Origin of the sequence: Streptococcus pluranimalium, assembly GCF_002953735.1 — a bacterium.
In the GTDB taxonomy this organism is placed as follows: domain Bacteria; phylum Bacillota; class Bacilli; order Lactobacillales; family Streptococcaceae; genus Streptococcus; species Streptococcus pluranimalium.
Map to the genome: position 1 here is coordinate 40,001 of NZ_CP025536.1, position 57,671 is coordinate 97,671.

At 39.4% G+C, this 57,671-nt stretch carries 37 protein-coding genes and 1 pseudogene (1 of these 38 cut by a window edge); 37 read left to right on the plus strand and 1 reads right to left on the minus strand.

Going from position 1 to position 57,671, the window contains the following annotated elements; translation table 11 throughout:
* Window positions 1–289 precede the first annotated feature (289 nt).
* From C0J00_RS00285 to C0J00_RS00355, 16 genes are all read left to right on the plus strand, one after another.
* Window positions 290–1,672 carry a CHAP domain-containing protein gene (locus tag C0J00_RS00285; protein WP_104967045.1) on the plus strand — a complete coding sequence of 461 codons (1,383 nt, stop codon included), beginning with the start codon at window positions 290–292 and terminating at the stop codon, window positions 1,670–1,672.
* A gap of 130 nt (window positions 1,673–1,802) precedes the next feature.
* The gene (locus C0J00_RS00290; protein ID WP_104968788.1) at window positions 1,803–2,771 is read left to right on the plus strand and encodes a ribose-phosphate diphosphokinase; all 969 of its coding nucleotides are present in this window, start codon (window positions 1,803–1,805) and stop codon (window positions 2,769–2,771) included.
* Window positions 2,772–3,395: 624 nt separating this feature from the next.
* A complete protein-coding gene (locus tag C0J00_RS00295) occupies window positions 3,396–4,568 on the plus strand; it encodes a pyridoxal phosphate-dependent aminotransferase (RefSeq protein ID WP_104967046.1) in 1,173 nt (390 codons plus the stop codon).
* Window positions 4,561–5,316 (plus strand): DNA repair protein RecO, encoded by a 756-nt coding sequence (recO, locus tag C0J00_RS00300; RefSeq protein WP_104967047.1) that lies wholly within the window; start codon window positions 4,561–4,563, stop codon window positions 5,314–5,316. The genes C0J00_RS00295 and recO overlap by 8 nt, the downstream gene beginning before the upstream one ends.
* Window positions 5,317–5,424: 108 nt before the next feature.
* The gene (gene plsX, locus C0J00_RS00305; RefSeq protein ID WP_104967048.1) at window positions 5,425–6,429 is read left to right on the plus strand and encodes a phosphate acyltransferase PlsX; all 1,005 of its coding nucleotides are present in this window, start codon (window positions 5,425–5,427) and stop codon (window positions 6,427–6,429) included.
* Window positions 6,422–6,667 carry a phosphopantetheine-binding protein gene (locus tag C0J00_RS00310; RefSeq protein WP_104967049.1) on the plus strand — a complete coding sequence of 82 codons (246 nt, stop codon included), beginning with the start codon at window positions 6,422–6,424 and terminating at the stop codon, window positions 6,665–6,667. The genes plsX and C0J00_RS00310 overlap by 8 nt, the downstream gene beginning before the upstream one ends.
* A gap of 183 nt (window positions 6,668–6,850) precedes the next feature.
* Complete coding sequence (purC, locus tag C0J00_RS00315) at window positions 6,851–7,558, plus strand: phosphoribosylaminoimidazolesuccinocarboxamide synthase (protein ID WP_104967050.1); 708 nt, start codon at window positions 6,851–6,853, stop codon at window positions 7,556–7,558.
* 165 nt (window positions 7,559–7,723) lie between these two features.
* Window positions 7,724–11,449: a phosphoribosylformylglycinamidine synthase gene (locus C0J00_RS00320; protein WP_104967051.1), complete on the plus strand. Its 3,726-nt coding sequence runs from the start codon at window positions 7,724–7,726 to the stop codon at window positions 11,447–11,449.
* Between the two features lie 13 nt (window positions 11,450–11,462).
* Complete coding sequence (gene purF / locus C0J00_RS00325; protein WP_104967052.1) at window positions 11,463–12,914, plus strand: amidophosphoribosyltransferase; 1,452 nt, start codon at window positions 11,463–11,465, stop codon at window positions 12,912–12,914.
* Window positions 12,915–13,284: 370 nt separating this feature from the next.
* Entirely contained in the window at window positions 13,285–14,304 is a 1,020-nt protein-coding gene (gene purM / locus C0J00_RS00330) for a phosphoribosylformylglycinamidine cyclo-ligase (protein ID WP_104967053.1), read from the plus strand.
* On the plus strand, window positions 14,301–14,852 hold the full coding sequence (gene purN, locus C0J00_RS00335; protein WP_104967054.1) for a phosphoribosylglycinamide formyltransferase: 552 nt from the start codon (window positions 14,301–14,303) through the stop codon (window positions 14,850–14,852). Before purM ends, purN begins: the two co-directional genes overlap by 4 nt.
* Before the next feature lie 6 nt (window positions 14,853–14,858).
* Window positions 14,859–15,017 (plus strand): hypothetical protein, encoded by a 159-nt coding sequence (locus tag C0J00_RS10480; protein WP_199773972.1) that lies wholly within the window; start codon window positions 14,859–14,861, stop codon window positions 15,015–15,017.
* Window positions 15,018–15,045: 28 nt separating this feature from the next.
* Complete coding sequence (gene purH, locus C0J00_RS00340) at window positions 15,046–16,593, plus strand: bifunctional phosphoribosylaminoimidazolecarboxamide formyltransferase/IMP cyclohydrolase (RefSeq protein ID WP_104967055.1); 1,548 nt, start codon at window positions 15,046–15,048, stop codon at window positions 16,591–16,593.
* A gap of 636 nt (window positions 16,594–17,229) precedes the next feature.
* Complete coding sequence (locus C0J00_RS00345; RefSeq protein WP_104967056.1) at window positions 17,230–17,796, plus strand: TlpA family protein disulfide reductase; 567 nt, start codon at window positions 17,230–17,232, stop codon at window positions 17,794–17,796.
* 41 nt (window positions 17,797–17,837) lie between these two features.
* Complete coding sequence (locus C0J00_RS00350; RefSeq protein WP_104967057.1) at window positions 17,838–20,687, plus strand: G5 domain-containing protein; 2,850 nt, start codon at window positions 17,838–17,840, stop codon at window positions 20,685–20,687.
* 39 nt (window positions 20,688–20,726) lie between these two features.
* Window positions 20,727–33,863: an isopeptide-forming domain-containing fimbrial protein gene (locus C0J00_RS00355; protein ID WP_104967058.1), complete on the plus strand. Its 13,137-nt coding sequence runs from the start codon at window positions 20,727–20,729 to the stop codon at window positions 33,861–33,863.
* 1,070 nt (window positions 33,864–34,933) lie between these two features.
* Here C0J00_RS00355 and C0J00_RS10510 read toward each other — a convergent pair.
* A pseudogene (locus tag C0J00_RS10510) lies at window positions 34,934–35,947 on the minus strand (SH3 domain-containing protein); the annotation flags it as partial.
* Window positions 35,948–36,168: 221 nt separating this feature from the next.
* Here C0J00_RS10510 and C0J00_RS00365 point away from each other — a divergent pair.
* From C0J00_RS00365 to C0J00_RS00465, 21 genes are all read left to right on the plus strand, one after another.
* Window positions 36,169–37,200: a LysM peptidoglycan-binding domain-containing protein gene (locus C0J00_RS00365; RefSeq protein ID WP_104967060.1), complete on the plus strand. Its 1,032-nt coding sequence runs from the start codon at window positions 36,169–36,171 to the stop codon at window positions 37,198–37,200.
* A 289-nt stretch (window positions 37,201–37,489) separates the two neighbouring features.
* Window positions 37,490–40,153, plus strand: coding sequence for an RNA-directed DNA polymerase (locus C0J00_RS00370; RefSeq protein ID WP_104967061.1), 2,664 nt, complete (start codon window positions 37,490–37,492; stop codon window positions 40,151–40,153).
* A 26-nt stretch (window positions 40,154–40,179) separates the two neighbouring features.
* Window positions 40,180–40,629, plus strand: a complete 450-nt coding sequence (locus tag C0J00_RS00375; protein WP_158667292.1) for a macro domain-containing protein — start codon at window positions 40,180–40,182, stop codon at window positions 40,627–40,629.
* A 29-nt stretch (window positions 40,630–40,658) separates the two neighbouring features.
* On the plus strand, window positions 40,659–40,895 hold the full coding sequence (locus C0J00_RS00380) for a hypothetical protein (protein ID WP_104967063.1): 237 nt from the start codon (window positions 40,659–40,661) through the stop codon (window positions 40,893–40,895).
* Between the two features lie 172 nt (window positions 40,896–41,067).
* On the plus strand, window positions 41,068–42,333 hold the full coding sequence (gene purD / locus C0J00_RS00385) for a phosphoribosylamine--glycine ligase (RefSeq protein WP_104967064.1): 1,266 nt from the start codon (window positions 41,068–41,070) through the stop codon (window positions 42,331–42,333).
* Between the two features lie 196 nt (window positions 42,334–42,529).
* Window positions 42,530–43,018, plus strand: coding sequence for a 5-(carboxyamino)imidazole ribonucleotide mutase (gene purE, locus C0J00_RS00390; protein WP_104967065.1), 489 nt, complete (start codon window positions 42,530–42,532; stop codon window positions 43,016–43,018).
* The gene (gene purK, locus C0J00_RS00395; protein WP_104967066.1) at window positions 43,005–44,072 is read left to right on the plus strand and encodes a 5-(carboxyamino)imidazole ribonucleotide synthase; all 1,068 of its coding nucleotides are present in this window, start codon (window positions 43,005–43,007) and stop codon (window positions 44,070–44,072) included. The genes purE and purK overlap by 14 nt, the downstream gene beginning before the upstream one ends.
* A 75-nt stretch (window positions 44,073–44,147) precedes the next feature.
* Window positions 44,148–44,780, plus strand: a complete 633-nt coding sequence (locus C0J00_RS00400; RefSeq protein WP_104967067.1) for a YdcF family protein — start codon at window positions 44,148–44,150, stop codon at window positions 44,778–44,780.
* Between the two features lie 333 nt (window positions 44,781–45,113).
* Window positions 45,114–45,353 carry a phosphoribosylaminoimidazole carboxylase gene (locus C0J00_RS00405; protein WP_104967068.1) on the plus strand — a complete coding sequence of 80 codons (240 nt, stop codon included), beginning with the start codon at window positions 45,114–45,116 and terminating at the stop codon, window positions 45,351–45,353.
* Complete coding sequence (locus tag C0J00_RS00410; RefSeq protein ID WP_104967069.1) at window positions 45,347–46,093, plus strand: hypothetical protein; 747 nt, start codon at window positions 45,347–45,349, stop codon at window positions 46,091–46,093. The genes C0J00_RS00405 and C0J00_RS00410 overlap by 7 nt, the downstream gene beginning before the upstream one ends.
* 23 nt (window positions 46,094–46,116) lie before the next feature.
* Window positions 46,117–47,409 (plus strand): adenylosuccinate lyase, encoded by a 1,293-nt coding sequence (gene purB / locus C0J00_RS00415; protein ID WP_104967070.1) that lies wholly within the window; start codon window positions 46,117–46,119, stop codon window positions 47,407–47,409.
* A gap of 118 nt (window positions 47,410–47,527) precedes the next feature.
* Window positions 47,528–48,430, plus strand: coding sequence for a helix-turn-helix domain-containing protein (locus C0J00_RS00420; protein ID WP_104967071.1), 903 nt, complete (start codon window positions 47,528–47,530; stop codon window positions 48,428–48,430).
* A 525-nt stretch (window positions 48,431–48,955) separates the two neighbouring features.
* A complete protein-coding gene (locus tag C0J00_RS00425; RefSeq protein WP_104967072.1) occupies window positions 48,956–49,378 on the plus strand; it encodes a low molecular weight protein-tyrosine-phosphatase in 423 nt (140 codons plus the stop codon).
* A gap of 18 nt (window positions 49,379–49,396) precedes the next feature.
* A complete protein-coding gene (locus C0J00_RS00430) occupies window positions 49,397–49,798 on the plus strand; it encodes an MORN repeat-containing protein (RefSeq protein ID WP_104967073.1) in 402 nt (133 codons plus the stop codon).
* Window positions 49,795–51,576 (plus strand): acyltransferase family protein, encoded by a 1,782-nt coding sequence (locus C0J00_RS00435; RefSeq protein WP_104967074.1) that lies wholly within the window; start codon window positions 49,795–49,797, stop codon window positions 51,574–51,576. The genes C0J00_RS00430 and C0J00_RS00435 overlap by 4 nt, the downstream gene beginning before the upstream one ends.
* A 232-nt stretch (window positions 51,577–51,808) precedes the next feature.
* Entirely contained in the window at window positions 51,809–52,165 is a 357-nt protein-coding gene (locus C0J00_RS00440; protein ID WP_104967075.1) for a GntR family transcriptional regulator, read from the plus strand.
* Window positions 52,158–52,985 (plus strand): ATP-binding cassette domain-containing protein, encoded by an 828-nt coding sequence (locus tag C0J00_RS00445; protein WP_104967076.1) that lies wholly within the window; start codon window positions 52,158–52,160, stop codon window positions 52,983–52,985. The genes C0J00_RS00440 and C0J00_RS00445 overlap by 8 nt, the downstream gene beginning before the upstream one ends.
* Window positions 52,986–52,987: 2 nt before the next feature.
* A complete protein-coding gene (locus C0J00_RS00450) occupies window positions 52,988–53,653 on the plus strand; it encodes a hypothetical protein (RefSeq protein ID WP_104967077.1) in 666 nt (221 codons plus the stop codon).
* 156 nt (window positions 53,654–53,809) lie between these two features.
* A complete protein-coding gene (locus C0J00_RS00455) occupies window positions 53,810–54,061 on the plus strand; it encodes a hypothetical protein (RefSeq protein WP_104967078.1) in 252 nt (83 codons plus the stop codon).
* Window positions 54,062–54,408: 347 nt separating this feature from the next.
* The gene (gene adhE / locus C0J00_RS00460) at window positions 54,409–57,021 is read left to right on the plus strand and encodes a bifunctional acetaldehyde-CoA/alcohol dehydrogenase (RefSeq protein ID WP_104967079.1); all 2,613 of its coding nucleotides are present in this window, start codon (window positions 54,409–54,411) and stop codon (window positions 57,019–57,021) included.
* Window positions 57,022–57,210: 189 nt separating this feature from the next.
* Window positions 57,211–57,671, plus strand: the beginning of a protein-coding gene (locus C0J00_RS00465) for a hypothetical protein (protein ID WP_104967080.1). It continues 481 nt past the right edge of the window; the window shows 461 of its 942 coding nt (coding positions 1–461); its start codon is at window positions 57,211–57,213; the stop codon falls past the right edge of the window.

The following is a 57,671-nucleotide window of genomic DNA, read 5'->3' on the forward strand; positions in this document are numbered from 1 at the left end:
AAATGAGTCGGTTATCTGACTTACCTAGATGACTTGTTTCCATCTAGATTAGTGTTACAAACGAGGTCTTTAAAATCTTTTTTTAATGGGGTATCATCTTTGCTTTTAGTTTGTATAATAGTGCATTTTAGCCTTTAATATTAGTTTTTTTAGACAATAACTGTATTTTTCACTATTTTTGATAAATAGCCTTGCTATTTCAATAAAACTGTAACACTCACGTAATATATTAACACTTTTTTTTTGGTACAATGTTATTTGTCTTAATTACATAGGAGTAGTTTTAATCATGAAAAAAAGAATTTTATCAGCTGTTCTATTGAGCGGTGCTACGCTTGGAGCAACTGTATCTGTAAATGCAGAAGACTATGATACAAAGATTGCAGCTAAGGATAATGCTATTACTAATTTGACTAGTCAGCAAGCTGCTGCGCAGTCAGAAGTTGAATCTATTCAAACTCAAGTAGGTACATTATCAGCACAACAAGCAGATTTAGAAGCTCAAAATGTTGCTTTAAAAGAGAAGTCTGCGACTTTATCTACTGAAATTCAAACTTTATCTGAGAAAATTGTTGCGCGCAGTGAATCGTTGAAGAAACAAGCTCGTAGTGCTCAGAAACAAAATACGGCAACAAATTATATCAATACAGTTGTTAATTCTAAGTCAATCTCAGAAGCAATTAGTAAAGTAGTTGCTATCCGAGAAGTGGTTTCGGCTAACCATACAATGTTAGAAAAACAAGAGTCTGATAAGGCTGCTCTTGCTGAAAAGCAAAAAGAAAATCAAGCAGCTATCAACACGATTGCAGCCAATCAAGCAACTCTTGCTGCTAATAAATCAACATTAGAAACACAACAAGCTGAATTGAAGGCTGCCCAAGCAACTCTTGCTGTTGAATTAGCGACTGTTGAAGGTGAAAAATCATCTCTTGTAGCTGAGAAATCAACAGCAGAATCAGTAGCAGCTTCAGTTTCTACCTCTCAATCAGTGGCGGCTTCAGTTTCAGCTTCAGAATCTACATCAATTGTCGAAGCAGCAGCCTCAGCTTCAGCAGTAGCTTCGGAAGTAGCAGCATCAGTAAGTGCAAGTGTTGCGGCTTCTGAGTCAGTTGCTGCTGTATCAGCAAGTACTGCAGCTGTTGAAGCACAACAAACTTCGGAAGTTGCTTCAGTTGCCCCTTCTCAAGTTGCGACACCAGCATCACAGGTTGCTTCAGTTGCCCCTCGTAATGTGGTTCAACCACAAGCTCCAGCTGCTACCCAAGCAGCTGCTCCTGCACCAGCAGTATCACCAGCTTCAACACGCCGAGCTTCTTCTGTAATGCCAACGGTTAATACCGCCGGCAATACTTACCCTGTAGGTCAGTGTACTTGGGGCGCTAAATCACTCGCTCCTTGGGCTGGAAATAACTGGGGTAATGGTGGACAATGGGCAGCTTCAGCAGCAGCAGCAGGTTTCTCAGTAGGATCAACTCCAACTGTAGGTTCAATTGCTGTTTGGAACGATGGCGGTTATGGTCATGTTGCAGTAGTTGTTGCGGTTGAAAGTTCAACTCGTATTCAAGTTATGGAAGCTAATTATAATGGTATTCAATCAATTGGAAACCATCGTGGTTGGTTTAACCCTACGGCAACTTATCAAGGTGCTGCCGTATATATCTACCCAAGATAAAATTTATAAGAGGACTATGTTCCTCTTTTTTTGTGCTTTAGGTTAGAAGGAATGAATTATTTATAATATTGTTTGAAAAAAAGCCTTAAAAACGGTAGAATAAGGAAGGACTAAATAGATGGAGGAAATCATGTCTTATTCTAATTTAAAGTTGTTTGCATTGTCATCAAACAAAGAATTAGCAGAAAAAGTTGCTGAAAATATTGGCATTAGTCTTGGAAAATCAACTGTCCGTCAGTTTTCTGATGGTGAGATTCAAGTCAATATTGAAGAATCAATTCGCGGACATCATGTTTTTATTTTGCAATCAACGAGCTCACCGGTCAATGATAATTTAATGGAAATTTTGATTATGGTGGACGCTTTAAAAAGAGCTAGTGCTGAGACAATTAATGTTGTTATGCCGTATTATGGTTACGCTCGTCAGGATCGTAAAGCACGTTCACGTGAGCCTATCACTTCAAAATTAGTTGCAGACATGTTAGAGGTTGCTGGTGTGGATCGTTTATTAACGGTAGATCTTCATGCAGCACAAATTCAAGGTTTTTTTGATATTCCTGTTGATCATTTAATGGGAGCTCCTCTTATTGCCGATTACTTTGATCGTCATGGTCTAGTAGGAGATGATGTTGTTGTTGTTAGTCCAGATCACGGTGGTGTTACACGTGCGCGTAAGTTAGCACAATTCTTGCATACCCCTATTGCTATTATTGATAAGCGTCGTAGTGTTGATAAGATGAATACGAGTGAAGTAATGAACATTATTGGTAATGTTGAAGGAAAGACTTGTATTTTGATTGATGACATGATTGATACGGCTGGTACCATTTGCCATGCAGCAGATGCTTTAGCAGAGGCAGGGGCTACCTGCGTATATGCCTCATGTACACATCCAGTTTTGTCAGGACCTGCCTTAGATAATATTCAAAATTCAGCTATTGAAAAATTAGTTGTTTTAGATACTATCTATCTTTCTGAAGAACGTCTGATTGATAAGATTGAACAAATTTCTATTGCTGAATTGATTGGTGATGCTATTGTTCGTATTCATGAAAAACGTCCTTTATCCCCATTATTTGAATTATCAACTAAAAAATAAATTGATTATATAGAAGGGTCTTTTAATGAGATCCTTTTTTATATGCTAATGTTTCAAAGTAAGGTCTATTAGTCATAGGTCCAGATAAGGTTGGGGACAAAATTGCTGAGATCCTTATTTTGAGGGCTACTGAAGGTACTGGAACTGATGGAGTCTCAAAGTAAGTACCAGGTAGTTGGAATTTCAGATGGATCAAACTCTTTTTAGGGGGAATTGTTACAAACATAGAGGGCTTTAGAAGGGGACAAGTAGTATAGTTGGAAGTTGACACTTGTTTCTTAGATGGTGAGATGCCTCATGACCTTTTAAAGACTGTGGAAGGGTCTTTACTAATCTTGGTAGCAATTGGGTAGGCTGTATTTCTTTGTTCAATTCCTACTTGAATATTGGTATGATTTGATAGAGTTAGGTGTTTGTTTTTCATTATTAAGTACTAAATTTTTCCCAGATTAAGTTCCATCTTATTTTCTCGTCTCGGACGAACTTCTAGATTTAGGAGAAAACTAGGACTTACTTTGAGCATTAACTATTCTTTTTATATGATGATTTTTCTTCATGGAGACTGTGCAATATTTCAGAATTTTTTGTATAATAATAGTATTATATTCAAAAAGGAGTCGAACAATGGATGTTAGTCAACGCTATAATCATAATTTAGATAAGCTGGAGATTTCTTTGATTCGTCAATTTGATCAATCCATTTCAGGAATTCCTGGGATGCTTCGAATGACTTTGGGCGAGCCCGATTTCCCGACTCCTCAACATGTTAAAGAGGCTGCAAAGAGAGCTATAGATGAAGATAAGAGTTACTATACTGGAATGGCTGGTCTTTTAGAGCTTCGTCAAGCAGCAGCTAATTTTGTTAAAGAAAAATACAATTTAACTTATGATCCAGAATCGGAAATTTTAACAACGATTGGTGCTACTGAGGCTATTTCAGCTAGTCTTGCAGCTATTTTAGAGCCAGGTGATAGTGTGTTATTTCCTGGTCCTGGTTTTCCTATCTATGAAGCTCTTACAAAAATGTACGGTGGAGACTTTATTGAATTAGATACATCTAAAACGGACTTTGTTTTGAGCCCTGAGGCTCTTGAAGAAGCCATTATTGCGCAAGGAGATAAGTTGAAGGTTGTTGTTCTTAATTCCCCAGCCAATCCAACAGGCGTTGTTTATACACGTGAACAAATCAAAGCTCTAGCTGCTGTGATTCGCAAGTATCCTATCTATGTGATTTCGGATGAGGTTTACTCAGAGATCACTTATACAGAAGAAGGTCATGTATCAATTGGAGAGTATCTTCCAGAGCAAACAATTGTCATCAATGGTCTCTCTAAGTCTCATGCGATGACGGGATGGCGTTTAGGTTTTATTTTTGCTAATAAGATATTGTGCGCTCAATTAGTTAAAAGTCATCAGTATTTAGTAACTTCAGCAACAACTATCACTCAGTACGCTGCTCTAGAGGCTTTGACAAATGGTAAAGATGACGCTCTACCGATGCGTGATGAGTATCGTAAGCGTCGTGATGTTATTGCGACTGCTTTAACAGAGCTTGGGTTTGATGTTGTCAGTCCTGACGGAGCTTTCTATATTTGGGCAAAAATTCCTGGTGAAGCTGGTAAAGACTCTTATGCTTTTCTTGAAAAACTGGCTCATGAAAAAGCTGTTGCGTTAATCCCAGGAATTGCTTTTGGTCCTTATGGTGAAGGCTATTTACGCATTTCTTACGCAGCAAGTATGGCCGTTATTCAAGAAGCAATGAAACGTTTGAAGGAATTTATGACAAGTAATGATTAGTAAGGATGCTAGAGGAATCGTCCTATATAACCGAGATTTTCGTGAATCAGATAAATTGGTTAAAATTTTTACTGAAACTGATGGCAAACGGATGTTTTTTGTGAAGCATGCAGGAAAATCTAAATTAACTGCCGTTATTCAGCCGCTAACAGTGGCTGATTTTCTTCTGAAATTAAATGATAATGGTCTATCTTATATTGATGATTTTAGAGAAGTAAGAACTTATCAGTCTATCAATGAAGATTTATTTAAGTTATCTTATGCGACCTATATTATGGCATTAGCTGATGCAGCGATACCAGATAACCAGGTAGATGCTCCGTTATTTGCTTTTTTAGAAAAAACCTTAAGCTTAATGGATGAAGGTTTAGATTATGAAGTTTTAACCTTAATTTTTGAGATTCAAATTTTGGAGCGCTTTGGTGTTCAGCTAAACTTTCATGAGTGTGCTTTTTGTCATCGTGTTGGTTTGCCTTTTGATTTTTCTTTTCGTTACTCAGGGTTGCTTTGTCCGGAGCATTATGACAAGGATGATAAGCGTTCTTACCTTGACCCCAATGTTCCTTTCTTGTTAGATCGTTTTCAGTCTGTCTCTTTTGATGATTTAAGAAGTATCTCACTCAAGGATGATATGAAAGCTAAGTTGCGACAGTTTATTGATGCTGTTTATGAAGATTATGTTGGTTTACACTTGAAAAGCAAAAAATTTATCGATGATTTGGCTAAGTGGGGCGACATCATGAAATAGGACTTTGTGGGAGAGGCTGAAAATCAATGGAAAACATGCTATAATAGAAGGCATTCAGGTAAAAGCTCTGCTATTTTCCAAAAGAAAAGGAAGTAATGAGGTAAAATCATGAAACGTATTGCAGTTGATGCTATGGGTGGTGATTATGCGCCTAAGGCGATTGTTGAAGGTGTTAATCGTGCTATCCAAGATTTTTCAGATATTGAGATCCAACTTTATGGTGATGAGGCAAAGATTCGTGAGCATCTGACTGCTAGTGAGCGTGTTACGATTGTTCATACCAATGAAAAAATAAATTCAGATGATGAGCCGGCTAAGGCTATTCGTCGGAAAAAAGATGCTTCAATGGTCCTAGCAGCTCGAGCTGTTAAGGATGGGGAAGCCCATGCGATGATGTCTGCTGGAAATACAGGGGCTCTTCTGGCTGCGGGTCTTTTTGTGGTTGGTCGTATCAAGGGTGTTGATCGTCCTGGTCTGATGTCTACTTTACCAACTAGAGATGGTAAGGGATTTGATATGTTGGATTTGGGAGCCAATGCCGAAAATACACCGGCTCATTTGCTACAATATGCCATTTTGGGTTCTTTTTATGCTAAGAATGTTCGTGGAATCGCTAAACCTCATGTCGGTCTTTTGAATAATGGAACAGAGGCAACTAAGGGTGATTCTCTTCATAAGGAAGCATATGATTTGTTGACTCAAGAGGCGTCTATTCACTTTGTGGGTAATGTCGAAGCGCGTGATTTGATGAATGGTGTAGCAGATGTGGTTGTTACAGATGGTTTTACAGGCAATGCGGTTCTTAAAGCGATTGAAGGAACGGCTATTAATCTTATGGGGAGTTTGAAATCTGCAATAAAATCAGGTGGTTTCAAAGCTAAAATTGGTGCCTTATTCTTGAAAGATAGTTTGTATCAATTGAAAGATACCATGGATTATTCATCAGCTGGTGGGGCTGTTCTGTTTGGATTAAAAGCACCTGTGGTTAAATCTCATGGTTCAAGTGATGAGAGGGCTGTTTACTATACTATCAAGCAAATCAGAACTATGTTAGAAACTGATGTTGTTAATCAACTGGTCGAAACATTTACTAAGGAGGAAAATCATGACTAAGGAAACTATCTATGAAACCGTCGTAAAAGTAATTCGTCAGCAACGACATGAGGATGATTTGCCGGTTACACCAGAAATGAGTCTACGGGATGACTTGGGAGTTGATTCGATTGAGTTGATGGAATTTGTCATTGCTCTTGAAGATGAGTTTAACATTAATATTCCGGATGAAGATGTTGACCAAATGGTTAGGATGAGTGATTTACTGACTTATTTGGATAAGAAAGTTAATAAATAATTTTGATAAACCACTAGCTAAGGCTGGTGGTTTTTAAAACGATTTGTTTTTCATATATACCATAAAATGTTCGTTTTTTAAACACAATATTAAAGTATTTGCTATGAATAACTGAAAAATGTTTGGTATTTGATTTTTCATATGTTATACTTTAGACAAGTAATAGGAAAGGCGAATATTATAATGAAAAAGCAACTGATTTATTCAGGAAAAGCTAAGGATATCTACGCGACTGAAGACGAAAATGTGATTATGTCCGTGTATAAGGACCAAGCAACCATGCTCAATGGGGCTCGTAAGGAGACGATTGATGGTAAGGGTGTATTGAATAATCAGATTTCGTCTTTTATTTTCGAGAAATTGAATGCGGCAGGTGTCAAAACGCATTTTATTAAACAAGTGTCTGACAGAGAACAATTGAATAAAAAGGTTGACATTATTCCTTTGGAAGTTGTTTTGCGTAATGTGACGGCTGGTTCCTTTTCAAAACGTTTTGGTGTAGATGAAGGACTAGCTTTAAATAGACCAATTGTGGAATTCTATTATAAAAAAGATGAGTTGGATGATCCATTCATTAATGATGAACATGTTCAGTTTTTAGATATTGCTTCAGAAGAAGAAATTGCTTACCTTAAAGAGGAGACACGTCGTATCAATGCGCTTTTGAAAGACTGGTTTGAGAAAATTGGTCTCACATTGATTGATTTCAAGTTGGAATTTGGTAAGGATGTTGAGGGAAATATTATCTTGGCAGATGAATTTTCGCCGGATAACTGTCGTCTTTGGGATGCGGATGGTAATCATATGGATAAGGATGTTTTCCGTAGAGACCTTGGTAGTTTGACAGGTGTTTACCAAGTTGTTTTGGAAAAATTGAAAGAGTTGGATTAAGAAAAGAAGGGAATTGCACCCGTCTGACAAGTGAAGGAGGCTATAGTCTGGGTGGCTATATCAAACGATAGCTTCGAATTTTGGGGCTATCGAGCTAAGAAAGTCTATTAGACTTTCTTACTCCTATTTTTCAGTCACTTGTTTGTCGGACTTGGTATCTTAGTGATGGATAAACGTATTTTTGTTGAGAAAAAGGAAGATTTTGGGATTAAATCTCAGTCTTTAGTGAAAGAATTAAAACACAATCTGCAATTGAAGACCTTGTCTGATTTACGCATTGTGCAGGTTTACGATGTCTTTGGTTTGGAAGAAAACTTGTTTGAAGCAGCTGAAAAACATATCTTCTCTGAACAGGTGACAGATCTTGTTTTGGCAGAGGAGACCATTGTTTCTGACTTAGACCAGTACGCTTTCTTTGCCATTGAAAGCTTGCCTGGTCAATTTGACCAACGTGCGGCTAGTTCACAAGAAGCTTTGCTCTTACTAGGTGCTGCTTCTGAAGTGACGGTTAATACGGCTCAACTTTACTTGGTCAACCAAGATATTGACAGCGCTGAATTGGATGCTGTTAAAAACTATTTGCTTAATCCAGTTGATTCTCGTTTTAAAGCGATTGAAACAGGGATTGAACGCCATTCTTTCTCAGAATCAGACAAGACCATTCCTAACCTTGATTTCTTTGAAACTTATGGGGCAGAAGAATTTACAGCTTACAAGGCAGAGCAAGGTTTGGCCATGGAAGTGGATGATTTGCTTTTTATCCAAGATTACTTTAAATCTATCGGGCGCGTGCCGACTGAAACAGAATTGAAGGTATTGGATACCTACTGGTCAGATCACTGCCGTCACACGACTTTCGAGACTGAATTGAAAAACATCGATTTTTCAGCATCAAAATTCCAAAAACAATTACAGGCGACTTATGATAAATATGTAGCTATGCGAGATGAGTTGGGGCGTTCAGAAAAACCACAAACACTGATGGATATGGCAACCATTTTCGGTCGCTATGAGCGTGCTAATGGTCGTTTGGATGATATGGAACTATCGGATGAAATCAATGCTTGCTCAGTTGAAATTGAAGTAGATGTCAATGGTGTTAAAGAACCATGGCTTCTCATGTTTAAAAACGAAACCCATAACCATCCGACCGAAATTGAACCATTTGGTGGGGCGGCGACTTGTATCGGTGGTGCCATTCGTGACCCATTGTCAGGGCGTTCTTTTGTCTACCAAGCAATGCGTATTTCTGGTGCAGGTGATATCACAGCACCAATCGACCAAACGCGTGCTGGTAAATTGCCACAACAAGTGATTTCAAAAACAGCTGCCCATGGTTATTCTTCTTACGGAAACCAAATCGGTCTAGCAACCACTTATGTGAAAGAATATTTCCACCCTGGATTTGTTGCTAAACGCATGGAGCTCGGTGCGGTTGTCGGTGCGGCTCCTAAGGAAAATATAATCCGTGAAAAACCAGAAGCAGGCGATGTGGTTATTCTCCTTGGTGGGAAAACCGGTCGTGATGGTGTCGGTGGTGCAACAGGTTCTTCTAAAGTTCAGACAGTAGAATCCGTTGAAACTGCTGGTGCAGAAGTTCAAAAAGGGAATGCCATTGAAGAACGTAAAATTCAACGTCTTTTTCGCAATGGTCATGTGACACGTCTCATCAAAAAATCTAATGACTTTGGAGCCGGTGGCGTTTGTGTTGCTATCGGAGAATTAGCTGACGGTCTTGAAATTGATTTGGACAAGATTCCTCTCAAATACCAAGGACTTAACGGAACTGAAATTGCCATTTCAGAATCACAAGAACGCATGGCTGTTGTTGTTCGTCCTAAAGATGTGGATGCCTTTGTGGCAGAAGCCAACAAAGAAAATATAGATGCGGTAGTGGTAGCGACAGTTACTGAAAAAGCTAATCTAGTCATGACTTGGAATGGTCAAACCATTGTCAATATCGAGCGTTCATTCCTTGATACCAATGGTGTACGCGTGGTGGTTGATGCCAAAGTCGTTGACAGTGCTGTTGCATTGCCAGAAGCATGTCAAACGTCAGCTGAGACCCTTGAGAAAGACACACAAGCTGTTCTTGCTGATTTAAACCATGCCTCTCAAAAAGGCTTGCAAACGATTTTTGATTCTTCTGTTGGTCGTTCAACAGTTAACCATCCTCTTGGAGGTCGTTACCAATTGACGCCGACTGAAGCTTCTGTTCAAAAATTGCCAGTCCAAGATGGGGTGACGCATACAGCTTCTGTCATGGCGCAAGGTTACCATCCCTATCTAGCAGAATGGTCTCCATACCACGGTGCTGCTTATGCGGTGATTGAAGCGACAGCTCGTTTGGTTGCTGCGGGTGCCAACTGGTCTAAAGCCCGTTTCTCTTATCAAGAATACTTCCAACGTATGGACAAGCAAGCTGAGCGTTTTGGTCAACCAGTTGCTGCCTTGCTGGGTTCAGTAGAAGCGCAACTTCAACTTGGTTTGCCATCTATCGGCGGTAAAGACTCTATGTCTGGAACTTTTGAAGAATTAACTGTTCCGCCAACCTTGGTGGCCTTTGGGGTAACGACAGTAGACAGTCGCAAGGTACTCTCACCAGAGTTTAAAGTCGCGGGTGAACATATCTACTATCTCCCAGGACAAGCCCTTAGCCAAGATATTGACTTTGACTTGATTAAATCAAACTTTGAAACCTTTGCTGCTATCCAAGATAAACATGTCATCACGTCGGCATCAGCTGTCAAATACGGTGGTCTGGTTGAAAGTTTGGCATTGGCAACTTTTGGCAACCGTATCGGTGCTTTTATAGACATATCAGAGCTTGACAATAGCTTGACAGGTCAATTGGGTGGTTTTATCTTTACGTCACAAGATGAGATTGCTGACGCTATCAAAATTGGTGAAACTAGCGATGAGTTTACGCTTCTTGTCAATGGTGTCAAGATGGATGGACACGCTCTTCTAACAGCCTTTGAAGGTCAATTAGAAAAGGTTTACCCAACAACCTTTGAGCAAGAAACGAAGATGGAAGCCGTACCGGAAGTAGTGACAGAAACTGTCGCTAAAGCTAAAGAAACTGTTGAACAGCCTTTGGTTTACATCCCAGTCTTCCCTGGTACTAACTCTGAATATGACTCTGCTAAGGCTTTTGAACAAGCTGGTGCCAAAGTAAACTTGGTACCATTTGTGACTTTGGATGAAGCAGCGATTGTCAAAGCGGTTGACACTATGGTTGACAATATTAGCAAGTCTAATATCATCTTCTTTGCAGGTGGTTTCTCAGCTGCAGATGAACCAGATGGTTCAGCTAAATTTATCGTCAATATCTTGCTCAATCAAAAAGTTCGCTCTGCGATTGACAGCTTTATTGAAAAGGGTGGTCTCATCATCGGTATCTGTAATGGATTCCAAGCCTTGGTTAAATCTGGCTTGCTTCCATATGGTAACTTCGAGGAGGCTCATGCATCAAGCCCAACCCTTTTCTACAATGACGCCAATCAACACGTGGCCAAAATGGTCGAAACACGTATCGCTAATACCAACTCACCATGGTTGGCTAACGTAGCTGTCGGCGATGTGCACGCGATTCCAGTATCACACGGTGAAGGGAAGTTCGTCGTGTCAGATGAGGAATTTGCAGAGCTCCGTGACAATGGTCAAATCTGGAGTCAATATGTGGACTTTGATGGTAAACCAAGCATGGATAGTAAGTACAATCCGAATGGTTCGCTTCACGCCATTGAAGGTATTACAAGTCAAAATGGTCAAATCATCGGTAAGATGGGTCACTCTGAGCGCTGGGAAGATGGGCTTTTCCAAAATATCCCTGGCAATAAAGATCAAGGTCTTTTTGCAGCAGCGGTTGGCTATTTTACAGGAAAATAATTAGGTAACGAACATGTACGAAACAAAATCTCTCAATGAAGAATGTGGTGTTTTTGGAATTTGGGGTCACTCTCAAGCTTCTCAAGTCACTTACTTCGGGCTTCACAGTCTTCAACACCGTGGTCAAGAAGGGGCAGGGATTGTGTCTAATGATAATGGCACTTTAAAAGGACATCGTGACACAGGTCTTTTGTCGGAAGTATTTAAAAATCCTGCCGATTTGGAAGGTTTAACAGGAAATGCAGCTATCGGTCACGTGCGCTATGCAACGGCCGGTTCAGCTGACATCCGTAATATCCAACCTTTCTTATACAAATTTCATGATGGGCAATTTGGTCTTTGCCATAATGGGAATTTGACCAATGCTATTTCACTTCGAAAAGAATTGGAAAAACAAGGGGCTATTTTTAACGCGTCTTCGGATACTGAAATCCTCATGCATCTCATTCGTCGCAGTCATAATCCAAGCTTTATGGGTAAGGTTAAGGAAGCTCTCTCTACTGTTAAAGGTGGTTTTGCCTATCTCTTGCTGACGGAAGATCGTCTGATTGCAGCGCTTGACCCCAATGCCTTTCGTCCACTTTCTATTGGTCAAATGCAAAATGGTGCCTGGGTTATTTCCTCAGAAACCTGTGCCTTTGAAGTGGTTGGTGCTAAGTGGGTACGTGATGTCGAGCCTGGTGAAGTGATTGTCATTGATGATGAGGGTATTCACTACGATACCTATACAGATGACACTCAGCTAGCGATCTGTTCGATGGAGTATGTCTACTTTGCTCGTCCTGACTCAACCATTCGCGGTGTCAATGTCCATACTGCTCGTAAGAATATGGGGAAAAGGCTGGCGCAAGAATTCAAGTATGAGGCTGATATTGTTGTTGGAGTGCCAAATTCCTCACTTAGTGCTGCTATGGGCTTCGCTGAAGAATCTGGTTTACCCAACGAGATGGGTTTGGTCAAAAATCAATATACCCAACGAACCTTTATCCAACCTACTCAGGAGCTGCGTGAGCAAGGTGTTCGCATGAAGCTCTCAGCGGTTTCTGGTGTTGTCAAGGATAAGCGCGTGGTGATGATTGATGATTCGATTGTGCGCGGAACAACTTCTCGCCGTATTGTCCAATTACTTCGTGAAGCAGGAGCTAAGGAAGTGCATGTAGCTATTGGTAGTCCTGAACTTAAGTATCCATGTTTCTATGGCATTGATATTCAAACCCGTCGGGAGCTGATTTCAGCCAATCATTCAGCTGAGGAAGTTTGCGACATTATTGGTGCCGATAGTCTAACCTACCTCTCATTGGATGGAATGATTGAATCCATCGGATTAGAAACAGATGCTCCTAATGGCGGTCTCTGTGTAGCTTATTTTGATGGTAAATACCCAACGCCCCTTTACGATTACGAAGAAGAATATTTACGTAGTTTGGAAGAGCAGACAAGCTTTTATATTGAGAAGGTCAAGTAAAGGATTGTCAGTCAGTGACAGAAAAGTGACAAGGTTGACAGCATTGTCAAGAACAGATAGGAGAAAAAGATGACAGAAAACATGAATGTTTACGCTCTACGTTTCATTACTGACGAAAAGCTAAAGCATTATCAGTAGACGTTTTGCCCTAGTAGATAAAAGCTAGAGACCTGATACTCAACAAAAATCAAAAATAGACTAGACGATGAAATCGTAGATAGAACTGGTGTTCATCAAGGCAAGTCAACGACGTTTAGTTTTGATTTTTAAAGAGTCTGACTAGGTATTTTCCTTCAAGAATAGGTCTTGTCGGAAATATTGGCGCACTCTCTAAACGAAATAAATTAATAATAAGATAAGGAAATATACTATGTCTAAAAATGCTTATGCACAATCAGGTGTGGACGTCGAAGCTGGTTATGAAGTCGTTGAACGTATCAAAAAACATGTGGCGCGTACAGAACGTGCAGGTGTAATGGGAGCTCTTGGTGGCTTTGGTGGCATGTTTGATTTGAGTCAAACAGGTGTCAAAGAGCCCGTTCTTATTTCAGGAACAGATGGTGTCGGCACCAAGCTCATGCTAGCTATCAAGTATGACAAGCACGATACCATTGGTCAGGACTGTGTGGCTATGTGTGTCAATGATATCATTGCAGCAGGTGCTGAACCCCTTTACTTCCTTGACTATATCGCGACAGGAAAAAATGAACCGGCTAAGTTGGAGCAAGTTGTTGCCGGTGTTGCAGAAGGTTGTGTTCAAGCAGGTGCTGCTCTTATCGGTGGTGAAACTGCTGAAATGCCTGGCATGTACGGCGAAGACGACTATGATTTAGCCGGTTTTGCGGTTGGTATTGCGGAGAAATCTCAAATTCTTGATGGGTCAAAAGTTGCGGAGGGAGATGTTCTCTTAGGGCTCGCATCAAGCGGAATTCATTCCAATGGTTATTCCTTGGTACGTCGCGTCTTTGCTGACTACACAGGTGAGGAAGAATTACCAGAATTAGAAGGTAAAAAACTCAAAGAAGCCCTTCTTGAGCCAACCCGTATCTATGTCAAACAAGTTTTGCCATTGGTCAAAGAAAATCTTGTCAATGGGATTGCCCACATCACTGGTGGTGGCTTTGTTGAAAATGTTCCACGTATGTTTGCAGATGATTTGGCAGCAGACATTGAGGAAAATAAACTTCCTGTCTTGCCAATTTTCAAAGCTTTGGAAAAATATGGCGACATCAAACATGAGGAAATGTTTGAAATCTTCAACATGGGAATTGGTCTCATGATGGCTGTTAGGCCTGAAAATATCGATAAGGTCAAAGCTTTGGTAGACGAAGAGGTGTACGATCTGGGCCGTATCGTCAAAAAACAAAATCAGAGTGTGGTCATCAAATGAAAAGAATAGCCGTTTTTGCCAGTGGTTCTGGCTCTAACTTTCAAGTCATTGCCGAGAATTTTCCAGTGGTATTTGTCTTTTCAGACCATCGCGATGCTTATGTGCTAGAACGCGCTCAAAATCTAGACGTCGCAAGCTATGCTTTTGAGTTGAAAGAGTTTGATAATAAAGCGGCCTATGAAAAAGCGCTTGTCGACTTGTTAGATGAACATCAGATTGACTTGGTCTGCTTGGCAGGCTACATGAAAATCGTGGGACCGACTTTACTAGCAGCTTACGAGGGGCGCATCATCAACATCCATCCGGCTTACTTGTCAGAGTTTCCTGGTGCACATGGCATTCAAGATGCTTGGGATGCTGGTGTGGCAGAGTCTGGCGTGACCATTCATTATGTGGATTCAGGTGTTGACACTGGAAAAATTATCCATCAAGTGCGGGTGCCACGATTGGAAACTGACACCATCGAAACCTTTGAAACCCGCATTCACGAAGCAGAATACAAACTCTATCCTCAGGTCTTGAAAGAGTTGGGAGTAACAGAAAGGTAGAAAAACATGTTAAAGAAAATTGTGTTATTTATCATCATTTTTGTATTAGTAACTTTTCTCATCAATTCTATCATTTTGGTAAAGCTAGACAATCCTGTACGTCTGACCCTTGCTTATGGGATTGCCTTGATTGTTTCAGGTTTTAGTGTGACTCGGGTAAAATAAGGTTAAAAACGAAAAATAAGGAGAAATCATGACAAAACGAGCGTTAATCTCGGTATCTGATAAAGCGGGCATTGTGGAATTTGCCCAAGAATTGACAAGTCTTGGTTGGGAGATTATCTCAACAGGTGGGACTAAGACAACACTTGATGCGGCTGGCATCACAACCATTGCTATCGACGATGTAACTGGTTTTCCAGAAATGATGGATGGTCGTGTCAAGACTCTTCATCCTAATATTCATGGCGGACTTTTGGCTCGTCGTGATCTTGACAGTCACTTGGATGCAGCCAAAGACAACAACATCGAGCTCATCGATATGGTAGTGGTTAACCTCTATCCCTTCAAAGAGACGATTTTGCGTCTAGATGTGACCTATGATTTAGCGGTGGAAAACATCGATATCGGAGGCCCTTCTATGCTTCGTTCGGCTGCGAAAAACCATGCTAGTGTTACAGTTGTGGTGGACCCAGCGGACTATGCGACTGTTTTGGAAGAATTCAAAGCAGCTGGTGATACCTCTTACGAAACGCGTCAAGCTTTGGCAGCTAAAGTTTTTCGTCATACAGCAGCCTATGATGCTCTGATTGCGGAATACTTCACCGCCCAAGTTGGCGAAGAAAAACCAGAAAAACTTACGCTAACTTACGACCTCAAACAAGCCATGCGTTATGGGGAAAACCCTCAGCAGGATGCGGATTTCTACCAAAAAGCCATTCCAACAGATTACTCTATCGCTTCCGCTAAACAGCTTAATGGTAAAGAGTTATCTTTCAATAATATTCGCGATGCTGATGCAGCTATCCGTATCATCCGTGATTTCAAAGACCGTCCGACCGTTGTGGCGCTTAAACACATAAACCCATGCGGCATCGGGCAGGCTGATGATATTGAAACAGCTTGGGACTACGCTTATGAAGCTGATTCTGTCTCTATATTCGGTGGAATTGTGGTCCTTAACCGTGAAGTGGATGCTGCGACAGCTGAGAAGATGCACCCTATCTTCCTTGAAATCATCATCGCACCGTCTTATTCTGACGAAGCGCTAGCTATTTTGACCAATAAAAAGAAAAACCTTCGTATCTTAGAGTTGCCATTTGATGCGCAAGACCAGAGTGAAGTCGAAGCAGAATACACAGGCGTTGTCGGTGGTCTCTTGGTGCAAAATCAAGATGTTATCGAGGAAAAAACAACTGACTGGCAAGTGGTGACAGACCGTCAACCATCTGTGCAAGAAGCAACAGCCCTTGAATTCGCTTGGAAGGCGATTAAATATGTCAAATCAAACGGAATTTTAATTGCTAATGACCACATGACCCTTGGTGTCGGCCCGGGCCAAACCAACCGTGTGGCATCTGTTCGTATCGCTATTGACCAAGCTAAAAACCGTCTTGATGGTGCCGTTTTGGCTTCAGATGCTTTCTTCCCATTTGCGGACAATATCGAAGAGATCGCTGCCGCAGGGATCAAGGCTATCATCCAACCGGGTGGCTCAGTTCGTGACCAAGACTCAATTGATGCAGCTAATAAACACGGTATCACAATGGTCTTCACAGGCGTAAGACATTTTAGACACTGATGTTAAGGCCAGTGAAAAGTTCTTATGTGTCAATGAATAGTGTTAAAGCAGTTGACAAATGAGTAAACCATCTATAATTTTAAAAAAATAATGACAATGAGCTGTCAAAAGAGATTGCCTATGAAGTTAACGGACTGATTGACAATAAAAGCTAGCTCTTGTCGTTTTTGCTAGTATTTTAGATTATCTTTTTTTAGAGTTTCTTCCTATTTATATAACGTCATCTGAGATAAGGAACAAATAGATTACATAGGAAGTGATTATTAGTAAGAGTCAATAAGAAGGTGACAAGGGTTTAAATATTAATCGAAAAATCTTGACATTGGTGACAATATATTTGTATTGAAGTCGGTGTCAAGGTTTATTTTTATGGTGCATAATCCTTTTATTTTTTGCAAGAATAGGATAGTGTTATGTAAGGTTAAAATTGAGGTTAGATATTAGAAGCAGAGAATTATTTGTTTTTTGAAAAAATTAATCAAATCCTAATAATAAAACAAACCTTTATAAGGAAAATCCATAAAATTTGTAGTGTTATTGTAAATAGCAAAATAAAATTTTAAATTATTTTGAAAAAAATATTTCTTTTTATTAAAAACGTGATATAATGACATTGATATTAAACTGGGGGAAATTATGAAAAAGTACACTAATCTAATTGTTTTACTGTCGATTTTGGCAGTTCTTATTGCTGGTTTTGGCTACATGACCTACACTTCTGGACGGTCTACTAAAGAAGATAAAAAAGAAACAATTGCTTCAAGTAAGAAACCTGAGTCTTTAGTTAATCAACACTTGCCAGAGTTTTCTATGAAAACGATATCTGGTGAAGTGGTTGACTCGTCTAAGTTTTCAGGTAAACCGATGCTTATTATGGAGTGGGCTAGTTGGTGTCCATATTGCCAAAAAACGTTACCAGTTGTTAATGAGCTTTATGGGAAATATAAAGATGACCTTCAGTTTGTTATGCTAAATGCTTTAGATGGCGAAAGAGAAACTGCAGAAAAAGCAAATAAGTATGTTAGTGAGAAGAAATATGATTTCACTTACTATTTTGATGAGAATCTAGCAGCGGCAGATAAGTTGAAAGTTGAAACTATTCCTACATTGATCTTTGTTGACGCAGATGGAAAAGTTCAAAAAGTTGGTGATTCAACACTAACTCAAGAAGAAATGGAAAAGACGATTCAATCGCTCTTATAAACTAAAATAGGAATTTAAATATTTATTATTAAGGAGATTATATGGACAACAAACAATTGAAAAAACTTGCAGTTGTATCTGCAATCACATTGTTTTCATCAACAATCTTGTCATCAACAAACTTCCAAAATGGCAAGTTACAACTCGGAACACCGGTTGTTTTAGCTGAAGACCCTCCAGTGGATGAAGATGTTCCAGATGCAAATGAGTTGAAAAAGATTACTGATGCAGAGGCGATATATAGCGATACTTTAGCGTTGCTTGAAGAAGAGAGTTACAGTGACGAAGCTAAAGAGTTTGCGAAATCAGATTTAGATACCATCGATCTCGCCAGTTTAAGAGCAATGAATTACACACGAGCTAAAAATATTGTTGCTCAAATTGATGCACTTTATGCAAAAATAAATGGAACAGACACAACTGCGGATCCCGAACCAAACCCACAACCAACTATTACCAAAGAAACAGAAGTTTTCCCGGTTGGAACCATTTATAGTGAGGATCCTAACTCAGAAGCAAACACTCAAACAGTCATTAGCGAAGGAACGCCAGGTGAGATCACTTATATTGTTACTGATGGTGTACGTGATCAAGGAACTGAAACAACCCCAATGGTACCTAGACGTGTATCAGTAGGAACAAAACCAACGGTAGTTACAGAAGAGATCCCTGCTCCAGCAGATATCGAAGAAAAAGATTCTGAATTAGAAGAAGGGCAACGCGTACTTAAGTCAGCTGGGACAAAAGGAAGTAGAACCACCACGACTACTTATTCTTTAAATCTTACTACAGGTGAGGCAGTAGCCAATACGCCAACGGTAGAAGAAACCCCAGGGACAGCTGCTGTTTATCGTGTGGGCACTAAGAAAGTCGCTCAACCACCAGTTGTAACGACACGTACAGAAGTCATTCCAGTGACAACAGTCTATACGGCAGATCCAACAAAAGAAGCTAATAGTCAAGAAGTAACCTTTGAAGGTACAGCTGGTGAGAAGACTTATACCACAACAGATGGTGTTGAAGATGATGGTGTAGTGACCAAAGTTATGCAGCCTAAGCAAGTAACTGTAGGCACAAAACCAACAGTTGTAACAGAGGCGCTTCCTGCTCCTACTGATATTGAGGAAGAAGATCCTACTTTAGAAGAAGGCAAACGCGAACTTAAGACCCCAGCGGTTGATGGTAGTCGAACAACAACGACAACTTACAGCTTAGACCCAGCAACAGGACTTGTAACAGCTAACGAGCCAGTTGTTGAAGAAACCCCAGGAACAGCTGCTGTTTACCGTGTGGGCACTAAGGAAGTTGCTCAGCCACCAGTTGTAACGACACGTACAGAAGTCATTCCCGTGACAACAGTCTACACGGAAGACCCAACAAAAGAAGCTAATAGCCAAGAAGTGACTTTTGAGGGTTCTGTAGGTGAGCGAACTTACACTACAACAGATGGTGTTGAAGATGATGGTGTAGTGACCAAAGTTATGCAGCCTAAGCAAGTAACTGTAGGCACAAAACCAACAGTTGTAACAGAGGCGCTTCCTGCTCCTGCTGATATTGAGGAAGAAGATCCTACTTTAGAAGAAGGTAAGCGTGAACTTAAGACCCCAGCGGTTGATGGTAGTCGAACAACAACGACAACTTACAGCTTAGACCCAGCAACAGGTCTTGTAACAGCTAACGAGCCAGTTGTTGAAGAAACCCCAGGAACAGCTGCTGTTTACCGTGTGGGCACTAAGGAAGTTGCTCAGCCACCAGTTGTAACGACACGTACAGAAGTCATTCCCGTGACAACAGTCTACACGGAAGACCCAACAAAAGAAGCTAATAGCCAAGAAGTGACTTTTGAGGGTTCTGTAGGTGAGCGAACTTACACTACAACAGATGGTGTTGAAGATGATGGTGTAGTGACCAAAGTTATGCAGCCTAAGCAAGTAACTGTAGGCACAAAACCAACAGTTGTAACAGAGGCGCTTCCTGCTCCTGCTGATATTGAGGAAGAAGATCCTACTTTAGAAGAAGGTAAGCGTGAACTTAAGACCCCAGCGGTTGATGGTAGTCGAACAACAACGACAACTTACAGCTTAGACCCAGCAACAGGTCTTGTAACAGCTAACGAGCCAGTTGTTGAGGAAACCCCAGGAACAGCTGCTGTTTATCGTGTAGGTCTTAAAAAATTAACACCTATTTCTGTACCTGAGATTAAAGAAGAGACAGAGACAGAAACAATCGGCTTTACAACAGAAAAACGCGAGAATCCAGACTTACCAAAAGGTGAAACACGTGTTATCCAAGCAGGAAAAGATGGTGCTCGTACGATTACCTATCGTGTAACAACTGTCGATGGTATTGAGACTGGTCGTGTCGTCTTATCAGATGAGACATCCCCAGCTGTTGTTGAAATCATTGAAGTTGGTACAAAAGATATCGCTGGAACTCCTGTAGTTACAGAAGAGATGGTTACAGAAGCAATCGGCTTTACAACAGAAAAACGTGAGAACCCAGACTTACCAAAAGGTGAAACACGTGTTATCCAAGCAGGGAAAGATGGTGCTCGCACCATTACCTATCGTGTAATAACTGTTGATGGAATTGAAACAAGTCGCGTGGTAGTTTCAGATGAATCAGTAGCCCCAGTTGCTGAAATCATTGAAGTTGGAACCAAAGCTGTGTCATCAAGTGATGAAACTACTAACCAAAGTTCTACGAATGTGGCGACAACTACCAATCCTATTGTGACATCACAATTGACAAAAGTGATTAAAACTACAATTGTTAAGAAAGAATTGCCTAAGACAGGTGAACAACAGTCTATGCTAACTATGGTAGGAATTGCTTTATTAGGAATGGTAACGGCTATCTTTACTCTAGGTAAAAAGAAACCGAAAAATTAAAGTAAAAAAGAGAAATAAGTAATATTTTTGGAGAGAGAAATGCAAAGTGAAAAAACCAAGCGATCCTGGAAAGGTTTGCTAGGTTTCTTTGCGGTTATTGGGGTTGTAATAACCTTATTCATGTCGATATCGAGTGGCATGTTTGCGACCGCAGCGGAACTAGGAAACATTATTACAGGTGAGAACACGAGCACAAAAGCTACTCAAGACGGCTGTGCAATTAAGATTGAAACGACGGAAAAAGTCTCTTGGCAACTACCACGTCAACCGATTGATTTGGTTGTCATCCAAGATGCCAGTGGTTCATTTGAGCAGACAATGCCAAATATTAAAGAGGCATTGAAACGTGTTACTGAAACCACAACAGAAGAAGCTTATGATGAAAAGAATCCTAAGCTAGTCTTTACAGGTGATGCTTCAACAACTGACCGTGTTATGATTACCTCTTATGCAGGTATTGATGCATCGCGTCAGTATGATAATGCTACTAGAGATTACTATGGAAGAGTAACTGGAACAGATAGTAATTTTACAAATTTAGTAAGAGAAGTAAATCAAACTAGTGAATTGTATCGTTTTGATACAAATGGTAAAATGCTAAGTTCAACAGCAGAAATCAATGCTGAGGTTGATAAAATTAGGACAGGTGGAGGTACTCCAACAGTTCCTGCCATCGAAGATGCGATCAAGCAGTATGAAAATGTTAAAGGCGATATGGCTAACGGCCGTAAAACAGTTTTCTTGCTTGTAACAGATGGTATTGCTAATGCTTACCGTGACAATGGTAAGGTTTATATTGACCGAAGCATGTACCGTACTTACAATTTGATGAATGATTGGGGTACAGGTTCACGTATGCCAGAAGCTGCTCAAAACTATCTAGCCCGTGCCAAGGAATTGGAAGAGGCAGGTGTTAAACTTAAAGCTGCTGCTGGTGAAACAGGTAAAGTTGTTGTAGGTTTCTGGGAGGACAAAGCTAAACTCCAAGCATTTGATACAGGTTTTGGATACTTATACGCATATGATAATGCTTTTGGTACTCCGGGTAGCTATACTAATATAACTACTGGGGATAATCGTTCTATTCGAGAAGTCTTTACGACAGCGCTACAATCAGTAGCCTCTAAATCGGATGTTTTACCAACTGGTGAGGCGGCTGATTACTATGTTGAGGATACTAATATTGATCAATTTGCTGCGAAGATTTTAAAATCTATCACAGCTGCTATTACTAAAGAAGATGTTTCAGGAAACTTCACTGTTACCGAAGGTTACACAGTTGAATCTGTCACGATTAATGGCAAACAAGTAGTATCTGAAGTAACGGATGAAGAAAAGCAAGTTCGAGGAATTATTAAACAAGATGGACAAAATGTTACCATTACAGTTCCTGAAAGTGTCTTTAATCCAGGAAATAATGACTTCAACTATGAGTTGAAACGTACTGAAGAAGCAGAGTCTCTAGATGAAGCTGATGAAGTTGAACCACCAGAAAACTACGTACCAGAGAAGACAGAACGTGAAGTTGGTCAATTAGTTGGTACCTTTAAAGTTGGTGACTATGAAAGTGCGCAAATCGGTTCTTCCAAACCAACTAAAGTAGAAGTGACAGATCTTAAGTACTGTTACCCACGTGCTACTAAGGATGTTAAGGATCAAGATGCGACAAACGATACCAATGGTGACGATGGTAAGTCAGGTATCATTGCTGAAGATCCGTTGTTGAAAGCCGCAGGTATTTCACGTCAGACTTACGCGGCAACCCTTTCTGATCAAAGCGAACTATTCACTTATAGTATCCGCTATAACATGTATAACGCGCCTCTTGAAATGGATCGCAACGTTATGCTTGTTGATACTCTAGATTACCGTATCAACTATCAAGATGCTTATGTTACTGATGACATGGGTAACAAATTAAGCGACTTCAAAATCTCAACCAAAGAGATTACAGATGGTAACGGAAACCCTACAACCATTGTCTATGCAACAGTACCTAAGTTACCAGGTGAACAAAGTGAGACTGTTAATGAAGGAGAATACGGCGGTCATAAATTTAAAGTTTATAACCTTGTTGTGACAGCTAAAATCAAAGATGAATATACGTTTGAAAACAATGAGAACGTCTATAAATCTATGATGACTGACAATGGTGGTCTCGGGTTCTTGAACCAAGCACAGATTGTTTGGAATGGTAGCACAGCTGATCCACAAGACAAGGATGCTGAGTTGCGTCGTTCGAATGCGGTTTATGTGGTGCCACCGGTTAAGACAGATATTACGAAGAAAGTATCACAAAATCCTACTGTCGCTGGTACTGATCATCTTGAATTACCAACACGTTTAGATGACTACTACTATCAAATTAGTTCAACATGGCCTGGTTTGTTTGATAGCTATGTTATCGAAGATATCCTTGTTCCAGAATTGATGTCATTACATGATGTTGATAACGACGATAAAGTATTTGTTAATGGACAAGAAGCCCCTACTTTAACGCAGTATTTGAAGAAGGAAACAGTTGAAGTAAATGGCGAACAACGTGATCGTGTTTATTTCGAGTTAAAATCTGCTAATTTAAGCCGTCTACAACTTCGTCGTATTAATGCTGAGATTGAAAAACTCAACGAAGGTAATGACGGTCCTGCTAAGATTACATTGGGTATTAAAGCCCGTATTCGTGATAATGCTGTTTTAGCGAAATATGCAGATGCTAATGGTAAGATTCAAGTTCCAAATACTGCCAATGTTATTTTGAACAATGAATCTCAAACTTCTAATGAAGTTACAGTTAGTCCAAATTCACCAGCAGCGATTAAACGTATTAATGAAGAGAAGACAGAGCTCTTTACTACAGTTAATAAAGATGGTGAAGGCGAAGCCTTTAACTATGATGTTCAAGCAACCCTTCCAAATGATATCAATGATGCTACTGAATACTATATCAAGGACATCCTTGATGATCGTCTTGAGTTAGTTCCAAGTGATAATGCAGCAGATGCTGACAACGATGGTGTTTACATGGTTGGTACAGATGCAGAACACTTTACAACGGAAGTTAAGACAGAGGATGGCAAGCAAGTTGTCTATGCCCGCTTGAAAGAGTCTGCTTTTGACCAAGTAAAAGCGAATGATGTTATCCACCTTGTTATCCATGCTCGTATCAAAGCTGGAGCAACAGGTTCAATTGAAAATACAGCAACTGTTAACTACAACGGTAAACCAACACCACCAACACCACCGGTAGTTGTTACTCCTCCACCAACAGTGACTAAGACAGTAGAACCTACCGTTGAATCACGTGAAGCTAATCTCGAAAACGATCAAGTCCCTGCAGGTACTTATACTGCGAAAATTAACAAAGAGGGTGAAGACATTGAGTTAGCTGTCTGGAATGATCCTTATGTCTATAAAGTTAATTCCGTAGTACCTAAGGGTGCAACAACCTTTACGATTAAAGACGTCTTAATTCCAGAAATGGAAATTGTAGATGCCGTTTCAGATAAAAATCCACGTAAAGTGGAAATTGATGTTGATGGTACGAAAGAATCATTACCAGCTGATCAAATTAAGGTTGATAAATCAGATGTTAATAAGCAAACTATCTCAGTGACTCTAACTGAGGATCAAATTGCTAAATACGCTGATAAGGCAATTACTTTAACATTTACAGCTAAGTTTAAAACAGGTGCTTCATTGACTCAATACATTTCGAAAGAAAATGGATTGCCAAAAGCACCTAATACAGCAACAATCAAGATTAATGATAACCCTGAGGTTGAATCTAATACTGTTACTGTAACACCGCCTATTAACAAACCAGAAATTAAGAAGACGGTAAACAATAAATCACATGCTGATTTGAATGGACGTTATGAACTCTTTACTTATAAGGTTGAAACAAGCGTTCCTTACAATGCCAATGAATTTGTAATTACAGATACCTTGGAGCCAGTTCTTCATTTTATTTCAGATTTAAGTCGAGTAACTTTCAAGATCGGAGATAAGACTTATACAGGCGATGAGTTAGCTGAAATTATCAAGCTCGAAGAAAAAGAGATTGATGGTCAGAAACGTTCAGTTCTTACAGCGACTTTATCAGAGAAGCATATCAAAGGTAATGAAGCGAAACCAGTAGTAATTGAGTTCTTAGCGCAAGTAAATGATGAAGCTGACTTGAGTAAGTACCGTTATGTGAAAGAAAATCACTCTGAGCTTTATGGTACGGATGCTGATCATGCTGAGATCCCGAATGAGGCTTCTTACATTATCAATAATAATGTCAAAGAAGTTTCTAATAAGGTAACGGTAACACCACCAACTCCTACGCCATCTAACCTTGACAAGAAGATTGAAAATGTTTATGCAAAAGAAGATCCAAAACCTCTTGTTGAGCACTTAGATGTTGAAAATGGCAAAGATTACAACTATGTGATTGATGCGACACTTCCTTCAAATATCTTTGAGTATAAGTCATGGATGTTGGAAGATACATTAGACCCACGCCTTGAGTTATCTGATCAAGATGAACCAGTTATCATTGCTGTTCATCCAGATGGTGCACCAGCTTCAGCAGAAGATGAAGCGTACATCAAAGATCACTTTAACATTACTATAGAGGATGCTGAGGTAGACGGTAAGGCGACTAAGAAAGTCGTTGTTAAAGTTCCTGAAGATAAGATGAAGGAACTTCATGACAAGTATCACATTCGCTTATACATTCCAGCCCGTATCAAGGACGGAGTGACAGATACTAACATCCCTAATGATGCTATTAAGACAGGTATCAAACCAAATGGTGAGACTCATGTTGTTAAAACACCACCAGTAACGGTAACACCTCCACAAGAAGTGCCAACACCTAAGAAAACGGTTGATAATCAAGGGGAACTATCCTTAGCAACTCTTGAGCAAGAGTTTACTTATCGTGTTGCAGTAACTGTTCCTGAAAATACCGCGGGTATGAGCAAGTTTGAGCTCAGTGACGATCTCGAAGATATTTTGACCGTTACAGATACTGCTGTTACCATTGATGGTCAAGAGGATGAAAAAGTTAGCGTAACATCTACTAAAGATGCAAATGATGCTAATGGCAAAGTTGTTGCAGCACTTCCAGTTGATGAGATTGCTTCTTACAAAGGTAAAGAAATGATCTTGACTATTAAAGCCCGTATCAAGGATGGTGTATCTGCATCAGAATTGGCTAAATACGTTACAGCTACTAATCAAGATGGTTCAATTCCTAACAAGGCAACTCTGACTGTTGGCGATAAGCCAGAGCAGAAGAAGGACTCTAATGAAGTTCCAGTGACGCCTCCTGGTGAAGATCCAAATGTTTCTAAGAAGATTAATGAAACTGAAGACTCAGCAATTGTCTTGCCAGAAACAGATTACACTTATAACATCAAATCAACGCTTCCAAAAGATATTTCTACTTATAAGAAATTTGTCATTGTTGATGAAGTAGATTCACGCTTAGCTATCCAGGGTACACCTGTGATTAAAGGTGACGCAGCTGATTTCTTCACTGTGAAAGTGACTGGTCAAACAGTAACTGCTGAAATCACTGACTTTGCGAAAGCTAAGGCTTATGCTGGAGAAGCTGTCGAGCTTGTCATTACAGCACAAGTTAAGAAAGATGCAACTCTGGCTGAGGGCGAAGTAGGCATTCCTAACACTTCTAAAGTGACTTACCAAAATAAATCACATGAAGATGGGAAACCAGATAGTGAGACTCCATCAACGCCACCAGTAACTGTTACTCCACCGCCATTGACTAAGAAGATTAACGAAACACTTGATCACTTAGACACAGCGACGAAGACAGATTACACATACAACATCAAGACAACCCTTCCAAGCAACATTGGCGATTACAAGACCTTTGTGATCAATGATGACTTGGATAAGGATCTTGAAGTTCAAGGCACACCAGTGATGACAGGTGCTGCAGCTGACTTCTTCAAGGTCACTGTAGACGGTCAAAAGGTACGTGCTACGATTACTGACTTCGAAGCGGCGAAAGCCATGGCTGGTAAAGAAGTTGAACTTGTGATCACGTCACAAATTCGTGAGGGCGTAACGCGTCAAGCGATCCCTAACGAAGCTACCATCACTTACACGAATAAAGCTAAGGCAGATGGTACACCAGGTGACACAAGCACAACACCACCAACACCGCCAGTAACGGTAACGCCTCCAGGTGAGAACCCAACAGTTGATAAGAAGATTAACGGCAGCGATACTGAGGCAGTTATTCTTCCAGAAACAAACTTCACCTACAATGTTAAGTCAACACTCCCAGTTGACATCACAAGCTACAAGAAATTTGTGATTGTGGATAACTTGGATGAGAACTTGGCAATTCAAGGCACACCTGTTATCACAGGTGATGCGGCTAAATTCTTCGATGTAGCTGTCGATGGTCAAACCGTGACAGCGACAATGAAAGATATCAAAGACGCTAAAGATTTGGCTGGTCAAACCGTTGAGTTAGTCATCACAGCACAAGTGAAAGCAACAAGCACAGCTGCTAAGATTGACAATAAAGCGACAGTCCAATACCAAAACAAATCACACGTTGATGGTGAGCCAGATACAACCGTAGATACGCCACCAGTAACAGTTACTCCGCCGCCATTGACTAAGAAGATTAACGAAACACTTGATCACTTAGACACAGCGACGAAGACAGATTACACATACAACATCAAGACAACCCTTCCAAGCAACATTGGCGATTACAAGACCTTTGTGATCAATGATGACTTGGATAAGGATCTTGAAGTTCAAGGCACACCAGTGATGACAGGTGCTGCAGCTGACTTCTTCAAGGTCACTGTAGACGGTCAAAAGGTACGTGCTACGATTACTGACTTCGAAGCGGCGAAAGCAATGGCTGGTAAAGAAGTTGAACTTGTGATCACGTCACAAATTCGTGAGGGCGTAACGCGTCAAGCGATCCCTAACGAAGCTACCATCACTTACACGAATAAAGCTAAGGCAGATGGTACACCAGGTGACACAAGCACAACACCACCAACACCGCCGGTAACGGTAACCCCTCCAGGTGAGAACCCAACAGTTGATAAGAAGATTAACGGCAGCGATACTGAGGCAGTTATTCTTCCAGAAACAAACTTCACCTACAATGTTAAGTCAACACTCCCAGTTGACATCACAAGCTACAAGAAATTTGTGATTGTGGATAACTTGGATGAGAACTTGGCAATTCAAGGCACACCTGTTATCACAGGTGATGCGGCTAAATTCTTCGATGTAGCTGTCGATGGTCAAACCGTGACAGCGACAATGAAAGATATCAAAGACGCTAAAGATTTGGCTGGTCAAACCGTTGAGTTAGTCATCACAGCACAAGTGAAAGCAACAAGCACAGCTGCTAAGATTGACAATAAAGCGACAGTCCAATACCAAAACAAATCACACGTTGATGGTGAGCCAGATACAACCGTAGATACGCCACCAGTAACAGTTACTCCGCCGCCATTGACTAAGAAGATTAACGAAACACTTGATCACTTAGACACAGCGACGAAGACAGATTACACATACAACATCAAGACAACCCTTCCAAGCAACATTGGCGATTACAAGACCTTTGTGATCAATGATGACTTGGATAAGGATCTTGAAGTTCAAGGCACACCAGTGATGACAGGTGCTGCAGCTGACTTCTTCAAGGTCACTGTAGACGGTCAAAAGGTACGTGCTACGATTACTGACTTCGAAGCGGCGAAAGCAATGGCTGGTAAAGAAGTTGAACTTGTGATCACGTCACAAATTCGTGACGGCGTAACGCGTCAAGCGATCCCTAACGAAGCTACCATCACTTACACGAATAAAGCTAAGGCAGATGGTACACCAGGTGACACAAGCACAACACCACCAACACCGCCGGTAACGGTAACCCCTCCAGGTGAGAACCCAACAGTTGATAAGAAGATTAACGGCAGCGATACTGAGGCAGTTATTCTTCCAGAAACAAACTTCACCTACAATGTTAAGTCAACACTCCCAGTTGACATCACAAGCTACAAGAAATTTGTGATTGTGGATAACTTGGATGAGAACTTGGCAATTCAAGGCACACCTGTTATCACAGGTGATGCGGCTAAATTCTTCGATGTTAAGGTTGATGGTCAAACCGTGACAGCGACAATGAAAGATATCAAAGACGCTAAAGATTTGGCTGGTCAAACCGTTGAGTTAGTCATTACAGCACAAGTGAAAGCAACAAGCACAGCTGCTAAGATTGACAATAAAGCAACAGTCCAATACCAAAACAAATCACACGTTGATGGTGAGCCAGATACAACCGTAGATACGCCACCAGTAACAGTTACTCCGCCGCCATTGACTAAGAAGATTAACGAAACACTTGATCACTTAGACACAGCGACGAAGACAGATTACACATACAACATCAAGACAACCCTTCCAAGCAACATTGGCGATTACAAGACCTTTGTGATCAATGATGACTTGGATAAGGATCTTGAAGTTCAAGGCACACCAGTGATGACAGGTGCTGCAGCTGACTTCTTCAAGGTCACTGTAGACGGTCAAAAGGTACGTGCTACGATTACTGACTTCGAAGCGGCGAAAGCCATGGCTGGTAAAGAAGTTGAACTTGTGATCACGTCACAAATTCGTGAGGGCGTAACGCGTCAAGCGATCCCTAACGAAGCTACCATCACTTACACGAATAAAGCTAAGGCAGATGGTACACCAGGTGACACAAGCACAACACCACCAACACCGCCGGTAACGGTAACCCCTCCAGGTGAGAACCCAACAGTAGAGAAGAAAATCAATAAAGAGTTGACTGAGTTGGATATCGATACTGAAAAAGATTACGATTACAACATCACAACGACTCTTCCAGTTGACATCACAAGCTACAAGAAATTTGTGATTGTCGATGAGTTGGATAAAGACCTTGAAGTTCAAGGTACCCCAACTATCACAGGTGATGCGGCTAAATTCTTCGATGTTAAGGTTGATGGTCAAACCGTTACAGCGACAATGAAAGATTTCAAAGACGCTAAAGCGTTGGCTGGTAAACCAGTTGAACTTGTGATTACCTCACAAATTCGCGAAGGTGTGACACGTCAAGCAATTCCAAATACAACGAAAGTGACTTACCAAAACAAATCACACGTTGATGGTAAGCCTGATAGTGAAACGCCACCAACACCGCCGGTAACGGTAACCCCTCCAGGTGAGAACCCAACAGTTGAGAAGAAAATTAATAAAGAGTTGACTGAGTTGGATATCGATACTGAAAAAGATTACGATTACAACATTAAAACGACTCTTCCAGTTGACATCACAAGCTACAAGAAATTTGTGATTGTCGATGAGTTGGATAAAGACCTTGAAGTTCAAGGTACCCCAACTATCACAGGTGATGCGGCTAAATTCTTCGATGTTAAGGTCGATGGTCAAACCGTGACAGCGACAATGAAAGATTTCAAAGACGCTAAAGCGTTGGCTGGTAAACCAGTTGAACTTGTGATTACCTCACAAATTCGCGAAGGTGTGACACGTCAAGCAATTCCAAATACAACGAAAGTGACTTACCAAAATAAATCACACGTTGATGGTAAGCCTGATAGTGAAACACCACCAACACCGCCAGTAACGGTAACCCCTCCAGGTGAGAACCCAACAGTTGATAAGAAGATTAACGGCAGCGATACTGAGGCAGTTATTCTTCCAGAAACAAACTTCACCTACAATGTTAAGTCAACACTCCCAGTTGACATCACAAGCTACAAGAAATTTGTGATTGTGGATAACTTGGATGAGAACTTGGCAATTCAAGGCACACCTGTTATCACAGGTGATGCGGCTAAATTCTTCGATGTAGCTGTCGATGGTCAAACCGTGACAGCGACAATGAAAGATATCAAAGACGCTAAAGATTTGGCTGGTCAAACCGTTGAGTTAGTCATCACAGCACAAGTGAAAGCAACAAGCACAGCTGCTAAGATTGACAATAAAGCGACAGTCCAATACCAAAACAAATCACACGTTGATGGTGAGCCAGATACAACCGTAGATACGCCACCAGTAACAGTTACTCCGCCGCCATTGACTAAGAAGATTAACGAAACACTTGATCACTTAGACACAGCGACGAAGACAGATTACACATACAACATCAAGACAACCCTTCCAAGCAACATTGGCGATTACAAGACCTTTGTGATCAATGATGACTTGGATAAGGATCTTGAAGTTCAAGGCACACCAGTGATGACAGGTGCTGCAGCTGACTTCTTCAAGGTCACTGTAGACGGTCAAAAGGTACGTGCTACGATTACTGACTTCGAAGCGGCGAAAGCCATGGCTGGTAAAGAAGTTGAACTTGTGATCACGTCACAAATTCGTGAGGGCGTAACGCGTCAAGCGATCCCTAACGAAGCTACCATCACTTACACGAATAAAGCTAAGGCAGATGGTACACCAGGTGACACAAGCACAACACCACCAACACCGCCGGTAACGGTAACCCCTCCAGGTGAGAACCCAACAGTAGAGAAGAAAATCAATAAAGAGTTGACTGAGTTGGATATCGATACTGAAAAAGATTACGATTACAACATCACAACGACTCTTCCAGTTGACATCACAAGCTACAAGAAATTTGTGATTGTCGATGAGTTGGATAAAGACCTTGAAGTTCAAGGTACCCCAACTATCACAGGTGATGCGGCTAAATTCTTCGATGTTAAGGTTGATGGTCAAACCGTTACAGCGACAATGAAAGATTTCAAAGACGCTAAAGCGTTGGCTGGTAAACCAGTTGAACTTGTGATTACGTCACAAATTCGTGAAGGTGTGACACGTCAAGCAATTCCAAATACAACGAAAGTGACTTACCAAAATAAATCACACGTTGATGGTAAGCCTGATAGTGAAACACCACCAACACCGCCGGTAACGGTAACACCACCAACTCCAAATACTCCTCCAATTGAGAAGAAAGTAAATGGTGCTGATAGTGCTAACCTTGAAGCACGTCAAGAAGTGTTCACATACACGATTGACACTGCTGTACCAACTGGTGCTCATGCTTTTGAAATAACAGATACTTTAGAAGATGTTTTAACGTTTGAGGGTGATGTAACTGCAACCTTGGATGATAAAGCTATCTCTGCTGATCAAATCAAGATTGACGGTCAGACGGTAACTGTTAAATTGACAAAAGAGCAAGTTCGTAAACAAGCTGGTAAGGCTGTTCATGTTGAATTCTCAGCTAAGGTTAAGGATGGAGCAAATCTAACACCTTACATGACTGATGGTAAAACAAGTATTCCAAATACTGCAAGCTACATCATCAATAATAATCCAGATACTAAGAAAGATTCTAACACTGTTCCTGTTGTTCCTCCGACACCAAATGAACCAGGAATTGATAAGAAGATTAATCGCGATTTAACACATCTTGATATTGAAGAGAATAAATCGTACATGTACAATGTCAATGTGGACCTTCCACAAGATATTGCAACTTACAAAGAATTTATTGTAACTGATAATCTTGTCGATGCTCTTGCTATCAATGGTGATGTTGTTGCCTACGTAGATGGATATTCAACAGATGCTATTAAAGTTGATGTTGCTGGTAATAAGGTGACAGCAACGGTTACAGACTTTGCTAAATTAGCTGGATTTAAGGAAATTCAACTCTACATTCCAGCCATCATTGCAGATGCTACGAAGGCAAGTGAATATGTAGACAATAAAGTACCAAATACAGCTCGTCTTGACTTTGTTGACAGTAACGGAGTTAAGAAAAACAAAGAGACAAACCCTGTAACGGTAACGCCGCCAACTCCACCAACTCCACCAAATACGCCGAAAGAGCCAACTCCAGATGCCCCTCGTAAGACGGTTAGTCTTGTAGATGGTTTAGAACAGGCGGAGTACTTGAGACTTCCTGAAGCAAGCCAAGCCTTCCGATTCGATATCAAATCAGTTGTTCCAAAAGACCAAGCTGAAGATAATCGTCTTGACTTGTCAAGTATTACTATCACAGATACACTTGATCCACTATTTACAGTGAAGAAAGAAAATGTATTTGTTAAGATTACAGGTAATGCTCCGGCAGAAGCAAACTTCATTGATGAAGATGTAGCGAAAGCAGTAGCTGACTTGAAGGATGCTGAAGATAAGCTCAAAGAATTGAAGGCTTCAAGTAATAAAGAGGCTGCCTTGACTGAGCTAGAAGCAGCTAAGAAAACTGTGGCAGATCTCGAAGCTAAATTGGAAGCTGACAATAAAGTACTTGCTGAGTTGAAAGCAGCTTCAACTACTGAAACATCTGATGCAACAGCTGAAACTGAAACATCTTCAGAAGAGGTAACTGATAATAGTGCAGCTATCGCTGAACAAGAAAAAGTTATCGCTAATGATAAGGCTCAGTTGGAAACAGCTAAGACAGCATTGGCAACTGCGGAAACAGCAGTGGCTGAAGCTAAGACAGCAGCAGAGATTCAGGTTGACATTAGCAATCAAGAAAAAGTAATTGCAGAAGCTAAATCAGTTAAAGAGAAAGCTGAAGAACGCCAAAAGAAATTACAAGCGCGTCTAACTTCACTTGCTAAGCTAACTGCTAAAGGTGAGTTGACTAACGAAGCGATTGCTGAACTTGGTGGTAACATCAGCATAACTGATAATGGTCGCACTGTAATGGTTGACTTCTCAGATGAGTACACTATGGAAGCCCTCAAAGGCTACACAGTGAATGTGATTATCTACTCAAGTATCACTGATGTGACTGCTTTGAAAGATGCTCACTTCACGAAAGGTATTGATAATACTGCAACAGTACAATTCAACCACGATCCAAGTGTGAACCTCACTAAGAAGACTAATACGGTAAGGGTTGTTCCTCCTAAGAAGAATACTCCTCCTAAGGGACAAACGCCTCCACCTCCAAAAGGTGAGTTGCCACGCATACCAGAACGAAAACCAAAACCTAAGCATATTCCTCCAGCAAATACGCCAAAAGCTAAGAAGAAATTACCAAGCACATTGCCTAAGACAGGTGAATCATCATCTCATCTAGGATTGATTGGTTTGGGAATTGTTAGCCTAGGAAGTCTCGCCTTCTACATGGTGTCAAGAAAGAAAAGAGATTTCTAAGTATTTAGAGGTATAAGGCAGGTTGATGGTAAGGTCAACTGTTCATAGAAGAGAGAACGAAAGTTCTCTCTTTTTTGGTTATTTGGGTTCTTCATTGTAGCAGGTGTCTTATAGTTTTAGAGTTTACTACTCATTGAAAATCAAAATCTGATGTTGTCAAGTTTACCTTGATGAACTGTAGTTCTATCTGCGGGTCCTTTTATAGTCAAATTTTGATTGTCTTCGAGTATAATAATCAACTAGCCCAATCCTCCAATAAGAAGGTATTTGGAAAAAAATCTAGAATTGTTCCCTATTTAGGGGTCACAGTGACTCTTTTTAGCGATAATCTTCTTGTATGATTTGTGACCATGACAAATAGGATAGAGTATCTTTATTATGTGGAGGCGCCTTCTATTTAGATGCTTACCTAGTTGGTTCAAGTTCGGAATCGCATGATAAAATGTCAGTGCATCGGCTATTCAGCTGTGATTGTCCGAAGCTAAAGCACCTAATCAACTGTGTCAGAGAGAATTGCTTATCGTTCTCCAATTACTGTGTTAGGATGTTATAACGATGATTATATAGAAAGAGGTTGGACTTTATGCCCAACCTCTCTTTGTATGATCTTTTAGCGAGTATTAGAAGTGTATTATGAGATGAGAGAAGCTAAAAGTCATTATGGATAGTTATTATTTTTTGGCTTTAGACAGACTGACCCAGGTATCTCGGCTACCAATTTTAATACAGATACCGTTGCTTGCTTTATCAATTTTTGAAACCTTATATTGTCCTGGTAAGGTAAAGTAGTCTCCAGGATACAGAACCTGATCTCCTGATTTTTTCCCATTTCTATCGGTTTCGATAGCGGGAGTCGGATCGATGTAGTTAAGTGATGTAGGTGTCCCTCCAGCTAGATCGCTACTTGAAATAAGGCCTCCGCTCACGTTGGCGGTCACTTTAAAGGCTTCTGAGAAATAGACAACATCTCCAACTGCGATGGTATTGGTTGTTTTATTGCTAGTAGGTTGGCTGCTAGAGACAGGAGCTGTCTGAGATGATTCGGCTGTTGATGTTGTGCTTAATGGTTCAACAGCGATATAGCGTCTGACACCGCTAGCACTGATATAACTAATCCACTTGTAACCATCGGCTTCTAGTGTTTTATCATAAACAACGGATTGCCCTTTATCATAGAAGGCTACTTCTGTAGCAGATTGTTTAGGTTCATTCTTTATAGAAGAACGTGTCGTGAATTGATAGGTACCACTCGAAGCTAGTGTCTTTGTGCTTGTATTGGTTGTTGTTGGACTAGGAGCTCCTGTGGTAGTTGTGGTAGTCGTTGTTTTGTCTAGCGGGCTAATTGGAATATAGCGTCTCATGCCACTTCCAGCAATATAGCTGATCCATTTGTAGCCATCGGCTTCTAGCGTTTTATCATAAACAACCGATTGTCCCTTATCATAAAAGGCTAGTTCTGGACTAGATAGTTTGGGCTCTGCTTTGATAGAAGCACGGCTGGTGAAATTATAGGTTCCATGTGTATTAAGTTGGGCAGTTGATGTGGAAGTAGGACTTGTTGTTGATTGACTCGTTGTTGTTTTTCCAATATCTTTGAAGTGAATATAACCAGACACCTTACTTTTATGGAAGCTACGTTTCCAATATTTTTCAGGGCCTTGTCCTGCATCGTAATTGTACTCCTCGATAGTAACCGTATCACCATTTACTTCTGCAACCCAGGCGACATGGCCATAACTACCTGCTCCATTGACACCATTGCCAAACCAAGCGACTGAACCAACTGCAGGATTCATATCGACACGGTAGCCTTGAGATTTAGCAACACCTCCCCAAGTAATAGCATTGCCGTAACCACCGGGTAGGGTAAACCCATTGGCTGAACTCAATCGAAAAGCTACAAAAGAAGTACATTGCCGTTTGTACATTCCCCAACTATCAGCTCCCCCACCATATTTCCATTGGCTGGGATAGTTGTCTCCTAATACGGCAGCTTGGGCGATGGACTGTCCAGTTGATAGTCCAGTTCCAGCTAAAATAAGAGCAAGTGCACTTACGGTTGTAAACTTAGATTTAAATGTCATTCAATATCCTCCTGCTTATCTATTCGACAAACACCGTTTAAAATGACAATTTTTCTGAAAAAATGTCAGAAAATGACAATAACAGTCCTTTATTGTGACGAACAAGTCTAATATTACAGAGGAACAACAGTTTCTTTAAAGAGCCTCCTGATTGCTTTTTCTTATTCAAATTTATGTTAAGATGTATAAAGTTATCAAAAAAGAAATAGGTAGTATTAAAAATGAAACTCACAAAGAAAATGCTTTTAGCCTCAACCGTAACTCTCTCTTTGGCGTCAGGATTGGCTGTACAAGCTGAAGAAATGCCATGGACACCACGTAGCGTTGACGAAATCAAATCAGATATTGTCAATGTGGAAGAAACATCAACTTATACTGTTCAATACGGTGACACTTTGAGCACAATCTCAGAAGCTATGGGGATCGATATGAATGTTCTTGCTAATATCAATAACATTGCTAATATTGATTTGATTTTCCCAGAGACCGTTTTGACCACTAGAGTTAATCAACATAATGAGGTAACATCTGTTCAAATTGAAACGCCTGCTGTGCAGGAAAATCAAGAAGGGATGACAGCTTCAGCTGATTTGGCTAAAAATGAAGTTGTTGTTGATGATCAAACGGTTCAAGTGGAGGATTTGACTGCTCCTGCAGAAGAAGTTAGTAGTGAAACAGCTTTGTCAGAAGCAAGTCTAGCGCCTACTTTTGAAACAAGCCCAGCAAGCTCTGAATACACAGATACTTCTGCACCAGCTTCTCTTGAAGTAAGCTCTGAGACATCAGAAGCTAACCAAGTTTCATCTACCAGTAAACAAGATAGCGTAGCCACGACATCTGCTACACCAGTTACTGAGGCGCCAGCTCAAACAGTGACAAGTGCTACTCAAGCGACATCAAATCCAGCAAATGCTGGGCTCCAGCCTCAAGTAGCAGCTTACAAAGAGGAAGTGGCAGCCAAATATGGTATTACGGCATTTAGTCTTTATCGTGCGGGCTCAAATGACGATCACGGTAAAGGTCTAGCGGTGGACTTCATGGTCCCTGTTAGCTCTGCGCTTGGTGATCAAGTAGCTCAGGATGCTATTAATAATATGTCCAGTCGTGGTATTTCTTACATCATCTGGAAGCAACAGTTCTACGCACCGTTTGATAGCATTTATGGACCAGCCTACACATGGAATCCAATGCCAGATCGTGGCAGCGTGACGGAAAATCATTATGACCATGTGCATGTTTCCTTTAATGGGTAGATCTGAAAAGTTAGAAAGAAATCACCTTTAGAAAACTTTAAGCAAGCCTTGCTATACTATAGTCATTCCTAAATAACTTTTTCATAATCTCCGAAAACCACTGGCTTATGCTGGTGGTTTTTATTTGTGAATAATGGTGAAGCAGAGTTTGAGAGTTAGCTATCTATTTATAGATAAGATAAATATTGATGATGTCAGAGAATTATAGTCAAAAAATTAAGGAGATGAGAGGTTGGTTTTTTGGTATAATTAAATTATTTATGAATTTAACGAAAGTAGGAAAACAAGAATGGTATTAGGCATAGAAAAATTCAAAAATCATGATAAAGAGATTTTAATAAATAAAATATTAAATGAAATTAAATTTAATAAAAGATTGATATACAATTGGAGTGATTGGTTCGATAGTGATTCACAATCAGATGTAAGAAAATTTATTAAATCTGAAATTGACATAGTATTGAAAACTTTACAACAAAAGACTTTTTCTGTAGGAAAAATTGATGCTATTCCATTATATAAAGGATTAAGTAATGAAGATCAGAAAACTCAAACTGAAGATGAACCTACAGTGATTTCATTCGCGTCAGATAAGAGAATAGAGCCTAACAAAGTTGAATATAACTATTTTATAAAGACTTCTTTTCAAGATTTTATTTTAGGAGCTGTTTGGATTGAGACAATAGGTAAACTTATTGATTCAACTTTTTCTTGTGAAGTATATGCTAATAGGATCTCACAGACAAATTTTAGTTTTTTTAAGCCTTATTATTCTGCATATTCAAGTTTTAGAGATTCAAGTTTTAGTAAAATGAAAACATGGGTAGAGGACAATGATACTGGTGTTTTTGTTCAAACTGATTTAACAAGGTGCTTTTATCATTTCAATATAGAACAATTAAAAGAAAAAGTGGATGGAATATTTATTGATATTATTAAATTAGACTCAAAATTAAGTTATACAGATATTGATACATTGAAATATATAAATCAGTGTGTCTTTCAGATTATTGACCAATACAATAAATTACAAGATGTGAAAATAATAAAGGAAAATAAAGGATTCGATGATTTTTTACCTATAGGTTTTTTGCCGAGTGCTATCTTGGTAAATCTATATTTGACAGACCTTGACCGAGAGATAAAAAATTTATATAATCCTGTCCAATATGGAAGATACGTTGATGATATTGCATTTCTTATTAAAAAAGATGTATCAATTAACGAGCAAAAAGATGTTGTAAAGTCAATATGTAATACATTGAAAATAATTTCTGAAAGAGATGCACTATCAAATAAAAATATCCATTTAAATATTTCAAAAACCATAATTTTCTTGATTAATGAAAAAAATGATAAGAATTTTTTAAATAAATTTGAAAGAGAGACTCAAATTTTATCAAGTGACAGTTTCCGTTTGATAGATCCTCAGGATTTTGAAGAAGAATTTAATGATGCATATAGTTTAACTAAGGATATCACCAAATTATCTGATATGTTTACAATAACTAGAGATAAAAAGCATATTAGTAGAATGATTTCGACAATTTACTATTATATTTATAGTAGTTTAAAGGATTCAAAGCACTCGGATATCACAAGTTTATCTGGCAAATTTATAGAATTTTTATATTCCTTTGTGGACGACGAATTCTTTTTGGATTTGTATGATTATTGGAATTTTTTAATGGTTATAGAATTAGTGTCGTTAGAGTCTCCATCAGTGTTTATAAAAGGAAATGCTATTAATAAATTAAAAATATTTACAAAGATTAGAGAGATGAAATTTAGATATGAAGATTTATCTTTTATAAAGAGGTATGAAAATATATTAATTAAATTATTTTATACGAAGCAGGAAAGTTTACTATCAAAAATACAGCAACATCTTAGACTACCTAAATACAAAAATGAAATTGCCTTCGAGAATGCATATCTCTTAAACTATGAATTACAATTAAGGAAATTATGGAAAATTATAAATAAAATTTCTCAAGATGAAGAAGATATATACCAAGAATTTATTGATTATTCTAAAAATTCATGGAATGTTAAAAAAGATGGTTTTTTGGAATATGAACCAAAAAATAAATTTGTTGTAGGGCAAAGTAATTTTTATGATTATAAAGATAGAAGAGAATTTTTTTTAAAGAATGTTGACAATTTGTCAAATCTGAGTGATATTATCGAAATACAAAATCAATCTAACAAGGAAAAAGTAGATATTTTATTATATCCTGAGCAAGGTGTTAGTATACAAGATTTAGCCAATGTAATTCATTTTGGTGTTAAAACAAAGACAATGATAATAGGGGGACTGGATTTTATATTTATAAACGGCTATATATTTAATTTAACTTTTATTGTAAAACCTATAAAAAAAGTACACAGTGGGAAGGAGTATAGAGATGCGATCTTATATTTAATACCTAAAATTTATCCTTCCCCAGAGGAGTATGAAACTTTTCATAATTCTAGACCAAAACTTCCAAAGTTTAAAAACTGGGAGATGTATATCCCTTCTCCGGAAGATTGGAGAGAAAAACATACAATTTATTTTAGGGGTAGTTCTCAAGCGGTGTTGAATTGTTATGAAGCGACTTCAATGGATTTAAAGTATGAAATATCCAAAAATAATCCAGAAATAGTCCATCTAATTACAAACAATCGTGATATTAAATATTATTTTCAAATTGCTGAAAATTTGTCGAGAGATTTAATGTCTATATCTACAATTACTAATTATTCAAAATTAGGAGGTGTTGAGGTCTATGCCCCATATAAACTAGAATATAGACGACAAATTACTATGCATAAAGGATCAAAGAATACTCATATAGATATCTGTGAAATTAATATAGATGATATTATTTCTAAAAGATATGACAATTTAAATGAAATAATGAAGCAGAATCCACCTAAGTATTATTATGGAAATATAAGAGGATATTGATAGTGAGAAATTTCTTGGAGATCGTTTTGAATTGGATAGCACCTGTGATAGGAATATTTGGTTTCTTACAGTTTTTGGAACCAGAATTTGATAAAGATTTTTGGTTTTTTGAGTTAGTAGTTATTGTTATATCAATTTTATTAACTTTAATTTTCAAGTTATTGTTATATATTTTTTTAGATAATTATGAATTTAAGGATTCAGATAGGTCTAAGCTTCATTTGAAAATAGAATATGGGGACATATTTAAAAGTAAATTTAATAGTTTTGTACGTGTAATACCAGTAGATTTTTGTTTAGACACTAATGACGATAAAAAAATTAGAGAGAAATCATTGCAAGCTAAATTTATGTCTGATACTGCTTCAGCTGATATTTTAGATGTATTAAGAGAAAAAAAAAAGATAGAGTTTTGGAGTATAACGAAGAATATTATCTCCTTCGTATTTCAAATTTTACTAAAGATTATCATATAGAGCTTTCCAATTATGAAAAGTATTTTGAAATGATATATGAATTATGCAAAAAAATGGATAATGCTAATGGAAACCGAAAATTTGCATGCTCTGTCATTGGAGGAAACATTCGTTTTAAGGATAATAACATGGTTTCATCAATGCAAAGGTTGCAATTACTAAAGCTTGCTATCGAGACATATAATTTTCACCAAGAAATTGAAGTGAAAATTATTGTAAAAAGAGACTGGAATAATTTAAAAAAGTATAATTTGAGAAATATTTAAATTATCAACTAAAAATTCTCATCACGTTTTTTATACGAACTTTTTTTTGTTTCTTGTCATATTCTTCTGGTTATCACTCTAAATCGACGAACAAATATGTTATAATACCATTGTATAAATAAATAAAACGAACATTGTTTCGTTGGTATTAAGATGTGAGGTATCTTATATTATGAAACTCTTAGTTGTTGGTTCTGGTGGTCGTGAGCATGCGATTGCTAAGAAACTCTTGGAATCATCGCAGGTTGAGCAGGTTTTTGTGGCTCCTGGGAATGACGGCATGACTTTAGATGGACTAGATTTGGTAGATATCGGAATTTCCGAACATTCTAAGTTGATTGACTTTGCTAAGGAAAATGATATTGCTTGGACGTTTGTCGGTCCAGATGATGCTTTAGCTGCTGGGATTGTGGATGATTTCAATGCAGCTGGACTCAAAGCTTTTGGTCCCTCACGTCAAGCCTCGGAACTAGAATGGTCAAAGGATTTTGCCAAAACCATCATGGCCAAATACCATGTGCCAACGGCTAAGTACGAAACGTTCACTGATTTTGAAAAAGCTAAGGCCTACATCGAGGCGCAAGGGGCACCAATCGTGGTCAAGGCGGATGGCTTAGCGCTAGGTAAGGGTGTCGTCGTGGCAGAAACGGTCGAGCAAGCAGTCGAAGCAGCGCGCGACATGCTCTTGGACAACAAGTTCGGCGATTCAGGTGTGCGCGTGGTTATCGAAGAATTCCTTGATGGAGAAGAGTTTTCTCTCTTTGCCTTTGTCAATGGCGAGAACTTCTATATCATGCCAGCGGCCCAAGACCATAAGCGAGCTTATGATGGCGATAAGGGGCCTAACACAGGTGGCATGGGGGCTTATGCGCCGGTCCCTCACTTGGATCAAGCGGTCATCGATCAGGCTATTGAAACCATCGTGAAGCCAGTTTTAGCAGGAATGGTGGCAGAAGGTCGTCCCTATCTTGGAGTTCTTTATGCAGGTCTCATTTTGACAGCTGACGGTCCCAAGGTCATTGAGTTCAATTCTCGTTTTGGTGATCCTGAGACGCAGATTATTCTCCCTCGTCTGACCTCTGATTTTGCGCAGAACATCACCGATATTTTGAATGAGAAGACTCCTGACATCACTTGGCTTGAAGATGGTGTGACTTTGGGAGTAGTCGTGGCTTCAGAGGGCTACCCGCTGGATTATCAAAAGGGTGTGGTCTTGCCAGAAAAGACCTCTGGCGATATTGTTACCTATTACGCCGGTGCGCGTTTTGCGGAAAATGGCAAAGCCCTGCTCTCAAACGGCGGACGAGTTTACATGCTGGTCACCACAGCAAATACCGTCCAAGCTGCGCAGGAAAAAATCTACAAAGAACTAGACAATCAAAACACCGATGGACTCTTTTATCGAAACGACATCGGAAGCAAAGCGATTAAGGATTAGAAACACAACTGAATCAGCGAGGCGAAGCCTCGCAAAGCCGGTATTTTTCGCTGTGGTAAAAAGACAAACAATCATGGAATGATTGTTTGTCTCGGAAGTTTTGAGACCTTAGGCTCAAAACTTAGTCAAGGAACTCCGCAGGAGGTCTCTGCCGTCCGCACCACCTAAGAAAAATACCAAAAAAGGAATTATAATTATGAAACCTATTATTTCTATCATCATGGGCTCCAGCTCCGACTGGGCAACCATGCAAAAAGCCACAGACATCTTGGACAAGTTCCAAGTTCCCTATGAGAAAAAAGTTGTTTCAGCCCACCGTACGCCTGACCTCATGTTCAAACATGCAGAAGAAGCACGCGACCGTGGTATTAAAATCATCATTGCAGGAGCTGGTGGTGCAGCCCATTTGCCAGGCATGGTAGCTGCCAAAACAACCCTTCCTGTTATCGGTGTCCCTGTTAAATCTCGTGCCCTTTCAGGTCTAGATTCCCTTTATTCTATTGTTCAAATGCCGGGTGGTGTGCCAGTCGCAACTATGGCAATTGGTGAAGCAGGAGCGACCAATGCCGCTTTAACAGCGCTGCGGATCTTGTCTATCGAAGATGCTACAATCGCTGAACAGCTCAGCCATTTCCAAGAGGAACAAGGAAAAATCGCGGAGGCTATGACAGATGAACTCAACTAAGACAATCGGGATTATCGGTGGTGGTCAGCTTGGACAAATGATGGCCATTTCGGCTATTTATATGGGGCACAAGGTCATCACGCTGGATCCGTCGGCAGATTGTCCAGCTTCATGGGTGTCTGAAGTCATCGTGGCAGCCTATGACGACGTTGAGGCCTTGCGTGAGTTGGCAGAACGTTGTGATGTCCTCACCTACGAGTTTGAAAACGTGGACGCGGACGGTTTAGATGCTGTCGTGACAGGAAATCAACTTCCTCAAGGGACCGACCTCCTACGCATTTCTCAGAACCGTATCACTGAGAAGGATTTCCTCTCTCAAAAAGCTGGCGTAGCCGTGGCCCCTTACAAGGTCGTGACCTCAAGCTCTGATTTGGACGACATCGACTTGACCAAAAAGCAGGTCCTCAAGACAGCGACAGGAGGCTACGACGGACACGGGCAAGTGGTTATTTCGTCTCAAGAAGATTTGGCTAAAGCCTGTGACTTGGCTGACTCAACAGCTTGTGTTTTGGAGGAATTCGTCACATTTGATTTGGAAATTTCAGTGATTGTGTCCGGCAATGGTGTTGATTTCACGGTCTTTCCAGTCCAAGAAAACATCCACCGCAACAATATCCTCTCAAAAACCATTGCACCTGCTCGCATCTCTGATCAACTAGCGGAAAAGGCCAAATCAATGGCTCTACAAATCGCCAAGCAGTTGGATTTATCAGGAACCCTCTGTGTGGAAATGTTTGCTACAGCAGACGACATCATCGTCAACGAAATCGCACCACGCCCCCACAACTCAGGGCACTACTCCATCGAAGCTTGCGACTTCTCACAGTTTGACACCCATATCTTGGGCATTTTGGGACAACCGCTACCACAAATCCACCAACATGCGCCAGCCGTTATGCTCAACGTCCTCGGCCAACATGTGGAAGCTGCTCAGACTTACGTCCACAACAACCCTAGCGCCCACCTCCACCTTTATGGTAAACTAGAAGCGAAACACAACCGGAAGATGGGACATGTTACGGTGTTGAAGGAAGATGAAGAGGAGTTCGCATAAAATTTGTCAAGCATAATCTCCTAATAATTATTCGCCAGTAGTTTACGATACAAAAAAAAGAGAATGGAGAAGTCAATGAAACCAATCATTCCTAAGAGCCCAGTGATACCGATACAATTAAGTTCTGAAGAAATTGCTTTTTTGACGTCTGTGACTTTTGGAGCAGTGATTCAACCCAGAAAATGTGATGTGCTGTTTGTTTTCAGTGGCACGCATCCAGGACATTGGGAGAAGGCGATTGAAGCCTATCACAAAGGGTTTGCCCCAAAGATAGTCGTTACCGGTGGCCGAAGTTTAACTGGTACCGCTCATCCAGATTGGCGAGGAAAAAGTGAAGCTAGAGTTATTTATGATCATTTACGCAAAGCAGGTATCCCAGAAGAAATAATAGTTTTTGAGGACCAATCTACCAATACACTTGAGAATGTCTTATTTGCAAAAAAAGTTTTTGATTTTAAACAGGTTAACACGGTGATGTTTATCTGTAAAAGCCATGCAACCGGAAGACAGTATCGCACCTTAGCTCAGCATTTACCTGAAGGCATTGCCTATATCCCTTATACTTTTGATGCAAGTTATCAAGGCAATCCGGTATCGCGTGAAAATTGGATGACCTTTGAAGAGGGTAAACGGAGAGTGTGGGGCGAGTACTTAAGAATACTTCATTATGGAGAAAAAGGTGATATTCTGCCCTTGGAAAAGCTATAATGTAATTAGTATTTATAGATAAAAAGTAAACTAAAGTCATTCGTTAAAAACTATTCGCTTACTATGTAACAGATCGTTCTGGACTAATTTTTCAGTAATTCAAAGCTAATTGTCACCTCTATAAATTAAAAGTTAAATACAACTGGAAAATGAGCCATGTGACTGTGTTTAGTGATGAAGCAAATAGTGTAGAGGACCTTTGAAAGACTGGAGGAATATGAAATGAACTTAACTTTAGTAGGAGGAATGATTGCAATCTTTGATGCAGCATGCGTTCTGACTATGATTTACGATTCTAAAAAAAATAGCATTAAGGAAAGTAGGTAGATAATAGTGATTAAAATCATCGTTCATGCTTTTATAGAAAATGGTCAACTTGGTGTGGTTGAAGTACTCTATGCTTCGACTGACGAGAATTCTATTTTTAATAAAATGGCAGAGCTAGAAAAGCAGTTTGCAAATGATTATTTAGCTGTCTATGACTTGCCACTTGATATGGATTTAGGGAACTTACCTCATTATCCGTCAGTGGCAATTGGGAAAGAGGAGTTTGGGGAAGGGATTAGATGTTAAATTATTTTAGAAGAAATAAAAAATTGTTGTTTTTGATTATTATTTTGATTTCTTTTTTAGGGCCTATATTCTCTAAATTGTTATCATTTCTATCCCCTTTTTTGAATGATTCAGTAGGAGATTGGTTGAGTTTTTATGGATCTATGGCTGGGACAGTTATATCGGTACTCATTATCCATTTACAACTATTTCTGGAGAAAGAGCGTGCTATGGAACAATCTAGACCGGTATTGATTTTAAGTAATGAGTATCAAACTATAAAGTCCGGATTCAAAATATATTATGATAATAAGTTTTGGTATAGTCTAACTAAGAGAAATAAAAATACAAATAATGTATCTAAAAGGAGTTTTGAAGAATTTTATCAGACATCAGATAAGATGGATAAAGCATTATCAATAGAGATATTAAATGGCCAACCGTTACTAAATTTGCATATTATATTTGATAATCGTTCTCCTCAAATTATTCCTAAAATTGATGCAAACGAGCGAATTTACGTTATTTCTAAAGAGCATCAGAACTCAATTTTTTCGCATTTGATGAGTAATAATTTTCAGTTTAATCATCTCCCAAATAAGATAACCTTGTATTATACAACATTATCAGGAGAAGTTATAAAGACTCTCTATCAATTAGATGATAAAGGGAACTGTAGACTAATTGAGAGAAGATACAATGTAGATTATCCAGAGCAATCTATTGATAGTCGGACATGCGATTATATTGTTAAAGTTTAATTGTATTAGATAGGAGAAAAACAATGATCGAACGTTATTCACGCCCTGAGATGGCGAACATTTGGAGTGAAGAAAATAAATACCGTGCTTGGTTGGAGGTGGAAATCCTCGCTGATGAGGCATGGGCTGAGTTGGGTGAGATTCCCAAGGAAGATGTGGCGAAGATTCGTGCCAACGCGAGCTTTGACATCGACCGTATTTTAGAGATCGAGGAGGAGACCCGTCACGATGTGGTGGCTTTCACGCGTGCCGTGTCTGAAACCCTTGGCGAAGAGCGCAAGTGGGTTCACTATGGTTTGACCTCAACCGACGTGGTAGATACTGCCTACGGTTACCTTTACAAACAAGCCAATGACATTATCCGTAAAGACCTTGAAAACTTTACCAATATCGTGGCTGATAAGGCGCGTGAGCACAAGATGACCATCATGATGGGTCGTACTCACGGGGTTCATGCGGAGCCTACAACCTTTGGTCTTAAGTTGGCGACTTGGTACAGCGAAATGAAGCGTAATCAAGAGCGTTTCGAGCGTGCAGCAGCAGGCGTTGAAGCTGGTAAAATTTCAGGTGCCGTTGGTAACTTTGCCAATATCCCACCATTCGTTGAGGAGTATGTCTGTGGTAAACTCGGCATCCGTCCACAAGAAATTTCAACTCAAGTCTTGCCTCGTGACCTCCATGCGGAGTATTTTGCGGTGTTAGCAAGTATTGCGACATCAATCGAGCGCATGGCAACTGAGATTCGTGGTCTTCAAAAATCTGAGCAACGTGAGGTGGAGGAATTCTTCGCCAAAGGCCAAAAAGGTAGCTCAGCAATGCCCCACAAACGTAATCCAATCGGTTCTGAAAATATGACTGGTTTGGCCCGTGTTGTCCGCGGACACATGGTCACAGCTTATGAGAATGTTGCTCTCTGGCACGAACGTGATATCTCTCATTCTTCAGCAGAGCGTATCATCACACCAGACACAACTATTCTGATCAACTACATGCTCAATCGTTTTGGCAATATCGTCAAAAACTTGACCGTCTTCCCAGACAACATGCTTCGCAACATGAACTCAACATTCGGCTTGATTTACAGCCAACGCGTCATGCTCAAGTTGATTGAAAAAGGGATGACACGTGAAGAAGCTTATGATTTGGTACAACCAAAAACAGCTCATTCATGGGATAACCAAGTCGATTTTAAACCATTATTAGAATATGATGAGAAAGTAACTTCTCGCCTCACACAAGACGAAATCGACGAACTCTTCAATCCTGTATACTATACAAAACGCGTAGATGAAGTCTTCGAACGCTTGGGGTTATAATAGACAAAAGAAACGGTGAACGTTTCTTTTTTATGTTTCTAAAATTAAAAAAATATTACTAAAAGGACAAAAAAATGGTATAATATAAATATAAATGAGAGAGGAGATAACTTGAGTTGTGGAAACTTTTGGTCTAAAAGTCAAAATTCTACGAAAAGAAAAAGGGATGTCGCAGGAAGAATTGTGCGAGGATCAATCGGAATTATCAGTTAGACAGTTAATTAGAATCGAGGGGGGACAGGTTGCTCCCTCTCTTTCGAAAATGTTATTTATAGCTAAAAGATTAAATGTTCCCCTACCAAGCTTGGTTGATAGTGAAGAATTTGAGTTACCATTTCGCTATAAAGAGCTGAAGTATCTTATAATGCGAACGCCAACTTATAGACAAGAGCAGCAGATAAAACAGATTACACAATATTTTGATGAAATTTATTTGGATTTTTTTGAGAAGTTACCTGAAGATGAGAAAATTGCTATCGAAGTTTTGCAAACTTCAATGGATATCCACTTAGATGAAGATGTTAATTTTGGTGGCGACTTAGTTAGAGAATCCTTTCAACAGATTCAATTGAAAAAACGATATGAATTAAATGATTTATTAATAATTCGTCTTTATTTTTTCTATATTTACTTTGCTAATTTTCAAGATACATTATTTGATTTATCAATCGTCAAAAAATTATGTGGGTATTTAAAAAAACAAGCCCAATTTACACATCCAAGCGATTTATTTCTACTAAGAGATATTCTTTTACAAGCTATTACCATACTAATTAAACTGGAAGAGTTCCAAGATGCGAGTGATTTAATTGAACAAACTAGAGATATAATATCGACAACCCAAGATTACCAAAAACAGCCTATCTTAGATATGATGGAATGGAAATTGATTTTAGCTCAACATAACAATAGAGGAGCAGCTGAAGCGAAATATAATGAGGCGCTTTTATTTTCACGTATAGTTGGTAATCAATATTTAGAAGAGCAACTAATTATTGAATGGGAAAAAGATTCACTGTAAACGGTTAATAATGGATTATATAACGAAAGGTTCTTAAGTTTTATCTTACTTAAGAGCCTTTTGTTGTATGTGCTTTGAAACATACTAAAAACTTTTCTAATCCGATTATTTAAAGTGTTTCCATAATGTTATTTAGGATGAAAAAGTTTCACTCACTCTAACGTGACTTTTTTGTCATGTTGTTTTGTTTTGTATTTGGATAAACTAAATTCATAAAATATAAAGGAGAACAAAAATGTTTGCAATTATTATTTCACTTATCTCATGTTTAGGTACTGCAACTGGTTGGTGGCTTGGATAACTTTCCATTTTTAATTTTTTAATAACTTTGCTAGTATATGATGTTAGTTGTCGGACTCTATTTCTGACCCCACATACTAATCCTCTCATTTAGTTAGTTTTTGGCTAGTTTAAAGTGGTTTTCAGAAATCAAAATGGTGCGAGTTAGTTTTCATAAGTGTGGTATGTTACTTTTATGTATTTTCCTGATTACTTTTCTGTTATAATGTTATCAAGGAGTTGCTCATGAAAAAAGTATGTTTTGTTTGTCTTGGTAATATTTGTCGCAGTCCGATGGCTGAGTTTGTGATGAAGGATTTTGCTGGTGCGGATTGGCAGATTGAGAGTCGTGCGACGTCTTCTTGGGAGCATGGCAATCCTATCCACCGAGGAACACAAGCTATTCTTAAAGAAAAAGGCTACGCTTATAACCACTCAAAGACCTCTCAGCAAGTAACGTTAGACGATTTAGCTTATTTTGATGCCATTATTGGCATGGATGAGCAGAATGTTGCGGATTTAAAGCAGCTCTCTGCGGGGCGCTTTGACAATAAAATTCATCTCTTTTGTGACGGTGGTGTGCCCGATCCTTGGTACACTGGTGATTTTGAAGAGGCCCATAACCTCGTCCGTAAAGGTTGCCACACTTGGTTGGAAGAATTATCTTAAACACGAAGAAAGAACATTATGAAACAGCTGATCGAAGATATCAAAAAAATAAAATTGACAAGAGCGACGATTGAACTCCTAAGCGTTGCCTTTATTATTATCCTAGGTTTAAGCGCCTTTTTAATCCCTCTTAAACATAAGGGAACGTTAACATATGATAATCATAAAATCACTTATAACGGAGAAGTGGCTAATAATCGGATGAATGGTCAAGGTAAGTTAACTTATGAAAATGGGGATATTTATCAAGGGCAATTTAAAAATGGTGTTTTTGACGGTCAGGGGACCTATACGGCTGCCAAAGGTTGGTCCTATTCTGGTGAGTTTAAAAAAGGACAGGCTGACGGTCAAGGAGTTTTGAAAACAAAGGATAACAAGACCTACAAAGGCGAGTTTAAACAAGGAATTTATAAAAAATGAGAATAAAATGGTTTTCACTAGTTAGGGTAACCGGGCTGCTTTTAGTCCTTCTCTATCACTTTTTTAAAAATCAATTTCCAGGTGGCTTTATCGGTGTTGATATCTTCTTCACCTTTTCTGGTTTCTTGATCACAGCTCTAATGATTGACGAGTACAGTCGGTCAGATGCATTTGATATCATTGGCTTTTTAAAGCGACGTTTTTACCGGATTGTCCCTCCTTTAGTTTTGATGGTTTTGGTGACTATCCCCTTTACCTTTTTAGTCAAGCCGGACTTTGTTGCTGATATCGGTAAGCAAGCAGCAGCAACGCTTGGGTTTACGACAAATTTCTACGAGATTTTTACAGGTAGTAGTTACGAAAGCCAGTTTATCCCTCATCTCTTTGTGCACACATGGAGTCTAGCTATTGAAGTGCATTTTTATCTTCTCTGGGCTTTGGTGATCTGGTTGCTTTCAAAACGCAATTTAACACCTCTCAAATTTAGAGGGATGATCTTCATGGTCTCATCTGCCCTGTTTGGACTGGGTTTTGTGAGTATGTTTATCAGAGCTTTCTTTGCAGATAATCTTTCATTGATTTACTACTCTAGTTTGAGTCATAGTTTTGGATTTTTCCTAGGAGCTATTTTTGCGACGATTTCAGGTGTATCTGAGGTGACTCATCGATTTAAGAGAAATGCTCAACTTTGGTCTCTCAATCGAGCGATTGCTTATATGGCAGGCAGTTTCCTCCTTTTATTGTTACTGACATTCGCACTTGACTTTAATAACATTTTGACTTTTCTCTTTGGCTTCATTTTGGCAACTCTCTTTGCCTCAACCATGATTTATTCAGCGCGTGTCTTACATGAGAAAACACCAAAAGCTAAAGAGCCTGCTTTTATCACCTTCTTTGCAGACATCAGTTACGGTCTCTATCTATTCCACTGGCCCTTCTACGTGATTTTCAGTCAGCTCGTTGCTAACTGGTTGGCAGTGGTTCTCACTATGTTTTTCTCTATTCTTTTTTCAACGTTCTCTTTTTATGTTTTGGAGCCTTTCATTGCTGGGAAAATCCCTCGTATCCTTGGCATAGAGATAGATTTGAAACCCTACTGGAAAGCTATGGTAGGCATAGGTGCAGCCTTGTCTCTTCTTCTTGTCATCGTTAGTGCGACAGCACCAAAAGTTGGGAAGTTTGAATCGGAGCTTTTGGTTAACTCTCTTAAACAATCGCAGAATAGTTTGACAAGATCATATATGGTCACTGCCGGAGATGTGGATGCCCTCAGTGACGTTACTGTGATTGGTGACTCTGTAGCTCTTCGTTCACAGAATGCTTTTAAGAAAATTATGCCTAAAGCGCAATTAGATGCAGCTGTCAGTCGAAATTTTGAAGATGCATTCACAATTTTCAAAAATCAAGCGCAAACAGGTACCATGTCAAGCACTGTCGTTGTCGCTGTTGGGGTGAACTCAACAAGTGGCTATGAAGAAGAAACTCAGAAATATATTAAAGCCTTACCAAAAGGTCACCGACTAGTTTTTGTGACTCCATATAATGCAAAAGCAATGGGAGATGTCAAAGCTGTCAGAGACTATGAATTGAAGTTAGCTAAAAAGTACCCATACGTTACCGTTGCGGATTGGTATAAGGCGGCTGTTGATCATCCTGAAATATGGGAAGGCACTGATGGTGTTCATTATTCGGACGCCAGCATAGAAGGTGCTGACCTTTATGTTAATACTGTTCAAAAAGCAGTTGAACAAGTGGCTAAGCAGCCCGCTAAAAAATAAAGCACAAAACAATGTCAAGCAGGCGAAATACCTTGTTTGGCATTGTTTTTTATTTGGAAAATTCATTATCTCAAGACGATAACTAGCTTGAGTAATGGATATTTTTCAAAAAAGTTAAGAAAATACTTGCAATATTGTGTGTTTGAGTTTATACTAAGTTCATAGGTTAATTAGTCAACTAATTAACCATAAAACTAGATTGATGTTTAAGAGAAAAAAGGAAGGTGACTATGTGAACGAAGCAATACCCATTTACATGCAAATCTCACAGATGATTGAAGATGACATTTTAAGCGGGCATTTCAAGGTTGATGATAAGGTACCATCTACCAATGAATTTGCCAAGATGATGCAAGTCAATCCTGCAACGGCAGGTAAGGGGCTTAACGATCTAGTTGATCAAGATATTCTATATAAAAAAAGAGGAATGGGCATGTATGTAACAGCAGAAGCTAGAGATTTGATTATTGCAAAAAGGCAACAAGCTTTTAGTCAGCAAATGCTTCCCGCCTTTTTACAAGAAGCCAAACGATTAGATATTTCACTGGATCACTTGATTGAGATGATTAAGGAGGAGAAGAATGCTTAAGTTAGAAGAGATTACTAAAAAGTATGGCCGAAAAGTTGTTTTGCAACAGATTAATTTAGAATTTAAAGATCAGGCAGGCGTCTACGGTCTCTTAGGACGCAATGGTGTTGGGAAAACAACCATGATGAAATTGATAAATGACATGATTGCTTCGTATGATGGTCGTGTTAGCACCAGCTTTGATCTAGCCCACATCGTCTTTGTAACAAGTGATGTGTCTGATTATAATAGTGTTTTTCAAGGGAAAATCACAAAACTAATCTGCTATTATGAAAACATGTATCCAAAGTTTGATGCTCATTATGCCGAAGAACTTCTAGCTCGCTTTAATCTTGATCCAAAGCTTAAAATCAAGAAACTATCAACAGGTAATAAAACATTGGTTTACAATATTTTGGGGTTAGCAACTCGAGAAACGGTTACCGTCTTTGACGAGCCTACGAATGGTCTTGACTCCGTCAACCGTCAGAAGTTCTTTGACGCTATGTTAGAGGATTATGCGCAACATCCTCGTCTCATTATCTTGTCAACGCACTTGATTCAAGAAGTGGAAAACTATTTGACCCATGTCATTATGCTTAAAGAGACTGCTTTATTGGTTGATGCTAATATTGAGGATGTTCAAGCTAGGGCAGTTCGCTTAACGAATGCAGAACTTCCTAACAAATATATCCTTAATCAACGTCAACTGGGAAGCACGACAGAAACTTATCTCTTTGATACGATCACTGAGGAAGATATCCGAGAAGTGACTGGACAAGGTGGACAAGTCGGTTATTACGACCTACAGACACTCTTTAATTATCTAGTGGAGGACTAATCATGAAACGAACGTTAAAACTACGAGGTATGCAACTTTTAGATCATTTAAAAATAGCTGCACTGATTATGCTTGTCTTTGCACTTATTGCAGCTTCATTTACAGTGCTAGCCCTCCTTTTTGGTGATAATAGCACCTTTGATATCCAAACCAATTCATGGATTAATGGCACCGTACAGTTTATATCCAGTATCTTCTCTCTTTGGACAATCATTGTCTTTTTTACAGATGGGATGTCAGACTTTGACTCAGCTTTGCGATTTGGTAATAAACGCAAGAACTACTTCATTGCTAATTTCTTCATTTACGCTATTATTACCGCAGTGTCGAACTTCTTCACCTTGTTTGTTGATGACAATCGTTTCCCCTCTTGGCAGGATTTCTTGTCAGGATTCGGGACTAGTTTTGCTGGTTGTTTTGCTATTGCTATCTTTAGCTTTGCTATTTACAAATGGGGGTGGAAAGTACTCTTCATCCTTCTTGCTATCAATTTCTTGGGTGGAATAGCAGTAGCCATGTTTGGTTTAATATTGCATGATAGTTTGCCAGTAATCTTTGAAACCCTGTCACAGTTACCAGACTATGCCTACCAGGGCATTGGAGTTTTAATCTTACTAGCGCTTATCTCAGTTTATTATTGGATTATTGCTAAAGTCGAAGTGAAATAATACCTTAATCTAGGCTTCATGATGCCAGCATAGTGTTGGTGTTGTCATAAGGTTTTTAGAGTTTGGAAAATCCTTTAGAAGCAGATACCTCGTGTGATTGATGTAAAAGGCTCTTAAGTTAGGACAAAGGCATCATTGAAAATAAGGAGTAGTTTAATGACTAATATAGTGGTGATAGTAATCATTGCGGGTGTTATTGGTCTACAAACTATTGCTGGCTATTTTGGCAACAAGTACTTGGGATTTATTCTACCTATCTTGTTTATCGTAATCGTTCTTTATCTGTTTTTAAGAGGGAATTTAACTTTCTCAGTTAGAGATATCTTAATGCCTCTTGTTGGGATTCTTTCCTTAGCCATGATTTATGAAAGAGCGGATAAGGCAAGACAGTTGAAACAGAAACGCTAGTAACAAATGAGCCTTATAATGATAGTTGTTGCAAAAACTTGAAGCCATCTAGCTTGTAGACTTCAATATTTTGTGAGTTCAAGTAAAGAAACTTAAATGTGATAGTCGATAAGCTAGTGCTATTTCTGATGTGGATAACTCCTCCTAATTATTTGGGAGGGGTTTTACTTTTAGAAAAATGCAAACCTCCTAAAACTTTTTAGGCAAAGAAGAGAAAAAAAAACAAAAAGTTTGAAAAAAAGTTCACAAAAATACTTTACAAGGAAATTTATTGTGATATAATTAACATATAAACAAATTGTGAAACTTTTAACAAAATAAAGTGTTATATTTTAAAGGAGTTTATTATGGCGACTAAAACAGTTGAAGTAACAGAGACAGTTCAAAAATCAAATACACAAGAAGTTATTGATCGCTTGGCTGAACAAGCGGTTGTCGCTTTGGATGCAATGGCAGATTTCACACAAGAACAAGTGGATCACATTGTTCACCAAGCTGCGATTGCTGCGCTTGACAAACACATGCTTTTGGCTAAGATGGCTGTTGATGAAACTGGTCGTGGTGTTTATGAAGATAAAGCTATTAAAAACATGTACGCTTCAGAATATATCTGGAATGCCATCAAAGATAACAAAACAGTAGGTGTCATTTCAGAAGATAAAGAAGCAGGGCTTGTTTCTATCGCAGAGCCAGTCGGCGTTATCTGTGGGGTAACACCAACAACTAACCCTACATCAACAACAATCTTTAAAGCTCTTATCGCTTTGAAAACACGTAACCCAATCGTGTTTGCCTTCCATCCATCAGCTCAACAATCATCTGCTGAAGCAGCCCGTATCGTTCGTGATGCCGCTATTGAAGCGGGAGCACCTGAACATTGTGTACAATGGATTGAGGAACCATCTATTGAAGCAACAGGACTTTTGATGAATCACCCTAAAGTAGCAACAGTTCTTGCGACTGGTGGACCTGGCATGGTTAAAGCAGCTTACTCAACTGGTAAACCTGCCCTTGGGGTTGGTGCTGGTAATGTGCCGTCTTACATCGCAGCAGATGCTAAAATTAAACGTGCTGTTAACGATATTATCGTTTCAAAATCATTTGATAATGGAATGATTTGTGCTTCAGAACAAGCAGCTATCGTTGATGAGGAAGTTTACGATGATGTTAAAGCAGAATTTGAAGCTCATCAATGTGTTATCATCTCTAAAAAATCAGACCTTGAAAAACTAGAAAAGGCAGTCCTTAATGAAGCAAAAACAGCCGTTAATGCAAAAATTGTTGGTAAATCAGCAGAAGAAATTGCTAAATTAGCAGGCTTGAAAGTGCCTAAAGGAACAAAAATTATCCTTGCTGAAATCAAAGATGCTGGACCAGATTACCCGCTATCACGTGAAAAATTATCACCAGTTCTTGCCCTTATCAAATCAAAAGGTGTCAAAGACGGTTTTGATAAAGCAGCAGCTATGCTTGATCTTGGTGGACTTGGTCACACCGCTGTTATTCATACTGAAGACGAAGACCTTCAAATCCAATATGGTATTCGTATGAAAGCATGTCGTGTACTTGTTAACTCACCATCAGCTGAAGGTGGTATCGGTAACATCTACAATGAAATGATTCCATCATTGACACTAGGCTGTGGTTCATACGGTCATAACTCAATTTCACACAACGTGGGGGCATTCGACTTGATTAACGTTAAGACATTGGCAAAGCGTCGCAATAACATGCAATGGTTCAAATTGCCACCAAAAGTTTACTTTGAAAAAAATTCAATCACTTACCTTCGCCAAATCAAAGCTGAAAAAGTGATGTTGGTCTGTGACCCTGGTATGGTGCAATTCGGTTACGCTGATCTTGTTCGTAAACAATTGGCACTTAACCCTAATAATCCAAGAGTAGAAGTCTTCTCAGACGTTGAGCCAAACCCATCAACAAACACTGTTTACAAAGGTCTTGAATTGTTCAACAACTTCCAACCAGACACAATTATTGCTCTCGGTGGTGGTTCAGCGATGGATGCTGCCAAAGCCATGTGGATGTTCTTTGAAAATCCAGATGTTAGCTTCTTTGGCGCCAAACAAAAATTCCTTGATATCCGTAAACGTACTTACAAGATTCCTTACGCAGAAAAAACAACCTTCATCTGTATCCCAACAACATCTGGTACAGGGTCAGAAGTAACACCATTTGCAGTTATTACTGACAGTGACGACCATACTAAGTACCCACTTGCTGATTATGCCTTGACACCTGATATCGCTATTGTTGACCCAGCGCTTGTCATGAGTGTACCGGCTAGTGTTACAGCTGATACTGGTATGGATGTCTTGACTCATGCTATCGAATCATACGTATCAGTTATGGCTAGTGACTATACGCGTGGACTCTCACTTCAAGCCATTAAATTGGTCTTTGAAAACCTTGAAACATCTGTTAAAAAAGCAACAGAAGAGTCACGTGAGAAAATGCATAATGCTTCAACAATGGCAGGTATGGCCTTCGCCAATGCCTTCCTAGGTATCTGTCACTCAATCGCCCACAAAGTTGGTGGTGAATGGGGCATCCCTCACGGACGTACCAATGCTATTCTCTTGCCGCACATCATTCGCTACAATGCTAAAGATCCTCAAAAACATGCTATGTTCCCTAAATATGACTTCTTCCGTGCGGAAAAAGACTACGCAGACATTGCACGCTTCATGGGATTCAAGGGTAAAAATGATGCTGAATTAGCAGAAGAACTTGCTCGTCGTGTCTACGAACTTGGAAAAGCAGTTGGTATTGATATGAACTTCAAATCACAAGGAGTTAAGAAAGAGCAGTTGAAAGCAGATGCTGATCGCCTTGCTGAAAAAGCTTACGAAGATCAATGTACGACAGCTAATCCTAAAGAGCCACTCATCTCTGAACTTAAGGAAATCATTGAAATTGCCTATGATTATAAAGGAAAATAGAAAGATCCTTTTATGTTAGAAAAAATTTATGGATATGTAGCCTTTGTCTGGCTAACCCTGTCTAACGAAAGTCTTCGATAACAATAGAAAAAATCTCCGTAAACGTGCCTTTATGGCACGTTTTTTAATGGTAAGGCTTACCAAAATTTTTAGAACTTGTTATAATAGATAAAAGAAAAGGAGATACTTATGAAAAAAGAAGATTGGCTAGAGTATTACGAAACCGTTTATGGAGAGACTCCAAGTGATGATGTCGTTGCAGCAGCTCGTCAAGCAGGTGAGTTTTCAGAAGAAGATGAGGTTAGTAGTGGTGAAGCTGTAGTAGTTGATCAGACCGAAGTCAACTCAGGTGTTGTTTATCCTCAGGAAGAGCAAACGGTACCACTGATAACTGAAGCACCTATTGTCAATCAGCAGGGACCAACAAAACAACCATTTTTCAAGCAGAAAAAATTCTGGTTATTTGGTGGTGTAGGTTTTCTAGTTCTAGCACTATTAGTAGGTCTTTTTCTATTAGTACGTTACCAGACTGGTCAAGTTCAAGGTTATTGGCGTAGTGCCAAATTAGAGAAAGAGCTTGTTAAAGAGATTGAAAAGAGTCTTTCGGATGTTGAAGGAGATGCTGGTATTAAGTTAGATAAAGTCTTAAA

Coding starts and splice junctions, on each gene's coding strand:
- C0J00_RS00345 (WP_104967056.1), top strand. CDS start 17,230: ATGAAAAAGTACACTAATCTAATTGTTTTACTGTCGATTTTGGCAGTT.
- C0J00_RS10480 (WP_199773972.1), top strand. CDS start 14,859: ATGTTAAAGAAAATTGTGTTATTTATCATCATTTTTGTATTAGTAACT.
- purE (WP_104967065.1), top strand. CDS start 42,530: ATGAAACCTATTATTTCTATCATCATGGGCTCCAGCTCCGACTGGGCA.
- C0J00_RS00450 (WP_104967077.1), top strand. CDS start 52,988: ATGAAACGAACGTTAAAACTACGAGGTATGCAACTTTTAGATCATTTA.
- C0J00_RS00400 (WP_104967067.1), top strand. CDS start 44,148: ATGAAACCAATCATTCCTAAGAGCCCAGTGATACCGATACAATTAAGT.
- purB (WP_104967070.1), top strand. CDS start 46,117: ATGATCGAACGTTATTCACGCCCTGAGATGGCGAACATTTGGAGTGAA.
- C0J00_RS00455 (WP_104967078.1), top strand. CDS start 53,810: ATGACTAATATAGTGGTGATAGTAATCATTGCGGGTGTTATTGGTCTA.
- C0J00_RS00285 (WP_104967045.1), top strand. CDS start 290: ATGAAAAAAAGAATTTTATCAGCTGTTCTATTGAGCGGTGCTACGCTT.
- purH (WP_104967055.1), top strand. CDS start 15,046: ATGACAAAACGAGCGTTAATCTCGGTATCTGATAAAGCGGGCATTGTG.
- C0J00_RS00295 (WP_104967046.1), top strand. CDS start 3,396: ATGGATGTTAGTCAACGCTATAATCATAATTTAGATAAGCTGGAGATT.
- purF (WP_104967052.1), top strand. CDS start 11,463: ATGTACGAAACAAAATCTCTCAATGAAGAATGTGGTGTTTTTGGAATT.
- purK (WP_104967066.1), top strand. CDS start 43,005: ATGAACTCAACTAAGACAATCGGGATTATCGGTGGTGGTCAGCTTGGA.
- C0J00_RS00290 (WP_104968788.1), top strand. CDS start 1,803: ATGTCTTATTCTAATTTAAAGTTGTTTGCATTGTCATCAAACAAAGAA.
- C0J00_RS00445 (WP_104967076.1), top strand. CDS start 52,158: ATGCTTAAGTTAGAAGAGATTACTAAAAAGTATGGCCGAAAAGTTGTT.
- recO (WP_104967047.1), top strand. CDS start 4,561: ATGATTAGTAAGGATGCTAGAGGAATCGTCCTATATAACCGAGATTTT.
- C0J00_RS00350 (WP_104967057.1), top strand. CDS start 17,838: ATGGACAACAAACAATTGAAAAAACTTGCAGTTGTATCTGCAATCACA.
- C0J00_RS00365 (WP_104967060.1), top strand. CDS start 36,169: ATGAAACTCACAAAGAAAATGCTTTTAGCCTCAACCGTAACTCTCTCT.
- plsX (WP_104967048.1), top strand. CDS start 5,425: ATGAAACGTATTGCAGTTGATGCTATGGGTGGTGATTATGCGCCTAAG.
- C0J00_RS00435 (WP_104967074.1), top strand. CDS start 49,795: ATGAGAATAAAATGGTTTTCACTAGTTAGGGTAACCGGGCTGCTTTTA.
- C0J00_RS00310 (WP_104967049.1), top strand. CDS start 6,422: ATGACTAAGGAAACTATCTATGAAACCGTCGTAAAAGTAATTCGTCAG.
- C0J00_RS00425 (WP_104967072.1), top strand. CDS start 48,956: ATGAAAAAAGTATGTTTTGTTTGTCTTGGTAATATTTGTCGCAGTCCG.
- C0J00_RS00370 (WP_104967061.1), top strand. CDS start 37,490: ATGGTATTAGGCATAGAAAAATTCAAAAATCATGATAAAGAGATTTTA.
- purC (WP_104967050.1), top strand. CDS start 6,851: ATGAAAAAGCAACTGATTTATTCAGGAAAAGCTAAGGATATCTACGCG.
- adhE (WP_104967079.1), top strand. CDS start 54,409: ATGGCGACTAAAACAGTTGAAGTAACAGAGACAGTTCAAAAATCAAAT.
- C0J00_RS00380 (WP_104967063.1), top strand. CDS start 40,659: ATGATATATGAATTATGCAAAAAAATGGATAATGCTAATGGAAACCGA.
- purN (WP_104967054.1), top strand. CDS start 14,301: ATGAAAAGAATAGCCGTTTTTGCCAGTGGTTCTGGCTCTAACTTTCAA.
- C0J00_RS00410 (WP_104967069.1), top strand. CDS start 45,347: ATGTTAAATTATTTTAGAAGAAATAAAAAATTGTTGTTTTTGATTATT.
- C0J00_RS00355 (WP_104967058.1), top strand. CDS start 20,727: ATGCAAAGTGAAAAAACCAAGCGATCCTGGAAAGGTTTGCTAGGTTTC.
- C0J00_RS00430 (WP_104967073.1), top strand. CDS start 49,397: ATGAAACAGCTGATCGAAGATATCAAAAAAATAAAATTGACAAGAGCG.
- purM (WP_104967053.1), top strand. CDS start 13,285: ATGTCTAAAAATGCTTATGCACAATCAGGTGTGGACGTCGAAGCTGGT.
- purD (WP_104967064.1), top strand. CDS start 41,068: ATGAAACTCTTAGTTGTTGGTTCTGGTGGTCGTGAGCATGCGATTGCT.
- C0J00_RS00320 (WP_104967051.1), top strand. CDS start 7,724: ATGGATAAACGTATTTTTGTTGAGAAAAAGGAAGATTTTGGGATTAAA.